The sequence below is a fragment of the Hoylesella pleuritidis genome, assembly GCF_963541955.1.
Taxonomy (GTDB): Bacteria; Bacteroidota; Bacteroidia; order Bacteroidales; family Bacteroidaceae; genus Prevotella; species Prevotella pleuritidis.
The window spans coordinates 1-57,671 of sequence record NZ_CAUTUT010000009.1; the positions used below are offsets into that span (position 1 = coordinate 1).

The window sequence follows — 57,671 nt, forward strand, 5'->3', positions numbered from 1 at the left end:
CGACGGAAGTGTCACCCTGCACGACCACGGAGGAGTAAATATGAATTTCGATGGAAGGGGAAGCCACAGCTTGAATGCCGGTTCCTGTTCGTGTACAAACGTAGGCGAAGATGCCAGTGTGCTGAAGATGGACAAAGACGGAAATATCGACCTGTCGGGAAAGACAAAAATCACACTGACTATCGGAAGCAGTGTACTTACCATTACCAAGGATAAGGTAACCATCAAAAGCAAGAATATAGAACTCGATGGAGAGAATAATAAGATTACTGGAAATAAGAACGAGGTGAACGGAGAGACCACAATTGAAGGTAAGACCATAACGATCAAAGGAAAACCTGTTAATATCAATTAGAACTCTGACTATGGGCTATTGGGAAGAACTGAAAGAGAAAATTAAAGAGAAAGAATATGTTGAGTTTCAACAAGTCCGATACAGAAATGAGCAAACCGTTGCTATGAAGATAAATGGTATGCCTGTCAGTACTAATAGGCTGAAAACAGATTATACTGTTGAAAAGGTCTATAATTCTCGCCACGACATCATGCAGCTTGCATTCAACATCGATGACAATATCGTTTCTGTTTTTCCAACGCAATATCAAGCAGGGATGGACATGGTCGTAGATCTTGAGAAGATAAAATGTAAGGCTGTCATAAATGTGGATATGAATACTGGCCATATTGGTGAAATAGTAAACCACAAAGAAGTTGTTGAGGCATGGGAAGACTATAAAGAACATTTCAGGGATAAATACAAGTTCCTAAGATCGAGCGCTACTCAAAATGCTGTTCAACAGTTTCTAGAAACTCAGGACAAGCTGATTCTTGACCAGGAAATGATGAAAGCAGAAATGAACAGCAAGATGTTTTATATGCTTGTTTTCGATCATTATCTCGTGGAAAAACAAGAGTATAATGAACCTTATGCCATAACTTTTCCCTCTCAATTGTTCAAGGGAATCTCATTCCCAATGACTATGACACCTAAAATACATCAGGAATCTCCAAATAAAGTTGTTTACGACAGGAATGGGAGTGTGGATGAACATGTGACTTCGTCATCAGACATTGTTCGATTCTATGATGAGCAGTTCAAACCGACTATCCAATATAAATTTACGCAGTACAGACCATCTTTCAATATCCGTGAAACAGTTAATGAGGCAGAACGGCATATTGAAAATGCTGAAGTACATCTAATCGAAGAGGTAGTAAACAATGTTGACTTAACGATACTTTGCAAATTGAGAAAAATAGAATAGGAATATGACCTTTGAAATTGTATATTTGGGAACAAACATTGTCTGCACAAACATGACATGCGGTGTCCCTCGTAAAATAGGATGCATTGAACAACCACGTTTTGAACAATACCGCGCAACTGATCCTACACCTATTATGACTTATAAAGACACCAAGATATCAGCATGTTTTGAATGCAGGCTGACCAAAAGTTTTGCTTTGGGCATTTTGAGCAACTTGGGAGGTATGTTGCTTGGCTTGGCTGCAGCAGTATTAGTAGTAGCAGCGGTAGGAGTTCTTGTTGTTGGAACAGGCGGACTCGGTGCACTTGCTCTTGGAACTGTCGGCTTTCTTGTAGGAGAAAGTTTGGCAGCAGCAGGTGTCATTGCAGGAGCTACACTCGCGCTTACAGCTATAACCTATGGCTATAAGCAGGAGAATGACTGTGATGTAGTATCCAGTATGACATGGGATGCATATCATCGGAACATAAAGGTGGGAGGCAATTATGTGATTGTCGATCGTTCCTTACTGGAATGCCCACAAGGAGGCTTGATAACGATTATCATGGATGATGCTATTGCGCAAGAGGCTGCCAGTATGTTAACAGCCGCCAATAAAGAAATTATCTCAAAAAAGTGTGAGAGCGAATTTTGGCAGGGAATGGTCAGCGGAGCAACTGGCGGACTGAATCCCGTGTCACTGACTATATCCAGTGGTTTTCACTTCTACGACTGGTTTACAGCAAAGTCACATCATAATGAAATGTATAATAGTAAAGAGTATCATGACAAATGGCTTACGGAACATTCGAATGAATTGCAGATAGGCGAAGGTGTAGCTGAAGGAAGCTGGAAAACAGCTAAAGATACAAAGGCTACATACGAGACAGTGAAAAAGGTTTCTCAGGACCTTGCTGCACAGGAAAGGGGATATAAACGGTTAGCTCAGAAAGCCGCAGAGAAGAATACAAAAGCTGCTGCAAAACATGCTTCTATACAAAAGCAAAACGTTGAGAAAATTTCTGCCAAACATGCCAAAGAAGTAAGCAATGGTTGGAAAAAGTTTGGAGCGAATATTGCTAAAATTGGCTTAGGCGTCCTTGGTGGATTTGCTGCCATGAAAATAGCTGAAGCATATGATCAAGAGATTGATGTTGCAGAACGAGATATGATAACAAAACTGCAAGAGACGATTAATAATGACAGGAATAAGGCAGGTGGACCTATTACCGCCTATTCATTAAATGAATGACAAATGAATAAAGAGAAATGGTTGGCTATAGTTTTAACTATAGGATCTTGTCCCAGTGGTATTTTGAGGGCCATCGGTTTTTTCGTATTGGCACCACTGCTGTATAATGCTTGTGAATATCTTTTCAACACCGGTAACACCGATGGGTTGAAGTATGTAGATACTTATATAAAAGATTCCAAAATTATTTCCATCAACTTTCCTCATAGTTATGATCAGACATGGTTTAAATTTAATAGTTATAGTGACAGATATAGACACAAGAAATGTTGCTACACAAGAAGCTTTTATAGTGATTCCCTTAAAAGGTATATATCATTTTATATGTTTGAGGGCGTAGATTTCTTCAATAAGGAGAAACGCGGAGGTGACCTGGGAGCAGGAAGAATAAAGTCGTACTTCAATCCCGACAATGTCTTCCTGGTTCATGTGAATAAGACACAGCTAAATGATCCTAAATACGGAACGAAAGAGAATCCAATCCCAGTATTCTGGCACAAGTTTGTTTCAGGAACTGTTGATCGCCAAATTAAAATGGATAATACCCCCTATGACCGCTCCACAAAGTCAATTCCTTATTTCGACGTTCAAGACAACGTCACAGCCGAGGAAAATCGACTGTTTGTAACGGAGTATCTTACACGTATCATTGACAAAGACGAGTTGGTGAGACTATTCGGGAAGAAATGATATTGTAAGCGGCAGGAGGTAGAATTACTAAAAGGGTCTGAGTATTGTTTTGCTGCTTATTCATTAAAGGAATGACAAATGAATAAAGAAAAATGGTTGGCTATAGTTTTAACTATAGGATCTTGTCCCAGTGGTATTTTGCGGGCTATTGGTTTCTTTGTGATAGCCCCCTTAATTTATAATGTATATAGCTATTTTGCCAATACGGGCGACACTGACAATTTACGGTATATAGAAACTTATATTGGCGACTCGAGAATTATCCGCGTAGAGTTGCCAACCAATATCGATCAACTGGATGCCAACTTTATTACCAGTTATCGAGATAGGCATCGACATCTTATTTACTATTTTACTGCCTCTTTCTATGATGCTAGACTAAAAAAACATGTCGCAATATGTATGTTTGAGGGAGTTGACTTCTTCAACAAGGAGAAACGTGGAGGTGACTTGGGAGCAGGAAGAATAAAGTCGTATTTCAATCCCGGAAATGTCTTCCTGGTTCATGTGAATAAGACGCAGCTAAATGATCCTAAATATGGAACGAAAGAGAATCCTGTCCCGGTATTCTGGCACAAGTTTGTTTCAGGTAAAGTTGATCGCAAGTTTAATGATGACGGCACCCCCTATGACCGCTCCACAAAGTCAATTCCTTATTTCGACGTTCAAGACAACGTCACAGCCGAGGAAAATCGACTGTTTGTAACGGAGTATCTTACACGTATCATTGACAAAGACGAGTTGGTGAGACTATTCGGGAAGAAATGATATTGTAAGCGGCAGGAGGTAGAATTACTAAAAGGGTCTGAGTATTGTTTTGCTGCTTATTCATTAAAGGAATGACAAATGAATAAAGAAAAATGGTTGGCTATAGTTTTAACTATAGGATCTTGTCCCAGTGGTATTTTGAGGGCCATCGGTTTTTTCGTATTGGCACCACTGCTGTACAATGCTTGTGAATACCTCTTCAACACCGGTAATACAGACGGGTTGAAGTATGTGGATACTTATATTAAAGATTCCAAAATCATTTCCGTCAGTTTCCCCCATGGTTATGATCAGACATGGTTCAAAAATAAAACTTATAGCGACCGATATAGACACAGGAAACGTTGTCATACAGAATCCTTTTATAATGATTCCCTAAAAAAGTATGTATCATTTTATATGTTTGATGGCGTTGATTTTTTCAATAAAGAGAAGCGAGGAGGTGACCTGGGAGCAGGAAGAAGAAAGTCTTATTTCAATCCCGACAATGTATTCCTTGTTCATATCAACAAGACACAGCTGAATGACCCGAAGTACGGAACGAAAGAGAATCCTGTCCCGGTATTCTGGCACAAGTTTGTTTCAGGTAAAGTTGATCGCAAGTTTAATGATGACGGCACCCCCTATGACCGCTCCACAAAGTCAATTCCTTATTTCGACGTTCAAGACAACGTCACAGCCGAGGAAAATCGACTGTTTGTAACGGAGTATCTTACACGTATCATTGACAAAGACGAGTTGGTGAGACTATTCGGGAAGAAATGATATTGTAAGCGGCAGGAGGTAGAATTACTAAAAGGGTCTGAGTATTGTTTTGCTGCTTATTCATTAAAGGAATGACAAATGAATAAAGAAAAATGGTTGGCTATAGTTTTAACTATAGGATCTTGTCCCAGTGGTATTTTGCGGGCTATTGGTTTCTTTGTGATAGCCCCCTTAATTTATAATGTATATAGCTATTTTGCCAATTCGGGCGACACTGATAATTTACAATATTTAGAAACTTATATTGGCGACTCGAGAATTATCCGCATAGAGTTGCCAACCAACATCGATCAACTGGATGCCAACTTTATTACCAGTTATCGAGATAGGCAGCGACATCTTATTTACTATTTTGCTGCCTCTTTCTATGATACTAAGCAAAAAATTAGTAGTATCGTTTGTTGGCTGCCATTTGTGTCAACTCTTTTTTCGGAATCAACACGATACCAAATAGTACATGCAGCAAATTTCTGACTTAAAATTAAGAAATAATGGAATATAAACTAAGACTCACAGGTATCACGACACTACGCCCATATATGTTTGCTGCTGGTGGAGGCCTTTTAGGCTGTGTGGTAGGTTACCATTCCTATTGTTGTTCGACAAGCATATAACTTTCCCTTTGGAACTTTGCCAAGAGATAGAGAAAGAAACGCCCTCGAAATTTTTGTTTACCCCCGCCCAGTGTAACAACGGAGATATACCCGTGCAGAACGCTATGTGGTGAATACGAAAGCGGAAGAACCTCTGCTGAATGTAGACGACCGAAAGATTTCTGCAAATTTCGGCTGCCGGAATCCGCAAAGTTTCTACGCAGGTCTGTGCACACCTCTGTGTAGAAGTCTGTATCGGAATTGTCATTACCGCCGCGATCGTGCCACGCCCAGTGCGGCAGCAGTGGCCGCCGCAGCTTTGCTTGCCACCAAGGCCGCCCTCATTTTCACGGCAGGCGTCGTCATAGTGAGCTGCCTTGCATATGCGGTAGACCACGATTGTGACAAAACACAGGCTTGCGAGTGGCAATTACCGCATATGCAAGTGAAAATAGAAGGCCGACCTGCTTTGTTAAACAAATCACGTATGATATGCACTCATCAAGGAGTTATAGAAATTATCCTTAACGAGCAGACTGCTATCAAAGCGGCAGAATATATTTCTTCTTGTAACAACAAAGCCTTTTGGTGGCAGGTAGGCAGCCAAGCCTTACAGGGAGTATTTACCGGTATGGCAGCAGGTGCAACCGGCCCCGTCAGACTGATTGAAATGGGCATTAACGTAGGGATATACTATATTTCCGAATATGATAAGGAATTGGGAACACAAGCCACAAGAGCAAACATTGCCTGCGATGCAACAGATGACGTAGTCAGCAGTATGACTTCCGTAAATGCGACACGCAATGCTGCACAATCTTCCAAAGAAACAATGAATGGCTATCAGAGTATGATGAAAACAGCCAAAATGCTACAAACATTCGAAAATTCCTGCAACCTTACACTTGATTTCTGAATTTGCTTTTTCCTAATCAATAAAAAACTTAAAAATCTGAACACTTTTCAGATAGAGACTTTATTTAAAGATCCAGAAAACGGTCAAAATTCGAAAGAAAAAACCTCCGAAAAGACACCAAACTGTCGAATATTCCAAATAAAAACAAACCTTTCTTTCGTTTTTAATGCATATTTGTATCAAACGAGAAGTATAGGAGTAGACCCTTACAACTCCCTAAGTTCTGCCCCACAAGTATACGACTTGTTAACAGTAAATATTAGGAAATATCATAGCCTTTTCTTAGTTAATATTTAAGATTATTTAGTACGCCCTATCATAGTACTGTCGTTGGACCCTTTGACAATACATATTTCCAATTCAGTCATAGATGAAGAGAATTGGTTTACAGAATAAACAGATTATCACCCCAATTATCAATTATCACTTAAATTGAACTTAACACGAAGTGCTTTAAGGGCACGCGAAATATGATTCCCGACAGTCTTTTCGGAGATTTTGAGAATTTCTGAAATAGCCTGATACGTCATATTATCGCGTTTTGCCATCAGCAAGACCTGTTTGCGTTTGGGCGGAAGACAATCTATGGCAGCCCAAAGCTCGGCTTCGTGAGCAGACCGTTCTATTGTTTCCTCATCGCTGATACGCTCATCTAAATCTTGCGGTTGAATAGAACAGTCAAAAGATTGTCCCTTGCGAAGCATGTCGACACAGGCGTTTCTCACAGACGCATACAAATAGCCCCGGACATTTTCCGGTCGTTGTTCTGTTTGTCCACGCTCAATCAACCGGGTAAAACATTCCTGTACAACGTCCTCTGCAGCATCCACATCCTGCAAATAATGGATGGCGTAAAGGCATAACGGTCTGTAATAACATTTGAAAATTCGGTCGATATCGTGCATTCTACCGTAATCTGTTTCCTTAACCGTTGCAAAAGTAATGAAAATTTGCCAATTGAGAATTCCACAAATACATTTTAGATTGAAAATATTTAACGTGAACTCAAAGTAAGGTATGTATCAATATCCAGAGAGTTTGACGCACAGATTGCATTATTTTAAATCCATCAATTAATTCTATATTAGTTATTGATTTATATAGATAAACCTGTTTAATAAAAAGTATAAGACAGGAAACAAAATAATTTAACATCAAGTAATAAAAATAGAAATAAAATTGTAACTTTGCATTGGACTTGGTGCACAGATGTGCTCAGATCTTTCTTTGTGGGTTAATAATTTAGCGTTTGCTATTTATTCAATAACGTTCAGGAAACTTGGCGGTAGAATGAACAACAAGAATGAATGAATATGTGAACGTCCGCGATAGCGTGGGCGTCTCTCATTCCTTGTTGTAGGTTTCCGCCAAGTACCTCTGGACGTGGGTGATTTCGTCCACGCTTCACGTTAGGTACTTGGCTATCTCTTTCGTAATTCGAGTAAAAAGCATCGCATTAAACATTTAATGCAATGACAAGAGAACAGACGACCATATTAAAAGGTGTCGCTATTTTGATGATGTTATTCCTTCATCTATTCAATAATCCCGATATTGGGAATTTTTGTGATCCGCTAATATTCCTTGGTGGAGTGCCTTTAGTGAATATCATTAGTCGGGCCTGCAATCCAGTTGGAATTTTCCTTATGCTTAGCGGCTATGGATTAAGTTATACCTATTTTCATAGCAACCTTTCTTTCAAAGGGCAGTCGAGGAGGTTGTTGAAACTTTATATCCATTATTGGCTTATTCTGTTGATATTCGTTAGTATTGGACACTTCGTTAATGCAAGCAAATACCCGGGTAGCATTACTGACATCATCTTGAACATTACGAGTCTCAGCAGTAGCTATAACTCCGAGACGTGGTTTTTATTTCCATATATGTTGTTATCCTTTACTTCGATATGGATATTTAAAACTATTGATAAAGTAGGATGTGTATTTAGTCTCATCATCTCAGGTTTTCTCTATGTTGTTAGCTGCTATGTAATTAGCCGTTATATTGCCCCGACTCAGGCTTATACAGCGTGGTATAATTATATCTTAATATATTTCAATACCTTGTTTCCATTTGTTATTGGCGCCATTTTTCATAGGCAAGTAGAACAAGGACGGACAAACATCCCTTTTCTTAAATCTAATAGTGTTACTGCCCCTTTAATTTTATTTACTTTATTTATCTTAAATTGTTTCATTTCAAGTGCGATAACCTCACCTTTCTTCGAATTCGCTTATATTTTTCTTCTATTGCATATCAACTTTACTGGAATACTAAAACGATTTTTGCTTATTATGGGAAAACTTTCACTGATAATATGGTTAACCCATTCTTTCTTTTGCTACTATCTATTCCACGATTTCATCTATGGATTCAAATATCCACTACTTATCTATATTGTCCTTATTTCCATTAGCTATTTAGTTTCAATCCCGATAATGTTTATTGCCAATAAGACAATACAAGCGATACCCCATATTAACGGAAGTTCGATGAATCCAAAATATTTACAACACCAGTAATCGAGATTATAGAATAAGGATTATAATGGGGATTATCTCCCTTTTTGACATTGTGGAATTCACAATGATCATAATAGCAATTATTATTTATAATTCTTTATATTTTACTACGAACTATCACGATAATTTCACGAATTACTAAACTCTCAAACACTTATAATTCGTAAATTAAGTCCCACTCAAAAGAAAAAAGTACAAGAGTTAAAGGTGTGCCTTATTTCTACCCTTATACTTTTGTACTTTTATCTACTTATATATAATGCCATTAGCGACTTCCTATTTATCAAACCTCGACTCCATTAGGGACTCAGATACCGCACCAGGCGCCTTTGCAGAAGTGTGTAATGGATACGCAGGTCTGCATTTCAGGTTTTCTTGATACGTGCAGACAGGATTTTTAACTGCTACGCATAGTGCAGGATAAACTCAAACGTGCGGTCGATGGTAACTGTCCACATCGATTCGGGTTCTCCATAACCGCGCCCAAAGTAAAAAACGCACAATCGTCAACCGCCGAATGCAGACCGCGAACATTGCTGATATAGACATCATTCACCCCGACTTCAACAGACCTACATACAGGCGCTGCATTGTGATGTCCGTCTCTGTAAGTGACTCGTCGCCGGCCAGTGTTTTCCGGAAAACATCTTGATAAACGTCTTCACAATAGATCATCGGGGCGTAAGAAGTAGAGTCTAAATAATAGAAATGGCCAGGCGGTGAACAGCTCCCATCGCCATCGCTTGCAGGTCTCAGGCCAGCATTCGATACGGATGACCGCTCAATCCTGGCAACTCTGAAAGTCGAGATTGTCGTAATTGAGCTTGGCATTGGCCACAGCACGTGCATTGATAGCCGTGGTAAGGAGTTCAGAGTTGACCACCTACATCACCACCGAACTGTCTTTCCCGACAAATCGGATATGCACTAAGCTCGTGTTTTTGAATCCCGACTCGCCCATTTGCGGGTTAGACACCGATGAGCATATCCCGCCCCAAAGAAGTGGGCGGAAATTCGATGAACAGTTTTCCATCGGTTTTATACAGCGAAATGAACGGTCCTTTGACCGAATCGTAACGATGGTCAGTGAGTGTGCGTTAATAGGTATCCAATCCGTTAGGAGCGGGGCACACACCTTCGTGGCCAGGCCGTGCAACATAATTGAAATACACATCGTCCAATCACGAAAGGAACCAACCCCAGAGTAACCGTGAAACATGCATTGTAGAGCGAATCAACAGGAGATGTGGACGAGCAGCCGTAATTTTCAGACCGAATTATTGCTTGTAAGCTAAAAAAGGCGTACATTTGCAGAAAAATAAAAGCATAGATGAAGATCCTGGCTTGGGTGGGACGAATTTTCAGTTGGGCTTTTTACCCCGTGCACATCAATGCGGCGTTCTTCGCATTTATGTACGCATTGGGGGTGATTTGTGCTTGGCTCACTGTCCCGAATACGCGAGGGGCGCACCTTTATGAGCATACTTACACCGAGCTTTTCGTCGATTTGTATGCCGTCTGTGTGTTGTTGGCACTCATTCCGCATCGAGTGCGATTGTGGATAAAGGCTTTGCTCTATCTGATTCTTTATTCGACAGCTATAATAGACGTTTATTGCTTCGTCAAATTCGACTCGACCATCACACCGACAATGCTTCTGCTCGTGGGAGAAACCGACAGTCGCGAGGCAAGTGAGTTCCTCCAAACTTATCTTTCACCTGATCTTCTCTTCTCTCCGGTAGGCTTTATCGTGCTGTTAATACTTTTGCACATAGCCAAAATATTTATACCACAACTGCAAAAATATCTTTCTTATCGCGCGAAAATCTTCCTGAAAGCCTACCGACAACGGTTGCACAACAGGCTTGGGAGGTATCAACCAGCAGTCGGTTTGCTTTGTATAGCACTGCTGATTTACGGCATTGCCGTAACGGCTCACAACAAGTCGGCCACTTGGAAACTGATGTCGGCCGAAACGATAGGCGCCGTCGAGCATACATTGACCGAGAAAGATCACGCCATTCTCTATACCCCCATCAGTAGATTGGTATTCAATCTCTATGCCAACTCATTGGCTTCGCAGCAAATCAATAAGTTGATTGTAGCCGCGAACAAGGCAAAAGTAGACAGCTGTATCTATCGTTCACCGAATATCATATTGATTATCGGTGAGAGTTACGGCCGTCTTCACTCGCAGCAATACGGTTATTTTATGCCCACAACACCCCGACAAGTAAAGCGCGAAGCCTCAGGACGGCTCGTAAAATACACAGATGTGGTGTCTCCTTGGAACTTAACGAGCTTCGTATTTAAGAACGTTTTCTCGACGCACGTTATCGGACAAGCCCACGAATGGTGTGATTATCCCTTGTTCCCAGAGCTATTTCGCAAGGCGGGTTACCACGTAACATTCCTCACCAATCAGTTTCTACCCAAGGCAAAAGAGGCCGTTTACGATTTCAGCGGCGGCTTCTTCTTGAACAATCCTACATTGAGCAAGGCGCAATTCGACACGCGCAACGACTCGCTGCACGCTTATGACGACGGACTCTTGCGTGATTACGAACGCTTAAAAGTGCAAAACGGCGAGCATAATCTGATTATTTTTCATTTAATCGGACAACACGTAAACTATCGGACACGGTTCCCGAGCGACCGCCGACGCTTTCATACAGAGGATTATGATGCGAAACGGCCCGAATTGAACAATCGACAAAAACGCGTTTTGGCTGATTATGACAATGCTGTGTTATATAACGACTCAATTGTTGACCAAATCTGCCGTCGCTTCGAACATCAAGATGCCGTCGTAATCTATATGCCCGACCACGGCGAAGAGTGTTACGAGGGGATGCGCGGCTTCATTTGTCGCAATCATTCGGCACAGATCGATTACGATTTGGCACGCTATGAGTTTGAGATTCCGTTCTGGATCTGGTGTTCACACAAGTATGCCGTACACCATCCCGAAGTCTTTCGCAAAATTGTTATGGCCCATCGGCGTCGCCTGATGACCGATGCCGTTCCCCATTTGTTGCTTTATCTCGCAGGCATTCACGCCCCGGCCTATCACGAACAATACAATATACTCTCGCCGAAGTATGACGAACGTCGCCCGAGACTGCTCAAAGGGCGCGTGGATTACGATAAACTCAGGTCTCAAACAGCGGCCTCTCTCACCCCCTCCAAAGGAGTGGAGAACGTGCATTAGTGGTAAATGGATATGCAAATACAAGCCAAACCGATTCTCTCCAAAAGAGAAGGGAACGCACATCGATGATAAACCTACATATAATAAAGTAAGTGGAAGACTATAAAAATAAGCAACCCAATAACGTGCAAGCCTGTTCCAACACTGCAAAAATCACTCCTCTTTCAGAGGGGAAAGGGAAAACCGGCATGCTTGCTCGCCATCAATGTGCAGCACTTCGTGGTTTGGCAATCCTCGGCATTGTATTACACAACTACTGTCATTGGCTCAGTCCCATCATAAAAGAGAATGAATACACGTTTTCCCGACACAATGTGACACAACTGATACAGGTCATTCAGCATCCCGATCTTTATTTCCCGCTCCATCTCTTATCATTTTTCGGCCATTACGGAGTCCCTATCTTCCTCTTCCTCAGTGCTTACGGATTAGTGAGAAAGTATGAAATGACCTCCCCTAATCTCTCCGAAGAAGGGGAAAAGAACCAAGAGACATCCTCTAAAAAACGTCTCCACTCCTTGGTAGAGTCTTGGGGAGGCTCTTTCATCTATCCCCACTTCCTCAAGCTCTTCAAATTAATGATGGTAGGATTTGTGGCTTTTACAATTGTAGACAGCATTACCCCAGGCACATTCCACTATCAATTCGGGAACGTTTTGGCACAACTCGCGATGATAAGTAATCTCTTCCCCCATCCTGATAAAGTGATTTGGCCGGGACCCTATTGGTTTTTCGGACTGATGTTGCAACTCTATTGCGTGTACAGACTGCTGCTTTACCGTCGTCATTGGGGCTTTACAGTGGCTTTGATAGCCATTTGCTGGTTATTGCAAACAGTTTGTCAGCCCGACGGAGAGACGCTGAACCGCCTGCGATATAACTTCATCGGCGGCGTATTACCATTCGGTACAGGCCTGCTTTATGCCCGATGGGAACGCCCTTGGCCATCGGTGGCACTGTGGACAATTCTTATTCTGTCGTCGGTGGCGGTTGTCAGTTTCAGCATCAATTATCAATCGTGGTTTTGGGTGCCGCTGTTCGTCTGTGCATTTGCTGTGAGCGGTATCCGATTTTTACCTCGATGGCTGACTGATCCGCTGTCGTGGATGGGCGGAATATCCGCAGCTCTCTTCGTATGCCACCCTATTACGCGCAAGATTTTCATACCGATGAGTCACCGAGGCGACGTTTATTCGGGACTGTTGCTCTATCTCATCGCCTCCGTTTCGATAGCGTGGCTATTCCGAGCATTGATAAAACGAATTTCCAATCCTAAACTGTGAGCATACGCAAAGAAATGAAATGGAAGATCGAAGACATCGAACTGCATAATATCAGCAGGTTTCGCGGCGAGTTGATGGGCATTGCGATGCTCTTCATTATCCTCTTTCACGTATCCCTTCCACAGTCAGATGCATTCTTCGGACTACGTAGAATGGGCAACATCGGTGTCGATATATTTCTCTTTTTGAGCGGAGTGGGGCTCTGGTTTGCGTGGACTCAGCATCCGTCTATCACGTATTTCTTTTCCCGTCGCTATCTCCGCATCTATCCCGCTTGGCTGATCGTGGCCTGTTTGTACTACATTCCCGATTTCATTCACGGCGAGGGACATAGCCAAAGCCTATCAGACACTGTCGGCGACATTACTATCAACTGGGATTTTTGGCTCAACGGCGAACTCACTTTTTGGTATATACCCGCCATAATGATGCTTTACACAGTCGCACCGGCCTATATGCAACTTATTATTAAGCATCCGATATATCGCTGGTTACCCGTAGTGATGATTATGTGGTGCATACTCGTGCAGTGGGTAACGCCCATTCACGATCTCGTGGGCCATTTGGAGATCTTCTGGAGCAGGCTACCCATTTTCTTTATCGGCATCAACTGCGGTGAGATGGTACGTCGACAAGCTACGATGGACGGTGCTTCCATCTGGCTGATAGTCCTTATATTCACGATGGCTCTATGTGCTTCTGTCTTCCTCGAACAGCAATTGCACGGCCAATTCCCACTTTATGTGGAGCGGATGTTGTATATTCCGCTCACTGTTACAGCCATTTTCATCCTCAATAGAGTGCTTTGTCACACCCCCGAATGGTTCAATCAGATGTGCCGTTTCATAGGAGCACTCAGCTTAGAAGCCTATCTTCTCCACCTCAACTTTGTTTTGGCATATATCGAGAAATGGCATTGGGGCTATTGGCCCACCTTCTTCGTCTGCGTGGGAATCACGTTACCGGCAGCTTGGTTGCTGCATCAGACGGTACGTTTGATAGAAAGGAAACTCGCAAAATGAAACAAATCTTTCGCCTGATCAGGCCTCAACAATGGATTAAAAACGCTTTTGTGTTCATCCCGATGTTCTTTGGCGGCAGTCTGTTAAACGTGCGTGACATCACGACTTGTGCCATTACGTTCTGTGCTTTCAGCCTGATTGCCTCGGCTATTTATTGCTTTAACGATGTCATCGACATAGAAGCCGACCGCAAACATCCCGTAAAATGCCACCGCCCGATTGCTTCCGGTGCTGTCAGTATACTCCAAGCATATGTGATGATGGCATTACTCACGGCCGGCTCAGTTGTTTTAGTGCTGAGTCTCGGTCCCAATCGTTGGCGTGTCGGCAGCGTTTTGCTGGGCTATTTGTTGCTGAATATCGCCTATTGTAAGGTCTTGAAGCGTTACGCCATCATCGATGTGTGCATTGTTGCATTCGGTTTCGTCTTACGAATTCTGGCCGGTGGCGAGGCTACCGACATCGCTCTCAGCAACTGGTTGGTGCTGATGACCTTCCTATTAACGCTCTTTCTCTCTTTCGCTAAGCGTCGCGACGATGTGATTAGAATGAATCAGACAGGCGAACCACCGCGAATGAACACCAGTCGATATAATCTTACGTTCATTAATCAGGCTATCACCATTACGGCTTCGGTCACTTTGGTATGCTATGTGATGTATACGGTGTCACCGGAAGTGGTAAGCAGACTTCACACACGTTATCTTTACCTCACCAGTGTATTTGTGTTAGTGGGACTGTTAAGGTATATCCAGCTGGCCGTTGTCGATGGAAAGAGCGGCGATCCAACACAAGTCATCCTGCACGACCGCTTTACACAACTCATCGTTTTGGGTTGGAGCGTGAGTTTTTTTGTGTTGATTTATTTGTTGTGAAGTAGGTTTGGTAGGTGTAGTAGATACAGTAGTTTTTGTAAGTGATGAAAGAACAAATTTATATATACGATTTTGACGGCACACTGACACGGCGAGACTCATTCTTAGATTTCATTCGCTACACGTGCGGAAGTCGCTCGTTATACTGTGGATTACTATTATTCAGCCCGTTATTAATACTGATGAAACTGCGATTATACGCTAATGGTCGGGCGAAAGAGCGTCTCTTCACACACTTCTTTCAAGGAATGAGCATCCGAGTGTTTGATGATCTCTGTGCGAAATACGGTCTTTCGCGTGCCGATTTGCTGTTAGATGCAGCGCGAAAAGCCGTTAATGAGGTTGCATCTAACGGTTACCGAATTTTCATTGTCAGTGCAAGCGTCGACCGCTGGGTACTTCCCTTCTTTCGAGACGTGCCTAATGTGACGGTCATCGGCACGCAAATTGAAGTCGAAAACGGGTTGGTTACGGGCCGATTCAGCACTCCCAACTGTTACGGAGCAGAGAAAGTGCGACGCATTCAGGCCCTCTTACCCTATCGAGAACAATACAAACTCATTGCCCACGGCGACAGTCGGGGCGACAAAGAGATGTTAAACTATGCAGATCAAGGATACTTTCGCCCGTTTAGATGAGACCAAACGACAACAGATGGGCGAGGTTTTACGCTTCGTTATCGTCGGAATTATAGCCACACTGTTGCAATATGGCATTTACAGTGCATTGATTTTATTCATCCCAAACAAAGCTTCGGCAGCGCAAATACAACTATATTCCACCGTAGCTATGAGCATCGGCTATGCCATTAGCTTTGTTTTCAACTTTCTGGCAAGCACCCATTACACATTCAAAGTGAAAGTAAACGCTCGCCGCGGGGCCGGTTTCGTCCTGTCGCACGTAATCAATTACCTGTTGCAAATAGGCACATTAAACCTCTTTCTATGGTTGGGCATAAGCCGACAATGGGCTCCTGTTCCGATGTTCTGCATCTGCGTACCGGTCAATTTCATCTTGGTGCGATTCTTTTTAAAACATTGAAACGATGCGAAAAATCCTCCGTCTTTTTCAAATTCACCGAGAAGAGCGATGGCCTGCACTGCTGCTCATCGTACTCTTCACCGTTTTAAACGCGCTTGTTATTCACAAGTACGCAACCCAATTCACCTTATCTCATAAGAATTATCGGGCTTTTTTTATTCAGACTTTCCACATTTCAGGTTACGATCCATTGACTTATGAAGTCGTTTCACAGTGGACCACGGGCTATAACATATACCGACATCCGCTGTTGGCATTCTTGATGTACCCTGTTTACGGGCTCAATCAAGGTTTAATAACGCTTACCGGTCTTAACTGTGTACAATTCGTTGTGGCCGTTTTGCTGCTTTTCTGCACACTTTATACCTTTATTTTTCTGTTAAGAATCTTCAAAGAACTTATCGGTTTGCCGCAAGTCGATGCGCTATTGCTCGCTTTTCTCACCTTTTCTTTTGCTTATGTGTTGGTCGCTTCGATTGTTCCCGACCATTTCATCTTATCGATGTTCATACTGATCTTCACCCTTTACGTCAACGGAAGACGACAAATGGCAGGCCGACCGTTGACCCGATGGCAAACCGTTGGCCTCTTTCTGCTCACTGCGGGCATATCGCTCACCAACGGCATAAAGGTGTTTCTTGCCGCACTTTTCACCAATCGCCGCCGCTTTTTCAAGCCTTCGTTCTTACTTCCAGCCGTCATTCTTCCCGTTATCGGACTCGGGATGTTCGCTCAATGGGAGTTCGACACATTTGAAAAGCCTAAAAACGAACGACGTGAAGCATTCAAAGTACGAAGCGAAAAACGACAACGTGCGAAACTGTTTCAGGCCTATCAAACAGCGAATGAGCTGAAAGACTCAGTCCAAATCGCTGCAATCGTCGACTCGGTGATGCGACTTCGCGCCTTAGAAGCCTATCAAAAGCAGCAGCAAGAGCCCAATGTAGCACACAAAGGAACGCCCATCGCACAAGTAGAGTTCCTAAATTGGAGCGACATCAGCACTTCGCGGGGCGCCACTTGCATCGAGAATCTCTTCGGCGAGTCGTTTATCCTACACCGAGAACATCTCCTTGAAGACACGCTTGCAGGCCGACCGGTCATCGTTCGTTATCGTTCGGCCCTGCCCTATATCGCCGAAGGGCTGATTATCTGCCTCTTCCTGTGCGGTATTTGGTGCGGACGCAGAAGCCGATTGATGTGGATGAGCCTCTCGTTTTTCGGTTTCGACCTACTGCTTCATCTGTTGATCGGCTTCGGAATCAATGAAGTTTACATTATGACTCCGCATTGGGCGTTTGTCCCGACAATAACAACGGGTTTTCTGTTTAAAACTTTACAGGGACGAAAACGCATACTTTTACGTGGCATTACGGCGTGTCTTGCCGGTTCGCTTTTGGTTTATAATGTAACACTCATTGTGCAATACCTCCTCCGATGATACGCATTTTCAAGTTGAAAAACGAAGAGCGGTGGATCGCTCTCACAGCTTTTGTAGTCATCGCAACACTGCTCGGCCTGATGATTTACCAATATTCGCCCCTCTTTCTCAAAGGAGGCGCATTGGGATATTGGTCTATTTTCTCGCGCAATTTCCGTATGTCGGGTTACGATTGTTGGTCTTACATCACGCTGTCAAACCTTAGAATCCACTTTGAAACAATGCGTCACCCGCTCTTTCTGTCGCTTCTTCTACCCTTGTTTCAAATCAATCAATGGCTGATGGATGCCACAGGAATCAACTTCGCAGTGTTCTTAATGGGTACACTGACCACCTTTTGTGCCGTCTACGCACTCATATTCCTTTACCGAACGATGAAAGACGTCATCGGACTCGGCATTATCGACGCCCTACTTCTCACACTTTTATTTTTCAGTTTGGCACACGTGATGGTCGCAATGATCGTTCCCGACCATTTCGTCCTGTCCCTTTTCCTACTCACTTTAACACTATATGTGGCGGGAATGAAATGTAAACGCGGCGAAACATTCACGCTTTGGCAGTCAGCTTTGTTGTTATTCCTTACCGCAGGAGTCACCGTTACCAACGGGGCTAAAACCCTTTTGGCCGCCCTCTTTATAAATGGCCGCCGTGTGCCGACAATAAAATTCATCTTCATCGGTGCCCTGTTACCCCTCGCTTTACTGTTCGCCATCCAGCGTTTCCAGTACAAAGTCTATGAGATTCCACAACAAACGACTGTCCGACAGATTACGGAAGCGAAGCAAAAGAAAGATAGTGCGGGCGTGGCTCGCCATCAATCACAACGCAAGCAGTGGGAAACCGAACACACAGGAAGACCTATCAGCAACCTGCCTTTGCTCAAAATGACTGACGTAACAACGCCGCGCGTACCCTCAATTATCGAAAATCTCTTCGGCGAATCCATTCAGTTACATTGTGATCACCCGTTAGAAGATATGGCCTTTACGCGACCCGTCTTCGTTACTTATCGTTCGATACACAATTATATCATCGAATTTACTTTGCTGGCATTGCTTTTCATAGGGCTGCTGTGTGGCCGTCGGTCTTCTCTTTTACAGATGTGTGCATCGTGGTTTGCCATCGATTTCACCCTCCATATCATCTTGGGGTTTGGCATTAACGAGGTTTACATAATGTCGGCAGATTGGATTTTCATCTTTCCTGTCGGTATGGCGTATCTCGTTCGGATACTGAATCCAGGGCCGCGACTTATTTTCCGTTTTGTCACGGCAAGTCTCACGCTCTATCTTCTGGCGTGGAACGGCAGCCTGCTCATTACCCATCTGCTCACGCCTTACCGCCTGTTGGTACGGTAAAAACAACAAACAGTTATCGTTTTCGATGCAAGAGATACTGCAAACTCTCGTCTAATATCTTCGCATGAGCCAACTTCATCACGGCAAAATAAGCCAAAGCAGCCACCAATATCTTAACGATCATTCGCAAGAACATAGGCTCGATGAACGCCGCTCCATAAAAAACGGCCAGCATAACGATACCCGATGTGAGAAAAAAAGGCATTACATCGCGGGCCATATCACGGTATCTGACCGAAATCAAACGATGGACGAGAATCTGCCAGACACTCACCCACACGATGTTCAACGCCGAATAAGCTGCCACCATAACCTCAATACCCTGCGAATGGAATGCAAGGATAGTGCCGATAGATGTCAGTATCAGTCCGATATTGCCCCACATATACGCATCCGACCGCCCTTTGCTGACCAAAAGATTCTGAAATGCAGTGTGAAGAGGTAGAAACGCGCCGCTGACACACAGTATCTGCAACAGCGGGACACTGGGAATCCACTTCTCTCCAATGGTCAACACGATAAACTCTCGTGCTATAATGGCCAATCCGAACATAACGGGAAAAGACAGAAAAGCCGTGAATCGCACCATTTTTCGGAACACTTGAGCCAGCCGACTGTCGTCATCCGTCACCCGGGCAAACACCGGTTGGGCCACTTGCGCCACCGTTCCGGCCACCAACGAATAGGCCATCGTATTCCATTTATAAGCCTGCGTGAAGCAGCCTACAATGCTTGAAGAGAACAACCGACCGAAAATGACAGTCAGAATGTTGTTACTCACGGTGTTGATAATCGTCGTCAGCATCATCTTTGAGCTGAACCCGAACATCGCCCGAACCGGAGTGAAGTCTATTTTGCGTGTAGGGCGCCACCGAATGCAGGAAAATTTACCGAAACTCGTAATCGAAACATACAGCAGCTGCTGCCAAACCAAACTCCAATAAGCCTTTCCCAATAGCGCCATCGTAATGCCGACAAGGCCTGAAATGAGTAGAGCCGAGATACGAATAACTGTTGTTTCTTTCACCATCAAGTGCTTGAACATATACGCCTGAGGCACAATGCCGATTGCCGAGAGCGGAATCGCAAGGAAAGCAACCTTCGACAACACAATGATATCGGGCTGGTGGAAATACGAAGCAATGAGAGGTGCACAAAGAAAGAGAACAAAATACAGCCCAGTTCCCATCAACAGAGAGAACCAAAACACTGCATTGAAATCGCGGTCGGCTGCATCTTGCTTGTTAACGAGCGCCGACGTAAATCCGCTTTCTTGTAAAGCACTCGCCACAGCAGTAAAGATCGCGAGCATTCCGACCAATCCATAGTCGCTCAAAGACAATAAACGCCCCAACACAATGCCGAAAACAGCATTGAGAATCTGCATTGCTCCGTTGTTCATTGCACCCCAAAGGAGTCCCTTGGCGGTCTTATCTTTCAGCTCGCTCATTGTCGGTCGCAAGGCGGAAAGCGCCCATTTGCCTGTTTAAGAATTGCAAAAATAGCACTAAATAACGGATAAATCAAGTATTTTTAGCTATTTTTGCAGACACGAGAACAATGAAAGTATATTATTATCACACGATAGACACAAAGCGAGTCTATACCGATTGGCAGGAAGGAAGATTCCCCGGACACTTCCTTTACGGTGCAACGCACTTGCCGAAGTACGGCATTGACGTCGTGTTTCATCGTCCTATCCGTCCTCGTAGGCGGTGGATGCTCACGCTGCATACGGCTTGGTGCATCCTCACTTGTCGCGAACGATTCGACACGATCTATGCAACGACTTTCCGAGGAATAGAAATTCTTATCTTTCTCCGCGCCTTGGGACTTTACAGAAAACCCATTTTTGTGTGGCACCACCAGCCCATTCGTCAGGCAAAGAACCCGTTGCGCGAATGCATCGCACGGCTTTTCTACCGAGGAATGGACCATCTTTTCTTCTTCTCCAATAAACTTTTGAACGACTCTCTGCGCTCACCCAAAGCACGAAAAGACCGTATGAGCGTGGCGAGATGGGGCGCCGACCTCGACTATTACAACCGACTGGCAACGCAATTCGACATCACCAATCGCCACGGTTTCATCTCTACGGGTCGAGAGTTGCGTGATATTCCGACGTTGGTAACGGCTTTCAACAATGCGGGGCAAGCATTAGACATCTATATTTGTAAGCGTTATCTCAATGACGATTACGAACAGCAGCTCCGTGAATTGCAGCTTATGCCAAACGTGAAAGTACACTTTGTCGAGGGAATGGTGCATCAGGAAATGAGTCATTTGGTCAATCGCGCACAGTGCGTTGTGGTCTGTTGTCACTCATCCGACTATACCGTGGGGCTCACTACGATTGTAGAAGCCTTGGCCTTAGGTCTTCCGCTCGTTTACACATACAATCCGCAGATGCCCGTAGACATTGAAAAGGCCGGCTGCGGAATCGCTGTCGACGTAGCCGATGCACGCGGATGGGAGCATGCCATAAATTATTTAGCTACTCATCCGTCAGTTGCCCACGAAATGGGTAAGCGTGGTCGGCAGATAGCCGAGCAGCAATTGAATCTCGAAAACTGCGCCAATGATGTAGCAAATATGCTTCTCAGACACTCCTAAGCTCCTAACTTAGGGGCTTGGAAAAGAGCGAATTTCAACCTCTAATGTATGCTCGATGATTCTCACTAACTTGTCTAAACGCTCCGTTTGGAAGTCGGCAGTGAGGCGTTTTTGCGACTGATCTGTCATGAGTGATACGCCATAATAGGCTGAAAGCGTACGGAGTACCTCGCTGAGCGGGGTGTTACGGAAATGAAATTGATGCGTAGCCCACGCCGTTCGATTGATATCGGGACGACGATTGAGCTCGGGGCGACGGGCACCCCGATACAAAGTGCCACTCATCCCACGTGTCAGAAAGAGGCCGTCAGTTGTCGAACGAGCAGTAAAAAGTACTTTCCCCTCGTTGACAAGCACGCTCGTGGCCTGTGCTTTTTCGTCTACTTCAAACTTGGTTCCAAGCACCCGAACGCACCCGATACGGTCGTTCACATTGAAAGGACGGGCTATATCGCGCCGCACTTCAAAATAAACGCGGCCCGACATCTGCACATTGCGACAGTCTGTTGTCGCATACGACAGCGTGGAATGCGGTGCAAGCGTAACCCGCGAACTGTCGGGCAGGAGATAGACAACTGTCGTCTCACCTGATTTGAGCACCGTTTGTTTATCACGCAAAAGGTATGTCACACCGCCAATCATTAAAATCAGTAGGGCGGCTACCATCGAAACGTATCGCCACAAACGACGTTCAACGGCTCGATGATTGCGTTTTTTGATTTCACAGAGGGCTTTCTGTGTATCAAGTTTACCCGATTGATAATATCGGAGCACGAAATCCAGCTTCTTTTTTTCGTCTTTTTCCATTGTTGTCAGAGATTGATTTTTAAATACTTGCTATTTTACACTCTTACCACTTACTTCTTTTCTCATTGTAGTCAGAAATTAAAATCCCTGTTAGGAGCAGCAGATGACAGAGGCTGTCAGCGTTTATCGGGCTCCTTTCGGTTTACGGTGTAAGCACCCAAAAGGCCTATTCCGCCGACGATATTTGAATAAATCGGACTGATTTGAGCCAGACCTACTCGTGCAAGACCATTGTTTGCAGCATCATTCAACGACTTAATGAACAGGTAATAGTCGCGAGTGATGCAATAAAGTTCTGTAAAATACTTTATATTTTTCAGTTGATAATCGTTAAACCAATCACTGACATTGAGATGCATTGTATAGGTTTGCCCATTGATCTGTTTATCATCGAAAATGTAAAAACGGTTATACGACCCGCTCTCAAAGCCGAAATTGCTGTCAAGATCAGACAAAGGCTTGAGCAAAGGTTCGTCTTTCGGGTTGATTTCCATACGAAACCACGCTGAATCAAGGGCAATTTCAGTCGGCGGATAGCCCTGATAAAGACCTCCGTTTTTTCTGAAATAACCCTTCGCCGATACGCTCACAGCATAATAGTCAGCGCTCGCTGCATCGTCGGTGAAAGTGGGTTGCATCTGTATATACTTCTGAGCTCTCCCACTTTCATAATCATACCGCCGGACTTCCTGCATTTTCAGCTGTGCAATCGGCACCTCTTTGGGAATCGTTGTAGATGCATAAACAGAGCCGATACCGTCTGCCGAGATAGCCAAGTCAATCTGATCGCCCGGTCGTTGCAGGCTTGTCACGTAGTATTGACCGCTACGCTTCTGCCGAACGACCTGCTCTTGCCTATTGATTCGATAAGAGATGCGTGCATTATTGATAGCTTTCACCTCGTCGGCGATCTTTTTCTGCTGTACGGGAATGCTTCTACTGACATTGATAAACGTGGTATCAGCCGTCGACGGGAAACAATAGACCACCATCTTAGGGCTCTCTCGCAGCACGTTTATATCGAATTGATCCTTGCAGGAGCTGAAAGTGAAGGCCAGCACAACAACTACCGCCACGACATATACAATATAATTGGATGTAGATTTCATTGTTTTTCAGAATTTAATTGTATAACTTACCGATGGAATCAATGGTATAAAACCTTTCGTCCGCACGTTGAATGTCTTGTTTTCACGCAACTTCACATCTACGAATAACGGATTCAGATGCCAGTAAGCATTGTAAATGCTGACGTTCCAAATGCGTTCGTGCCCTTTCTTTGTCGTGTGATGGAAATCGAATCCGAGGTCTAACCGATGATAAGCAGGCATAGAAACATTGTTAGGATGCGAATAAACGAAGCCGCCCTCGCGCGCTCTTCCAAGCCCGTCGGGTACATCCGGCATAGCGGCATACTGTGTAGGGAGGGTTATTCGATTGCCGGAATGATAGGTCCAAGCGGCATAAGCCGAGATCTTCGGCGTAAACTTGTAACGCACGACGATATCAAATTTATGACGATTATCAAACTTATCGAAGTACCAAGATGGATAGAAGTCATTGAATCTGCGCTTATTCCACGAGAGCGTGTAGCTTGCATTGATGTCCAAACACGGTGAACGGTATTGCAGATCAGCCTCAATGCCGTACCCGACACCCTTTCCTTCCATCACATTTCGGTCCCATTTGTCGGCCGAAGGCTCCAAACCCATCCAGCTACTGTATTGTAACAAATGTGCAGAACGTTTGTAATAGCCTTCCAATGACACGAAAAGGCGGGGCGAAAGCTGGGCATACGCACCCGCAGCAACCTGCAACGAGCGCATCGGTTGCAGTCGGCGAGTGGTGGGAACCCAGTAATCGGTAGGCAAGTTGAGGTAAGAGTTGGAAATTCTGTGCACGAATTGCGTCATCATCGTATACGAAGCTTTCAGCGAAAGACGCGGATTCACTTGATATTTCACGGCCAGTCGCGGGTCAACACAAGTAAAACTCTTGCCATTTATATGAAAGAGAGCCGCATTGAGACCTGCTTCCGCACTCCAATGATCAGTGAGTGTCACTTCGTCTTCTGCATAAACGCTCAGCTCGTGAGCCGTATGTCGGTTGCTTCCGGCACTTGATAGAGTGTCGACAGACCCAACTTGGCCATAGAAATTAAGCTGACTTCGGGTCTGAGGACGGAACAAATGGACAATATAATCGTGCCCGAAGCGGATGTGATGACGCGGAACGGGACGATAATCAAAAGCTGAACGATAGCCGAAATCATAGATTGTAGAGCGATAGGTATGCTCCGTGTGACTGAGATACCCTACAAATTGCCCGTCCTTTTCAGTCCGCGAGTCTTCCAAATTACTGAACTTGGCGTGGTTGTGCGAGTAAATGGCGCTGAAATTAGCAAAGAGTCGGGGTGTGAAAATATAGTTCCAGTTGAGCGCTACATTGAAGTTTCCCCAACTGAATACATTCTCCGTGTCGTCCCTATACGTCATTTGCCGTGTCGTTTCTTCTCTATCTTTATCCTTAACAGTCAACGCGTCGTTGCCCGAATACAAACTAAGATAAATCTTTGAACGGTCATTGAAGACGTGGGTTACCTTTCCGTTGATGTCGTGAAAGGCGTAACCAAGATTCACTTTCTCCTCTTTGTTGTAATGGTTGGCTATTGCCAAGGCCGGCTTTAACAGGAAATCGAGCCACGTACGACGTATACCGAAATTGAACGAAGTACAACCCTTCTTGATAGGACCCTCTATTTGAAAGCTTCCGTCAATCAAACCGATACGGTAAGTGCCGTGAACTTTGTGCATATCTCCGTCATTCGTGCGCGCATCTACTACCGAAGAAAGACGCCCTCCGTATCGAGCGGGAAAGCCACTCTTATAAAAATCCACATTCTTCATCACGTCAACATTGAACGAAGAGAACAGACCCAGCAGGTGATTGGTTTGATAAAGCGGCGTGCCATCAATCATATAAAGGTTCTCATCATCGCTTCCGCCATGCACGTAAAGTCCTGACATCAATTCGACTCCTGCCGAAACGCCCGACACTTTTTGCAAAGTCTTCACCACATCGGGCGAACTTAGCAACGAAAACTCGGTCTTAATGTCGTGCGTTGAGAACGAACGCTTGCCTGTCTGCGTGTTAAGCAGCGGTGAATTCATATCGCCCGTCACCACCACTTCGGTCAGACGAGCATTCTCTTTCAGCTGAACGGTGATCCATTTATCGGCCGTAAGCAAAACGTTTTCTATCCGATCGTCGAATCCGATGTAAGAGATGCGGATGTGATGCGATCCTTCGGGCAACGTGAGCGAGAAGAAACCATACTCATTGGAAGTTGTTCCCTGCCGCGTGGTGAGGTCGAACACCGTGGCATTGATCAGTGATTCGCCGTTGCCATCACGCACGAATCCGCTCAAAGTATGCCGTTGTTGTACTCTCTTCTGCTGAACCTTGATCTCCCGTTTATGCAGTAAGACATATCGCCCCTGCACTTCCCAGTCAATATCCGTTCCCTGAAAGACATTCCGCAAAGCATCAGTGAGTTTCATACCGCTGATATTCGGACCGTAGTAGGGGCGTTCCACGTCGATGTCTGCATCATAAACAAAGTTTATGTGATGCGTTTTGTGCAGATAATCCATCTGTTGTTTGACAGTCGTTGGCGGCTTAGCTTCCGCCACAAGTGATGTAAGCAGCAAGAGAATCAGCAGAAGTGGCCGTTTGATGAATCGTTTCAAGTTCTTCATTTACATTCTACTTTTTACTTCAAAGACGGCAAATCAGGAAAAATCCCCACACGATATCCCTTCCTTTTTATTTATTAACATTTGATGAACAAGCTTCGGATAATAGCCTTATCCCCCGAAGTTAGAGGGTTAGGAGACTGTAAACGGAGACTCATTTCAACTCAGATATAAGACCAAAAGAATCTAAATAAATTTAGTTTGTATATAATTGATTCTCAGCTAGATACAAATTCCTTTCCAATTAACGGTTAATCATCGCACAACTAACGGTTAAACGCAATGCATTTAACCGTCTTTCACCTTGCGATTAACGACTAAACGCGTGATGATTAACCGTTAATTGGAACCTAAGCTATATCTATTTGATTCTCAACAAGATACAGATACTATTAAGTTCTTGTTCTATTATTCTCCCGTTTAGGCATCAATCAAAGAATGAGCAATTGTCAATGAGTAATTAGATACAGGTCCTCCATCCCGCTAACTTTGGGAAGTTGGCCCTCTATTTATCCCCTCTTACATTCCCATTCCTGCTTTCAGATTGTAAAAATAGGAATAAAAAACGGGGCAAAATGTTGTCTATATCAATTAAAATACCTATTTTTGCTACCACATTGTATAACTTCAATCTAAACAAAACGGATGTAAAGATGGAGAAAATAGATAATCTTGACAGAAAGATTTTGGGCATTCTTTCACACAACGCACGTATTCCGTTCAAGGATGTAGCAGCAGAATGCAAGGTGTCGAGGGCCGCAATACACCAGCGAGTGCAACATTTAGTGGAGAATAGAGTCATCACCGGCAGCGGATTCGAGGTAGATCCGAAGTTGCTCGGATATGCAACTTGCACATATGTGGGGATGAATCTCGAAAGAGGCAGTATGTATAAGAATGTCGTCAGCAGGTTAGTGGAGATTCCGGAAATCGTGGAATGCCACTTCACCACAGGCTCTTACACAATGCTTCTCAAACTCTATGCACGCGATAACGAGCAATTGATGGATCTACTCAACAATAAATTGCAAACCATTCCGGGTGTAGTGTCGACCGAAACGCTGATTTCGCTCGAACAAAGTATCAAACGCGAGATTCCGATCGACATCGACGAGGACAGAAAGTAAGCTGCAATGACAAAGAATTTTGACTTAGATGCCAGGCTTGCTCCTGTCTATTCGACTTATCCCGAGGCATCGCATCGCCCGCTGATCGGCCTTACTGCCAATTTCGCCGACAGCAATGCGATGCTTCGCAATCATTATTACGAGCAGGTTGTTGCGGCTGGAGGTGTACCCGTTATTATCCCGCCGGTGACCGACAAAGATGTAATCATCAACACACTCGACCAAATCGACGGCTTACTTCTTACCGGTGGTGGCGACTATAACCCGCTTTGGGCCGGCGAACAACCGTCACCTCATCTGCACGGAATCAATGCCAAGCGCGACTTAGCAGAACTCTTACTCACTCGTTTGGCTTATAACCGACAGATTCCGATGCTCGGAATCTGTCGCGGAATACAGACTTTGGCCCTCGCTTTGGGTGGAAAGGTGATGCAAGATATTGCCGAAAATCGTGCTGATGAGCTCAAAAAAGACTCAGAAACTCATCTACTTACAAACTCAAAAACTCAAAAACTCATTAAGCATTCGCAAGAAGCAGACAACAGCGAGCCTACTCACACGGTGAAGATTGAAATAGATTCTACCTTATATAATATATACCGGCGCCACGAAATCTATGTCAACTCGCTGCATCATCAAGCTGTAAGCGATACGGGCAAGCGTTTCCGAGTTACCGCGACGGCACCCGACGGCACCATTGAAGCCATCGAAAGTAGCGAGTTTAAGTCTGTTTTGGGTGTGCAATGGCATCCCGAATGGTTGGAAGAAGACGGTATGCGCGTGTTCAAATGGCTCGTCGACGAGGCGAATGACTTCCGTTCGGCCAAGCATTTGCACGCAAAGATACTCACACTCGATACTCATTGCGACACGCCGATGTTCTTTCCGCAGGGCATTCACTTCGATCAACGCGATAAACGGATATTAGTCGACCTGCATAAAATGACCGACGGGCGGCAAGATGCAGTAACAATGGTGGCTTATTTACCACAACCGAAGGCGGGAGAGAGCTTCTCTTCAAAGGTAGATTTTGATGTTTCGGGACCCACCGAGTATGCAAATCTCATTTTCAATAGGATTGAAGAGATCGTGCATAACAACAACCGGTATTTGAGTTTGGCCCGAACGCCGGCCGATCTGTATGAAAACAAACGTCAAGAACGAAAATCTATCGTTCTGGGAATCGAGAACGGACTGGCAATCGGGTGTGATTTGGCCAATGTCAAACACTTTGCGCAACGCGGAGTAACCTATATCACGCTTTGTCATAACGGTGACAACGACATCTGCGACAGTGCTCGTGGCAGTCAAACGCATAATGGTGTGAGTGCATTCGGCGAACAGGTGATCCGCGAAATGAACCGATGCGGCATCTTGGTAGACCTGAGTCACGGCGCAGAAAAAAGCTTTTACGATGCGCTCGACATCAGTTCGACGCCCATTGTGTGCAGTCATAGTAACTGTAAAGCGCTCTGCGACGTACCGCGTAACCTCACCGACGACCAGCTTCGGGCGCTCGCGGCCAAAGGAGGAGTGGCACATACCACGCTTTACGGCGGCTTCTTGCGCAAAGACGGAGCTGCAAATATCACCGATGCCATTGCTCATCTTGAGCACGCTATCCGTATAATGGGCATCGATCACGTAGGTCTGGGAACCGATTTTGATGGAGACGGCGGCATCATCGGGCTTGCAGACTCGTCCGAACTCATTCAATTCACTCTCCAACTACTGCGACGCAGGTACAGCGAACGTGATATTGCTAAGATATGGGGCGGCAATTGGCTGCGCGTGATGACGCAAGCGCAGCAGCAAAAAGACTGAAATCCGTATGAAAAAGAGAACAATCATAATGTCATCTATCATCGCATTGCTTGTCGTTGTGGCCTTGAGCTACAAGCCATTGATGGCTCATCTCGACGACAGAAACAAGTCGGCAACTGTCGAAGAGGCTGAGAAACCGAATCCGTTGGGGCCTGCTTTCAATGCCGACAGTGCCTATACATTTGTCAAAATGCAGTGCGATTTCGGTCCGCGAACGATGAACAGCACAGCGCATGACCGTTGTGCAGCGTGGATTATCAGCCAATTCAAACAGTACGGATGTGAAACCGAGGTACAGAAAGCCACATTGAAAGGTTACGACGGTACTGCGTTGCAAAGCCAAAACATCATTGCACGCTTCAAGCCGACGGCTCCTGTGCGTGTACTTTTATGTGCCCATTGGGACGCCAGACCGTGGGCCGACAACGATCCGGACTCTACCAACTGGCGCAAACCTATCCTTGCGGCCAACGACGGAGCCAGTGGCGTAGCCGTGATGATGGAGATTGCGCGTCTGATCAGCACCGACAAGCAATTGAAAATCGGTGTAGACTTCATTTGTTTCGATGCCGAAGACTGGGGTACACCACGTTGGGCGAACGTTGAAGACAATGAAGATAGCTGGGCGTTGGGTGCCCAATACTTTGCACGCAACTTCCGTTTGAATCCTCGTCCACGCTTCGGCATTCTGTTGGATATGGTCGGCGGTCAAGGCGCTAAGTTCTATCAAGAAGCTATGTCGGCTCAATACGCGCCCGAAGTGCTGCAAAAAGTATGGCAAGCAGCCCGCCAAGCGGGGTTTGGTAGCTATTTTCCGATGAGCAAAGGAGGGATGATCACCGACGACCACGTCCCTCTCAACAAGATTGCCAACATCCCGACGATAGATATTATACCCTATTATTCCGACTGTGTACAAAGCAGTTTCGGCCCCACTTGGCACACCGTGTCTGATGATTTGGCGCACATCGACCCGCAAACACTGAAAGCTGTGGGGCAAACTGTCATTCAAGTGCTCTATCAATTACCAATTGAGAATTAGTTATTAACAATCAATAATCTTTCCAAGAACCCTAAGTCAGGAGACGAGAGAATGTGAACAGAGATTAGTTTTATCTCAGACATACCTCCCAAAGAACACAATTGAAAATGGATTTGTATATCATTGGATTTCAATAACATACAAATCCTTTTTCAATTAACGGTTAATCACCATGCGACTAACAGCTAAACGCAGTGCGTTTAACCGTTAGTTGGCGTGCGTTTAATGGCTTTTTGCAGAGCAAGTAACCGTTAATCGCAATCGAGCTTATATCTATTTGATTATCAACAAGATATAACTCTCATTAAATTCTTGTTTCTTTATTTTTCCGTTTGAGATACAACAGGTTTGCATTCCATTGCAAATTGATACGCCAATCAATTCCTACAAGAATATGAAAAAAATCTTTTTGTTCTTGAATAGTATTCTTTTGTCCATCCATTTGAAATATTCCAATAAAAAGAACTATATTTGCAGAGACAATCGGTCATCATCAAAAACAAGAGAAATGGCACTCATTAAAACTGTAAAAAACAAGAAACCGACGTGGGGTAAGCGCTGTTATTTTGCCGAAAATGCTACAATCGCGGGTGATATTCGTATGGGAGACGACTGCTCTGTGTGGTTCGGCGCCGTGTTGCGAGCCGATGTCGACGGCATCACGATGGGTTCACGGGTGAACGTTCAAGACGGAGCGTGTGTGCATCAAACGCACAACTATCCCGTAACGATTGAAGATGACGTTTCGATTGGACATAACGCGACAGTTCACGGATGTACGTTGAGACGCGGATCATTAGTGGGTATGGGGGCCGTTGTGCTCGATCGGGCCGACGTCGGAGCAGGTGCCATCGTGGCGGCAGGTGCTGTCGTGGCTCAGGGAACACACATCGGACCCGGCGAAATATGGGGAGGCATTCCCGCAAAACTGATTAAACGCGTGGCAGAAGGGCAAGCCGAGACGTTCGCCCGACATTATATGGATATCAAAAAAGATTATGAGGAGAACGCAAGATGATAAGAAACGAATTTAAAATAGAGGTATGCGCCAATGGTGTTGAGAGCTGTTTGGCAGCTCAAGAGGGCGGAGCCGACCGCGTGGAACTGTGTGCCGGCATTCCCGAAGGCGGTACAACGCCGTCGTACGGAGAGATAAAAGTGGCGCGACGCGTGCTCACTCGTACCCGTCTTCACGTGATTATCCGGCCTCGCGGAGGAGATTTCGTCTACTCGCCATTAGAAATCGAGCGGATGGAAGAAGACATCGACATAGCTCGCGAACTTGGAGTTGACGGCATAGTATTGGGTTGTCTCACCCCCGAAGGCGGTATCGACCTCGACGTCAACGCACGACTGATGGAGCATACACACGGTATGTCAACCACGTTTCACCGTGCTTTCGACTGTTGCAAAGACCCTTCGACAGCCTTGGAGCAACTCATTGAGTTGGGCTTCGACCGTGTTCTCACTTCCGGTCAGCAGCCCACGGCCGAGCAAGGCATACCTTTGCTCACGGCACTTCATATTCAGTCGGCCGGCCGTACCACGCTGCTCGCAGGCTGTGGTGTAAACGAAGGCAATATCCGGAGCATCTCAGAAGCCACCGATATACGAGAATTTCATTTCTCGGCACGCGTTAAAGTGCCCGGCGCAATGTTCTTTTCCAATCCCAAAGTGTATATGGGCGCACCGGGAGTAGATGAGAATGTACGTGAGATAACATCTTCTGAACGCGTTAAAAACACAATTGCGCAATTGCTATAAGCTGCAATTTACAACCTCGTTTCATTGCTCCTTTTTACTCACTCTTCATTATTTTCTCCTTACTATACCAATAATGAAAAGATACCTCACCCTTATCACGCTGTTTCTTACTACTTTATCGCTCCTTGCACAAACACGAAACCCGTTACAAGTAACTGAAAAACGACTGAGCAACGGGATGCAAGTGTGGCTCAACGAAGACCATACCCGACCGCAAGTATTCGGCGCCGTGGTGGTAAAAGCAGGTTCCAAAGACTGTCCGAACACAGGAATCGCCCACTATTTCGAGCATATTTTATTCAAGGGAACAGACAAAATAGGCACTGCCGACTATCAATCTGAGAAGCCTTGGCCTAACTCCATCACAGCAAAATACGATGAATTGGGCCGCACGAAAGATGTTGTGCGCCGCTCGTTGATATAGAAAGATATCAACAGATTGAGTCTTCAAGCCGGCGAATACGCCATACCTAATGAGTTTCAGACACTGATTCAGCGCTTCGGAGGTACCCAACTCAATGCTTATACGTCAACGGACGAGCCGGTTTATCATAACTTTTTCGTGCCGCAATACATCAATCAATGGTGCGAACTCAACAGCGAACGATTCCTTTCACCCGTCTTTCGTCTCTTCCAAAACGAACTCGAAGCCGTCTACGAAGAGAAAAACCGGTCGTCGGACGATGTCTTTCACAGTGCGATAGACGATATTCAGCATCGCGTTTTCGCCGGAACACCTTACGCTTATCCTATTCTTGGCAGCACGGAAAGCATCAAGAATCCGCAGCTTAGCGAGATGTCAGCCTTCTATCAGCGGCATTATGTAGCCGGGAATATGGAACTTGTGCTCTGCGGAGATATCGATGCCGACACGATAATGCCGTTGTTGGAGCGCACTTTCGGCCCCATCACAGAGCTGAAAAAAGCGTCGATAACTGTTCATTGACAATTACCTGCCCATTCAAGCCTCCTAAGTTAGGGAGTTAGGAGACTGTATCCAATAGATAATTGACAATTGCTCATTCTTTGATTGATATTCGAATGAGAAGAGAATCCATTCTTTTATAGAGGCGGATCAGCATATCCGACTTCACAATAACACACCAATGCCCATCCATTATCTATCATCGTTCATCTATTAAGAATATAAATAAAAAGAGATTTGTATACCATTGATCCTCAACCACATATAAGACTCTTTCCAATTAACGGTTAATCACCGTGCAACTAATGGTTAAACGTCGTGCATTTAACGGTTAAATGCACGACGTTTAACGGCAAATTGAAAAGCCATTCATTTATGATTGCAATAAGGCGATAATTGAAGTGGCCTATAAGGGACAATCAACTGCTTTTCGGGGTATTATAAACAAGGTACCGGTTGCATTTCTACCCTCTCCTTTTCACAATCTTTGGAAAGAAAGCGAAGGTGCAACCGAGACTTCGTTCATTGACTTTTACGATGCAAGAAGGCGTTTGATATCCTCCACAATCTGCTCATTCGTCAGGCGGTTCTCACGTAACAACTCATCGACATCATATCGATCATAAAGCTGTTTCTTCACTCCAAAATTGAGAACACGCATCGATGACGGACCGTAAAAACGCGTGATGCGTTCGCCGAAACCTCCGTCGAGGGTGCCGTCTTCAAGCGTTGCCACGACAGTATGGTCTTGTTTGAGTTTTTCGAGCAATGCTTCGTCGATGCCGGTAAGGTAACGCGGATTGATAAGTGTTGCTTTGATGCCGTCTTTCCGCAATGCTTCTACTACGCATTCACCCTTTTGATAGAAGTTGCCCGCAGCGATAACAGCCACTTGTTCGCCACGTTTCGTTACCTTGAAACGATTCAACGACGAATAATCCGCATCATATTTCTTGCTGCTGTGATAAACTTTGCCCACGGGAACACGTATTGCCACCGAGTATTTATCCTGTTTGATGGCCCACGATTCCATTGCAATCAACTCCTCATACGTGGTCGGAGCCAGATAGACGAGATTGGGAATGTGGCTCAACATCGCAATATCGAAGAAGCAAATATGTGTGAAATCGTTCATTCCGAAAATCGAACAGCCCATCACGTTGATAACAGCAGGATTACCGTTGACACAAAGATCTTGTGCAATTTGGTCGTAAGTGCGTTGCAGAAACGTCGCATACGTGAAATAAACCGGATGCACTCCGCGTTTGGCCATACCCGAGACAATGGCCACTCCTTCCTCTTCGGCAATGCCCACATCGACGAATTGCGGGCCCGCTTGCCTGCGCTGCTCCGGTCCGAAACCCAAAGCCATCGGCACGGCAGATGTAACGGCCACAAGTTTCGGGTCTCGTTTCATCTCATCCAACAGGTATTGCCCCAACATTTGAGACATTGATTCACCGCCATCATCCTTATATGTCAAATCGCCTGTCGTCAAATCGAAAGGCATCCGATAATGCCACAGCTCCTTATTAGCCTTTGCCGGCGCATAACCGTAACCTTTTTCAGTATGAATATGTACCACAGTGGGGCACGTCGTGTCCTTAACAATACGAAATATAGCCACCAATGCCTCTACATTGTTACCCTCTTCGAGATAATGATAACGGAAACCGAAAGCCTTAAAGAAGTTCAATTCAGCCGCACCTTGCGTCTCACGGAGTAATCGGAGATTGCGATAGAGGCCTCCGTGAGGCTCTGCAATGCTCATTTCATTATCATTTACGACAATGATAATATTAGAATTGAGTTCCGAAGCGGTATTAAGTCCTTCGAAAGCTTCGCCTCCGCTCAAGCTGCCATCACCTATAACGGCAATCACATTCTCCTTACCACCGAGCAAATCGCGGGCTTTTTGCAATCCCGTTGCCAATGAAATAGACGTAGAGGTGTGTCCGATCTCGAAATGATCGTAGTCCGGAGCTTCTCGCGGTGAGCTGTAACCGGAAATCGAATCCATACAGTTCACATCTAAAAAGCCATTGACACGATCCGTCAACATCTTGTGCGGGTAGCTCTGATGCGATACATCGAACACCAATTTATCATCGGGCGTATTGAAAACATAATGCAATGCCACCGTGGCTTCGATGAAACCGAGGTTCGGACCGACGTGTCCGCCACGGTGGCTCACCCTATTGAGTACACCGGCACGCACTTCATCGACCACGGTTTGCAGTTGAGCAACATCTAACTTCCGCAGATCGCGGGGCGAATGAATCGTTTCTATATACATAATCGTCTATTGATAGTTTTGTCTTCAAATATTCATTTACGTCTGCAAAGTTATGATTTTCTTGATAAAAAAGGGTTAAACATTTTATACATAATGATAATAAAATTACTGTTTTTGGTCTTTTTCAGACAGAAAAACAATGAGTTTCCTACAAAAAGACAAAAGGCCGTAAGATACAAACACGCTTTTGAAGTCGCCACCGACTTATAGTCTGCATCTTATAGTCCTTTATTCGTTTGTCTGAAACTCAATAAAAGAAGTGTGATTTGTCAATTTTCAACTGGATATAAGCCTTAGATTCCCTTATTCAGAGGACTCTGATTTCCGGCCGAAAATACGTTGTCGAAAATCGTTTCAGTGGCTCCGGCAAGACTGCTGACGAATGTCGAGGCCCGTGTTCCGGCCTCTTGCCGAATAGATGAGTCATCAACGAAACGGCGCATCGTGTGTTCAAACGAAGCATAATCATCGATTTCAAAGCCGCCTTGAGCAGCAAACAGGCCTTGCGCTTCTTGAAATCGCCGATTGTTCGGACCGAAAATGACGGGTACTCCCCATACGGCCGCTTCGAGAACATTATGGATCCCCACGCCAAAACCGCCTCCGACGTAGGCTACATCGCCGTAACGATAAATGCCGGAAAGCAGTCCGAAGCAGTCGATTAACAGGCAATCGGCCTCTCGGGCATCACCAGGTGTGGTACAAGTGTATCTCACCGCCTTGCGATTCAGCTTGGAAAGAATTTGTTGCAGATGGTCTTCAGCGATGACATGAGGCGCTATAATCAATCGCCAATCACGGTGTTCATTGAAGAAACGGATAAAAATGTCTTCGTCGGGAGGCCAACTGCTGCCTGCAACAAACACTGGATGATTCTGCCGAAAAGCTTCTACAATGGGAAGCTCGGGAGCTGTTTGCTTGATTTGCAATACCCGATCGAAACGTGTATCGCCCACAACGTCTACGTCGGTAATGCCGATTCGGGCCAGCAACAGACGGCTTTGCTCGTTCTGAACGAAGAAACGCGTGAAACAGTTGAGCACCTTTGCATAGCTGCGGCCATACCATTTGAAGAACACCTGACCCTCGCGGAAAATACTACTCACGCTATACGTGGGTATGTTGCGGTATTTCAGAATATGCAAGTAATTATACCAGAACTCGTATTTAATGAAGAATGCTATTTCGGGTCGTACCAAACGAAGGAATCGCCGGGCATTGCTGATGGTATCAATCGGCAGATAACAGATGATGTCTGCACCCTGATAATCTTTCCGAACTTCGTAACCCGACGGCGAAAAGAAAGTAAGCAGGATGCGATAAGCCGGAAATCGGCGACGAATAAGTTCTATCAGTGGGCGGCCTTGCTCGAACTCACCTAAAGAAGCAGCGTGAAACCAGATGTAATGGGCCTGCGGATCCACTTTCGATCGCAGCACATCAAAAGCCTGACGCTCACCGCGCCACATCCGTTTAACCTTTGTACTGAACAGACTTGCTATGGCAACGCCTAAAAGATAGATGTAAATAAACAGGTGATACACTGCTGAACAGAGAGTTTTAGATTGTTTATTTCAGTGTGTCTATGGCCTTATGGAGACGCTTTAAGGTCTCTTCTTTGCCGAGAAAAGCAGAGATATCGAACATTCCAGGCCCTTTTCCGATACCGACAAGAGCCAAACGGAATGCATTCATTACATCTCCTAATTTATAGCCTTGCTGTTCGACCCACGCCATTACCACGTGTTCCTGTCCTTCAACGGTGAAGTCTTGGATGCCACTGAGCACTTCGACAAGTTCTGACATCACCTTGGCCGAGTCGGGTTTCCAGCGCTTTTTCACCGTCTTTTCATCGTATTCGGTGGGTGGAATGAAGAAGAACGAGCACAGCGGCCATAGTTCTTTCACGAAGTTTACACGGTCTTTCATCATCGAAACCACCTGAGTGACACGCTCCAAAGTCTCATCCACACCATTGTTAGCCACAATCGGAGCAAAGAGTCCGGCTATTTCGGCATCGCTCTTACGCAGGATGTACTCGTGATTAAACCAGATTCCCTTTTGAAAATCGAACTTAGCGCCAGCTTTGGAACAGCGTGTGATGTCGAAAGCAGCCACCAATTCGTCGAGCGAAAACAATTCTTGATCAGTTCCGGGATTCCAACCCAAGAGGGCAAGAAAATTGATTACAGCTTCGGGAAAGTAACCACTCTCACGAAAACCGGTACTGATCTCACCCGTTTTAGGGTCTTTCCATTCAAGCGGGAACACCGGGAAACCCAGCCGATCACCGTCGCGCTTAGAGAGTTTTCCCTTTCCTTCGGGTTTCAAAAGCAGCGGGAGATGGGCAAATTGCGGCATAGTCGCTTCCCAACCGAACGCTCGATAGAGCAACACATGCAGCGGAGCAGAGGGCAACCACTCTTCACCGCGGATAACATGAGTAATTTCCATCAAGTGATCATCAATGATATTAGCCAAGTGGTAAGTAGGAAGCTCATCGGCACTCTTATACAATACCTTATCATCTAATATGTCACTTTTGATCATTACATCGCCTCTGATCATATCATTAACGCGCACTTCTTCGCCCGGATCAATCCTGAAACGCACTACATACTGCTCACCGTCCTCGATAAGTCGGTCCGTTTCCTCCTTGGAAAGTGTCAAAGAGTTGCGCATTTGCATACGGGTTCGGGCATCATATTGGAAGTTTTGAATCTCGTTTCGCTTGCTTTCCAACTCTTCCGGAGTATCGAACGCAATGTAAGCCTTACCGTTTACGAGCAGTTTTTCAATATATTCCTTATATATTTCACGTCGTTCGCTCTGGCGATAAGGGCCGTACTCGCCTCCGAAAGACACGCCTTCGTCGAATTGAATACCTAACCAGCGAAACGATTCAATGATATATTCTTCTGCACCCGGCACAAAACGATGGCTGTCTGTGTCCTCAATTCGGAACACAAAATCGCCTCCGTGTCGTCGCGCAAACAAATAATTATATAGCGCGGTGCGTACACCGCCGATATGCAAAGCCCCTGTTGGACTCGGTGCAAACCGCACTCTGACTTTTCTTTCTGTCATTGTCAAAACGTGATCGATGCTTGATTTTTGTGCAAAATTACGATAAATATTCGAATATTGGCCGTTTTTTTCGTATTTTCGCAAGGTAAATCGGAGGAAGAAAACATATTATGAGGAAATTCAAATCATACAATAGCCGTTATTGGCACAGTCTACTCGCTCGCACAGGACTGATAATCGGCATCGTGGCCATCATTGTTTGGGTGCTGCCGAGAAAAGAAGAACTGCGTTTTCACTATGATATGGGCAAGCCGTGGATGTATAATTCCTTCATCGCTAAATTCGATTTCCCCATCTACAAGACTGATGAGGCGATCAAAGCAGAGCAAGATTCAATGCTCGCCGTGTTTCAACCATATTATAATTGCGACCCGACCGTGGAACGAAAACAAATCGGTAATTTCCTGAAAGATTTCAAATCAGGTATTCCCGGACTGTCCAACGACTATCTGACAGTCATTGTCGACAGACTGCACAGGCTCTATCAAGCCGGCATTATGGCCACACCCGACTACAATCACATCATCAAAGACTCGACAAATATGGTGCGTGTGGTCAACGGGAAGCAAGCTCAGAGCGTGCAAATCAATTGCATTTACTCCACGATGGCGGCTTATGAACGGTTGTTTTTGGATGAAAAGCTGGCTCCTCAACGGCAAATCTTGCAACGATGCAATCTCAACGACTATCTTACTCCTAATCTCACATATGACAAGACACGTAGCGAAGCCGAGCGAAACGACCTTCTCGGCAGCATTCCGATAGCAAGCGGTATGGTGATGAGCGGTCAGAAGATCATTGATCGGGGCGATATCGTCAACGATTATACCTATCGTGTACTCGCATCTTTTGAACGGGAGATGAAGCGAAGGAGTGCAACCTCGGAGGAAGTAACGATGACTCTAACCGGGCAAACCATCTTCGTGTCGGTGATGATGATTCTTTTCACGCTCTATCTGTCACTCTTTCGCAAGAATTATTTCGACAAGTCACACAGCATTTCGATGCTTTACGCCTTGATAACGATATTTCCCGTCATCGTGTCTTTAATGATGGAGCATAACATTCTGAGTGTTTACATCATCCCATTGGCCATTGTTCCGATGTTCATCGGTATCTTTATGGACTCTCGTACGGCATTTATCACACACGTAACGATGATTCTTATCTGTGCCACAGCTGTAAAATACCAATACGAATTTATTATCATCGAGATCGCAGCAGGCCTTGTCGTCATCTTTTCACTACGTGAGTTATCGAGCCGGGCACAAGTGTTCAAGACGGCATTCTTCGTTACTTTGGTCACATCTCTGGTCTTTTTTGCTCTTCAATTGATTCAAAGCAACGATCTTTCCAAGCTCGACAATACGATGTATATGCACTTTATGATCAACGGAGTGCTACTTCTGCTGGCCTATCCATTGATGTTTGTCATTGAGAAAACATTCGGATTCGTGTCCAGTGTCACATTGTTTGAGTTATCGAATACCAACCGCGGTATCCTCAGAGACCTCAGTGAAGTGGCTCCGGGCACGTTCCAACACTCTATAACTGTGGGTAATCTCGCGGCCGAAATTGCCAACCGGATCGGTGCCAACAGTCTACTTGTGCGTACGGGAGCACTCTACCACGACATTGGTAAGATGGCAAACCCTGTCTTTTTTACTGAAAATCAAGTGGGAATAGACCCTCATCGAGGGATGGATTACCGTGAAAGCGCCCGTATTATCGTGAGTCACGTCACCGAAGGAGTAAAGATGGCCGAGCAGGAAAACCTTCCTGCGATTATCAAAAACTTCATCTTGACACATCACGGTACCGGAATGGCGAAGTATTTTTACATCAAATACAAAAACGAACACCCCAATGAGGAGGTCGATAAAGCATTATTCTCTTATCCGGGACCCAATCCTTCCACACGAGAACAAGCTATTCTGATGATGTGCGACACCGTTGAGGCTGCCTCTCGATCGTTATCCGAATACACAGAAAACAGTATCAGTACGCTGGTTAACAAGTTAATAGACGGTCAAGTGGCCGAAGGCTTCTTCAAAGAATGCCCCATCACGTTCCGAGATATCGCCGTTGCCAAGCAGGTTGCCATCGAACGACTCAAGTCTATCTATCATACGCGTATCCAATATCCTGAATTGAAGAAAAAGAACGAGGTTGGAGAAGAAGCGGATGATAGACAAATAATGAGAGAATAACAGTTACATCAGAACTGAATGATTATTGCATAAATAGTAAAATTTGTGCAGTAATCATCTGTTTTATTGTTAATGAATCGTAATTAATAGCCTCCTATTGCAGTAATAAAGAACAATTATACTAACTTTGCGGCCAAATTATTACGAGTTTTTTAGTATGTATCAGTTAAAATTGGCCCTTATAGCTTCATTGATAACGGTATCTGGGACCTCAGTTTATGCCGGTGGCCTGCTCACCAACACCAACCATCATATTGCTTTCTTACGAAATCCGGCCCGAGACGGTGCTATCGGCATCGACGGAGTATACAGTAATCCGGCCGGAGTAGCTTTTCTCAATAAAGGATTTCATTTTGCTTTCAACGTGCAAAACGTTTATCAGACCCGCATTGTGCAGAGCGGCATCACCGTTCCGACACTGAAAGGCACACCGTATTACCAACCTTTCAAACTGAATGGCGGTAATGAGCAGGGCATTAAAGAGTTTGTGGGGAAAGCATCAGTACCCGCTCTCCCCTCATTTCAGGCTGCCTTGAATTACGACCGATGGGGATTCCAAATCGGATTTGCCCTCAACGGAGGTGGCGGAAAGTCTACTTACAACAATGGATTGGGCTCGTTCGAACGCCAGATTGCACTGATTCCCGCCCAACTTGCAGCCAGCGGACTAACATCCAATACACCCGGCTATTCCGTTAACAGCTATATTCAAGGGCAACAATATGTTTTCGGTGTACAATTGGGTGCTACTTACAAATTTACCGACCATCTGTCGGCCTATGCCGGAATGCGTTTCAATTACGTATATAATAAATACCAAGGCAGCATCACCGACATTTCAGCCAACATTGGCGGCCAAAACGTAAAGTTGCATTCCTACTTCGATGCCCGGGCAAAGGACTTTTCAAACAAAGCAGCAGCATTCAAAGCACAGGCCGAAGCTGCCACAGATCCAACAGTCAAAGCTAAATTGGCAGCTGCAGCAGCACAATATGAGGCAGGAGCAGCCAAGATGAACAAGACGAAAGACCAAGTAAAAGACCGTTATCTCGACTGTACGCAGACCGGATGGGGCATCACTCCCATCATCGGTATCGACTTCAAGTATGGCCGGTGGAATGTAGCCTCACGCTTAGAGTTCAACACTCATCTCAACATTGAGAACAATACGAAGCGCGATGATACCGGACTCTTCCGCAATGGAGTGAATACTCCCAACGATCTTCCGGGTCTTTGGACTCTCGGTGCACAGTATTCCATCCTGCCATCAGTACGTGTAATGGCCGGCTATCACTACTTCTTCGACAAAGGTGCGAGGATGGCAGACAACAAACAAAAGCTTTTGAAGCACAACACACAGGAGTTTTTGGCAGGTGCCGAATGGGATATCACCGAGCGAATACTTGTCAGTGCGGGTATGCAACGCACACAATACGGGCTGGGTGATGGCTCTTATCTCAGCGATATGAGTTTTGTAACAAGCAGTTATTCCATCGGTTTCGGTGCCAAATTCCGCATAATGAAGAATGCTTCGGTCAATGTAGCCTACTTCTGGACGAATTATGAGCACCTGAAAAAGGAATATCAGCAAACTTACTCGACGTTGACCGCTGTCAACACAGATGATTTCACACGCACCAATAAGGTGTTCGGCGTAGGTATTGACATAGATTTCTAATATAAAAAACAATAACAACTCTCTCTATTATTTATAGTGAGCCGTATTCACTTATCCGTGAGGAATCTGTGAATACGGTATTTTTTATGGATCAAAAGATTTCAGTCAGAAGTTGATTATATTTCAGACAGAAAGACAAAAGAATATAAATAAAAAGGAATTTATATATCGTTGATCTCTAATGACATACAAGTTCCTTTTCAATTAACTGTTACTTGCCGTGCAACTAACCATTAAACGTCGCGCATTTAACGGTATTTCGCAGGCTAATTAACGACCAAACGCATGATGATCAACCGTTAATTGCAATCTAAATCATATCTATTTGATTTTCAATAAGGTATAATTCTCATTTAATTCTTATTCCTTTATTTTCCCATTTGAATACCAATCAAAGAATGAGCAATTGGCAATTATCTATCGAACACAGTCTCCCAACTTTCTAACTTAGGGAGCTAAGGAGAATGGGCAGTTAGTAAATGTAATAAAAAACAGCTCTCGTTTGCTAAACGAAAGCTGTCCCATTATTTATAAAACCAATCTTTTCAAATCAGGGACGGAAATAAATCCGCCCATCATCTGTACTTGCCGCAGGGGTTACTACGGACAAAGCATACCTGAATATTATCCTAAACCTTTTACCTTTTCATTGCTCGGAACTGTTGCCTCACGGCATTTCTCCTCGCTGTCACTAACCTATGAGAGTATCCTTTATTACAATCTTAATGCTAACCTTAACCTAATACCTTTGTTATCCACTGAAATGCAATCTTCTACCTATGACTAATACCCTTGACTTTTTACCTTAACTAATACCTAACTCTCTATTTTTTTACCTATTGAATGTCTTTATTGACGGTGCAAAGATACGACGATTCTATCATATTCTTATCAAAAATGCAAAGCTTTTTACTTGAAAGATCATCTTTATTGACCTAAATCAAGCAGCCATTGTGCCCGCACACATAAAGCAGATAACTTGTAGTCACAAAGGGTCTACATCGTAATAGATTTGCAGACCGCCGTAATGCCGATCGTGGAGGAGAGCTTCTTGGACAGCGCGCAGGTAGCGACGCACCCAGGAAAGATCAATACCGCTTTCGAATTTGAGCACAATCTTGCGGATGTGAAGCGTTTTCACACGAGCCACGGCGGGCCTATCTGGTCCGAGAACACGGTCTTGAAAGCCTTGTCTGAGCCTGCTACCGAGTTCTTGTGCAGCTGTTTCTGCGACCTCTTCTTTGGTATGTCTCAATACGACATAGATGAGCCGGAAGAACGGCGGATAGCGAAACGTGCGGCGTTCGTCCATCAAGTCGGCATAAAACGATGCATAGTCGCCCGCCACTACTTGTCGAATGAGAGGCAAGTCGGGGTTCTTGGTCTGCAAAATCACACGCCCGCGCTCGCCTTTACGGCCAGCTCGCCCGCTGACTTGCGCCAACATCGTAAACGCATGTTCATTAGCACGGAAGTCGGGATAATTCAACAGCGCGTCGGCATTCAGTATTCCGACCACACTAACACGGTCGAAGTCAAGCCCTTTGCTTACCATCTGCGTACCGATGAGCACATTAGTGCGCCCCGACGAGAAGTCGCCGATGAGTCGTGCATAGGCATTTCGCGTGCGTGTTGTGTCGAGATCCATCCTGGCCACGCGTGCTTCGGGCAGCAACTCACGTATTTGGTCTTCCACTTTCTCGGTTCCGTAGCCACGCCCTCGCAGTTCGGTGCTGCCGCAGTTGGGGCAAACCGCAGGCACATGATACGTAAACCCGCAGTAATGGCACGTGAGTTGATTCATATTCTTATGCAATGTGAGAGCCACATCACAATTCGTGCAGTACGGAACCCATCCGCATACACGACATTCGACCATCGGCGCGAAGCCGCGACGGTTCTGGAAGAGAATCACTTGTTGTTCCCGGGCCAGCGATTGGCGCACAGCCGCCAACAATTGGGGCGAAAACGGGCCTGCCATCATCTTGCGCCGGGCCAAGTCTTTGATGTCAACCACCTCGATTTCAGGCATTGCCACATCGCGAAATCGCGTGTTGAGCGTAACCAATCCATACTTACCTTGCCGAGCATTTTCATAAGTTTCGGCCGCAGGTGTGGCTGTTCCGAGCAATGTTTTGGCGCCATAGAGCTGCGCCAAAACGATAGCTGCCGAGCGAGCATGGTATCGCGGAGCGGGCTCTTGCTGCTTAAACGAGGTCTCGTGTTCTTCATCCACGATGACGAGTCCTAAGTTTTGGAACGGCAAAAAGACAGCACTGCGAGCGCCGAGAATGATGTCATAGGGAGCATCGGAGATCTGTTTGCGCCATATCTCCACCCTTTCGGCGTCGCTATATTTGGAATGATAGATGCCGAGTCGATTACCGAAGACACGTTGCAGACGTGACATTATCTGTACGGTGAGGGCGATTTCGGGTAGCAAATACAGCACTTGCCGGTGCTCTTGCAGTGCACGGGCGATAAGATGGATGTATATTTCGGTCTTGCCACTGCCCGTAACGCCGTGCAAAAGCACCACATTCTTCTGCCGAAACTGCCGCAGTACGCTGTCGAAAGCCGTCTGCTGAGCCTCGCCCAAGAGCTTGATCTTGTCGAGATGAGATGCTCCCGCGTCGTTAAGTCGGCCCACTTCACGCTCGTATGTACACAGAAATCCACGCTCGGTGAGAGCTTTTATCACAGCCGATGTGCAATGGGCGACGTTCATCAGTTCCTCACGCGTCACCTCGGTGATACCTTCCGTGGGCGTGTCTGCCTGCAAACTGTCCCAGTGGGTAATGTTCAGAAAGTCGGCAAAAACCTTCCGTTGTTTCTCGGCTCGCGCTAAAGCATCCATCGCCACGTGCAAAGACCGCTCGTGCCGAAGCGTTTCAGCCAGTGTGACATACGTCTCGGTGCGCGGCCGGTAACCGTCTTCAGCCTTCAATCCCGACGGCAATGCGGCCTTGAAAATATCGCCGAGGGGCGCCATATAATAGTCGGAGATCCACTGCCAAAGCCTGTATTGCCGTTCGAGGAGCATCTCTTTATCATCAAGAACGCCGAGAATGTCGCGCACCTCAAAGTTTGGCTGATCGCGATGTACTCGTACTACAAGCGCCGTATAGGTTTTGGAGCGCCCCAATGGCACCACAACGCGCACGCCAAACCGCACTTGCGAGGTCAGCGTATCGGGCACCACGTAAGTGAAAACACCATCGAGCGGCAGCGGTAATATCACATCTGCGAAATTCATCACGTGCAAATTTACAGAAAAAAAAGCAGTTCCGAGGGATATTTTCCGTATATTTGCCACCATCATTTACGCCGATTCACCTATGAGAAGAATTCTTTTACCCTTGTCGATAACGGTCGCATCATTTGCTCTCGGGTATGGGCAAGGACGTCGGGCGGATGTTATCAAAGCGGGAGCAGATACCGCACAGACAGCCGAATATCGTCCGGTGGATAGCAATACGACAGATATCGCCCTGTCCAACATTTCTATCGGGCAGTGGGATACAACGCTTTTAGGATGGGACATACATATTTCTCAACTCTATCAAGGTGTGGCTTACAAGGACACGGACACCTGCTACCCTAACTATATGCGCTTTGTCAACCTTTCAAAAGATGGCAAAAAGCTCTTTACAGATTATCAAATCACATCCAAAAAGCTGTTAGGCAAGAGCTTTCATCCCTATTTAGCGTTCACATCTTTATCTTTATGGTATGCCACGACATCATCACTCTATTTCTATACAGGCTGTTGCGAGCCCGAAACGGACAATTGTGCAGAGTTCATTCTGGTCTTTTCGCGTGACGGAAAGATGCATCAGTATCCGCTTTTGAGTACATTAGACGGTTGTCTTGACGGTATTGCAATAGACGTTTCGACATTTTACATCTTATATGCAACCGAATTAAGCCAATCCTTTCCGAATCGTTCGGAAATCAAAAAGATATTAGACAAGTATTGTACACCCGCCTTTTCCGAGCAGATGGCTGCCCACACGCTGCGCAATAATCCTGCTTTTGGTGTACCGAAGTTCAATCCCCAATGGCTGAACAGTATTGAGATAGATACCATTTCAGGCTCATCGCCCATATGTAAAGTGTCTTACACCCGCATTCCCGGCAGCAAAAAGCGTGTGGTTGTCCGTCTTCCGTTGCAGCGGAAAACGGAAAACTGCTACCTCATCAGCGGTGTGAAGGAGAAGAAAAGATAAGAGAACGTGCTTGTCGGAACGACTTTTTCGTACAGAATCACTTTTAGTCACAATACGACTTGTATTCCACTGTATATCAAGCATATACAATCAACATTACGATTAACGTTTAAACATCGTGCGAAAAGCCGTTAAACGCAGTCCGTTTAACAGTTAATCGTATTGCGATTAACCGTCAGTTGCACGATAAGTAACCATTAATTGAAAAGAGATTTGTATATCATTGAATTTCAACAACATACAAATCCCTTTTTATTTATATTCTTAACGGATAAATAATGAACGGTGATGGATGAGTATTTGTATATTATCGTGAGGGCGGAACAACTCCTCAATCCACCCTCTCCAACTCTCCCGAAAGGGGAGAGAGAAGAGTTAGAAAGATTATCGACGATCAATCATCGGTTAGAAATAATACGCTGCACCTACTTGCCACGCGTGGTTGCGGGCTTTTATAGCATCGATGGTGTTATCGACCGTGGCCTCACCTGTCTTGCCACACGCTATATTGTAGTTCACTGAGACTTGAAGGTGATTAAGTAACATCACTCCTGCACCGGCGTTAATACTCAAATTGGAATTCTTGAAATGCCAATCTATTCGCTTACCGTCTATACTTTCATTCTTGTCTCCTACATTAAAGCCGAACTGCGGACCTGCATAGAACAACAGAGCAGCCATCTTGCTCAGTCCGATATTATACCGCAGGTTGATCGGAACGACAATTTGCTGCTGCTTAACAGTCTTCTCAAACGATGAGGTTTCTTTCAACTTGTCATTCGAAAGTTTAGTTTCGCGCTGATCATAGAGGGCTGCTGCATCGATGCCTATACCCACAACGGGAAGCGTAAACTTAACGGTCGGACCGAAATAGTAGCCCGTACGGTTGGAGGCTTTGAGCAAATCATTGTTCAAAGACATACTGCCGACGTTCAAACCGCCTTTAACACCGAACTGAACTTGTGCTTGAACAGGTACGGAAAGACCAAACATCAGCACTGCAACCAATGTAAATACTGCTGTGATTTTTTTCATATCTCTCTAAGTTTTAGGTTTTTGACTCCGCCTCGCAATGGTAAATCCCTATGCAAGACGCTTATTTGAAACGCAACAAAGATAAGAAGAAAATCTCTGACTCACTGAAAATTACAATAAAAAAAGGTTCTCTTGACACTTTTTGAGACACGTCAACACATCGATTACGACATAAAGTCCTTATCCATTATGACTGAGATGAGAAGCACCGAAATGTTTTTCGGGGAAAGATTGACATCAATGGCGCTCGCGACGAACGGAGACACGGGCAGGCGAAGCTGTCGAAGTTTTCTCCGACTTGGTACGACGGGCCTTGACAGTGGCCGTTGCCGAGCGGACACGCCGTCCTTTTTTGACAGTCGTCTTCTCCTTACCCGATGCGCTATTCTTAGCGATGCTGTCGGACATAGCCTTTCTTTGCGGATCGCCCCACATCCTTTGCTCAAACGCTTTCATCTCATTCTCGATGCGTTTCTGTTCTTTTGCCACCGCCGAATCTGTCTGACAAGTCTGTGCCAAAGTCTTTCCAAGCAGGTTATTAGTCTTATATATCTTGCCGCGATAGCGATGGGCGGTGAAGAAATCATCAAGTGTCATCACGGAAGCATTGTTAAGACTGCTCGCTGTTATCGTACGATTGACAAGGAACGGGGCCAGATCTGCATAGCGAACCCAGAATAATGGGTATTTGGTAGATGTCGAACCGAAGTCGTCTTCACGCTCCATTATCGGACAAAGTGCCAATACCTGCGTATGAAAAGTGGCCGAAGTCTGATCGTAAAAGGTGCTCTCCTTAATATAATAGCCTTTTACTTCGCGTGAGGGAATATCACTGTCGTCTAAGTGGATGCCCTTACCCACACGCTCGTAAAAGATATGATAGTTGTCAAGAAAGGCCAAAGGCTTAACACGCGAGCTGTCGGCGAAGACTTCATTGCCATCAAGTCGGTATTCGTAAGCAGGCACATTGCCGCTCAACACCAATTTGAAGAGATAGCAAAAGAGGTTCATCTGTCCACCCACCGGCTCCACGGGATAATACAATCCGGCGTTTAGTTCATCGTCAAGACGGATTTCTCGATAGATGTCTCGCCGCCAAACAACGTCCTCGGGCATCGTTTCCGCCACAGGAAAAGAGATTTGTGCGCGTGTGGTAAGGCGTTCGTTACGCTGTTTCCGGGCTGTTTGCTGCTCGCGACGACGGGCTTCGGGCTGAGCAAACAATGTCTGCACGAAAGTTGCGAGCAACAAGATTGCTATGAGTTTTTTCATCATTCTATTTTCATTTTATGGCTTGTCTGTTAAGCAAAGAAGACTTATTTTACAATCACTTCCATCGAGGCGGGCAGTCTACGGGTAATTCCATCAGGACCGACAGCCGTGATATGCGAGATGTAGAAGCGTCGGCCGCGTGCGAGTTTACGCAAAGCGTCACGCTGGCGGTCTGAAAACAGTGCACCGTTAGATGTCATAGGCACGGCATTGCCCATATTATCGAAGAAGACTGACTCAAAACCGGTTACCCGAAAGTCGATATCAAGGATACCGTCATCAATAGCAGCCTTGATGCCTTGCGCTCCGACAAGTGCGGCTTTATACAAAGTGCCACCCCGGAAACGGTCAGCACCGATTTGAATATAGGCTGTCGGGTCTGGTAACTTGCGTACGTGGAATGCGAAATGCCCCACTTCGCGAGCCCGATTGCCCTGTGTGGAGAGCACGGTAATGGTTACATCGCGCCCGACAGTTGTCGGATGCACGATAAAACGGCCCTTTTCGGCAGTTCGGAAACTGCTTCCCTCCACACGAATCGTCACATTCGAGAGCGGAACTCCGGGTATACTGACGCTTAACGGATTATCATAACCGGCGTAAAGAACGTTCATCAAGTCGGCAGAGACCGTCGCACTCGGTGCCACTACGGTATATTTCTGCACGAACGGACGACGAATGAACCCGCCATTGGTAGTCTGCATTGCGATGAATCCACCGAAACTGTGCTCTCCCACACTGCCTGTCGTAAAACGATAAAGGCCGCCCGGCAAGTTCATTCGGCGTCCGCCAATATAGATTTCAGGCTGACGCGTGGTGTCGACAGCCGCCATCACGATGCGTGCAGCAAACTGATCGCCACTCACCACAGTACGAGATTCGGGAATGACAAACGCTTGTAGCTTGTTGACTCGAATGTCTTTGATATCTATCTCAGCTACCAATGTGTGCAAAACTTCGCCTTCGGCATAACGAATATCGCTTTGCAGCTTGCTGAGTAACGTCACAGCGGCAGCCACAGGCATATCTTCAAACATATATTCAGCCCAGTTTCGCCCCATCGTATGTGCCTTTCGGGATAACCGAGTGGTAAGATTGCTTTCGATAACAGCCTTTTTCTGCGGGTCGGTCAGCATTGAAAGAATACGCTCCCGATAAGTATTGATGGCCTTGAAAAGGCGTTTTCCCTGTCCCGTTCCTGGTGCAAGCATCACCCGATTAGCTGCTTCGAGGTCTTCTTTATTGCGGATATTCCCAACGTCTGCATCCTTTCCGTCGGCCTCGCGCACGATTTTCTCTTTCAGACTTTGGACAAAATCGAAGAGCGAATCGCTCATTTCGCGCACCCGTGTGGCCTTGGTAAACCACACTTTGACTTTTGTCGGATTGGCCTTCAACTGTGATTCAAAGTCGCCGTAGATAGCTTTGTTCTCACGGGTAGCGTTGACCGTGGTGCGGTTGAGGCTGTCTTCGACAATCGAAAAGCCGTTGAGCACCTCCGTAGAGACATTCAAAGCCAACATCGCCATCAGTACAACGTACATCAGGTTAATCATTTTCTGACGAGGAGAGACCGGTCTTTTCTTGATTGCCATTATTGTTCGAGAATTAAACGGACGACTACACGTATGTTTATCTGCCACATTAAGGAGTATTGGAAGCCGTGACTCGCATATTCACTGTCATCGCTTCGATCATCCGATTATATATACCATTGAGTTGTTCGATATACTCCGCCATCTGCTTACTTTGTTCGTTGATACGATCGATGGTGCCGATCTGCTGACTGGCACTTTTGAGTTGCATCTCATAAACCTTACAAATGCCCGTTAAAGTACGGTTAAGATTTTCCATTTCCTCACTGTCGCGGGTGAGACGAGCACTCTGTTCGCCCACTTTCGATAACATTTCTGTAAGCCGTTGCAATGCATCTACATAGTCGGCCGTGGCTTCAGCTAACTCGGGCGACACTTCCTGCTGATGTGAAATCCACGTTTCGGCAGGACGCATAACCGTCTTTTGCGGTACGGGAGGCGTCTGCTGAACTACCGAAACGGGTATTTCCATATCCGTTTCGGATGCTTTCAGATATTCATCCGTGACGTGTACGGGAATGTCTCGGCCGTCGGCAGTCTTATCAAAAGGCCTATCGAAAGCCGAAATAAAGAACACACACACCTCCGTTCCCATCCCAATGAAGAGCATCAGATTAGCTCCGGGCAAATGAGTGAGCTTAAATAAGGTACCAAGAATCACTATCGAGGCCCCCCAACTATATGCATAGTTGAGGAAAGTCTGCCCCGGCACGCTATCCATCCACTTTTGCAGCCGATAGATTACATTGATTTTGCTGTATGAACTCATTTCTTTCCCTTTTTCGGTTTAATGCTAACGGTGTTCGCCAAGCTGCGAACGCAACGGAATCCGATGTACGAACGCGGCTGATTTTGATATTCCCACGAGCGCCACACACTGCGAATGAAGGTTTCAGGATCCTTCCACGACCCTCCGCGAACACTCTTTTTCTTCAATCGATAAGGATCTTCCTTAGCAGCATTATAAGTCAATTGCGGGTTCAAATCATTCATTGCGTCTACGCCCGAGGCCGTATAAACCGTACTGGTCCATTCTGCCACGTTGCCGGCCATATCATACAGCCCGTTACTGTTGGATGAATAGACTCCCACTTTACTTGTAATCAGATTGCCGTCTTTAGTATAATTGCCTCTGTCGGGTTTGAAATTGGCATAGAAACAGCCGTCGCCGGTCTTCACATCTTGTATCTCCCACGGAAACTCTTTGCCTTCTTTGCCTCGCGCGGCATACTCCCATTCAGCCTCGGTAGGCAACCGATAGCGCTGCACATAGCGTGCTTCGGGTCCTAATCCCTTTAAAAGGAACTCCGTTCTCCACGCACAAAAGGCATTGGCTTGCTCCCAAGTAACGCCCACAACAGGGTAATCGTTATAGGCAGGATTACTGAAATAGTTGCGCAAATAAATCTCATTGTCCGAGTTTTTGAAATCATTCACCCAGCAAGTCGTGTCGGGATAGACGTTCACGATATAAGTATTGAGGAAGTCCCACGGCCCGTTAAGTGGCCGATCGATGGTTTCCGAGACAATCCGACCATCTTCATCAACATACGCCGTGTCCTTAGATATCATCACCACTTCATCAGGATTCACTGCAATATCCGTATTCAGATTACGCTCTTCGGGCCGAATCCGATTGCGACGAAGCGCAGCAGAGGCATAATCATATATCTCATAGCGGAAGTTCAATTGCCGATAGTCCAACAACTTCTCGCCGGTTACAGGATTAGTTTCATACATACTATCAAAAGCTCGCTGTTCGTCTTCATTCGGTTTACGCGGCAACGACTTTTTCCAATTCACCCGCGGAGGCACAGGATTACCCTCCCGATCTTCCGTAATCATATAAGTCTCGTCTCCACCATACGCCGGATCGGCTAAGCGAGTACGTAAAATGCTGTCGCGTACCCACATTACGAACTGCTTATACTTGGCATTCGTCACCTCGGTTTCATCCATCCAAAAGCCGTCTACGGACACATCTTTCTGTGAAAGATCATTACCCCACAGACTGTCTTGCGTTTCCGGCCCCATCCGAAGATACCCGCGGTTGATGCGAGTCATCCCATACGGTGTGGGTTCGGGCATCACCCGACCACTCACTCCTACCACTTCACCGCCCCGAGAGCCCGAAGACGAGGACCGCGAGCCGAAACATCCTGTCAGAATGAAGGTCAGCGACAGGACACCGAGCATAATAATGCCTTTTATTTTCATCATTTTCTTAGAGTATTCTCACACTTTTATGTTTATTCTTCGCCTTTCCCGAGACATTGACAGGACATTGATAGCCCACAAAAAACTCGTGACTGCCATTACCGGGAGAGATTGTCGAGGTGTAAAGTTCATAACTATAACCCACTACAACACCGTGAAACGTACCGCCGACAAGACCCGTTACCGAGTTCATCGGACTGAAACCAATGCCCGCATACAGCATTTTCTTTTCGCGATGATAGACCAATCGGCCGGTCACATCTCCCCGATAACTCTTTCCATCAGTACGAGCCAGCAGCGAAGTCTTTATCTTCAAGAACGGATTTCGCAGTCCGATATTGTATCCGGCAGTGAAATAATACGTCCCGTCAATTCGCAAATCCGATTTCTCTCCGAGGCTGATCCGAGGTCGGTTGATATGTTGTGCCGAGAGGCCTGCATACCATTTGCGATGCATATAATACACACCGAGTGCGAAATCAAGCCCGTTTCCGCTCACTTTCTGTCCCGACAAAGCCGGATCTCCGCTGTCTTCTGCATCCGCTTTTGTGGCATCTAAGTCTTCATTCAGCAGTCCGGCTTGTATGCCGAAGCTCACAGTTCCGCTTCCGAAAGGCCGTTTATAAGCATATTGCATAGCCAATCGCCGGTGCGTATAGAACCCGATCTTCTCATCTGTCAGTTGCAATCCTGCCCCGTGTGCTCCCTTAGTAAAAGGCAAAGGAGCATCTCCTGCAACATAAATCGTACGTGGATTGTGTTTAAAACCTGCAAAGTCGAGCGCAAAAGCCCCTGACACGTTCAGCAACTGCTGTTTACCCACTGCGGCAGGATTGAACGACGGTTCCATATCAAAGTAGTGACTGAACGCCACATCATACTGCGCCCTTGCCTCTCCGACAGCAAGTGCCAGCAACATCCCTATGATTCCTACTCGTTTCAGCACATTGATAACAACGCCTTTTATTTCAATTTATTATATAAAAATCGGTTATCGAGTTTAATTATGTTTCAAATCATAAAGTTACTCCTCTCTTCTCGTAAGCCAGAATAAGTGTACTCACCCCGCTGAGCCCCCAAGTTAGAGGGATGGAGATCTGTAAACAGAGACTCATTTCGACCCGAACAGAAAAGCACAAGAATACAGATCAAAGCATCCCCATATCTCATTGACTATCAATAAGATGCAAAGTGCTTTCCAAATAACCGTTAATCGCCTTGCATTTAACCGTTAATTACCCGTCGTTTAACGGCTTTTCGCAAGATAATTAACCGTTAGTTGGAAAGCACATTACGATTTGCCGTTTTCCTTTTTCGGTATAACACCGATAAAAGTACTGAAAGATATTGGTATTTTAAAAATTAATCTCTACCTTTGCAATCAATTAGAACAAAGCTCTATCACGTCATATGGAGGGAGAAGAAAGATAGAGAGCTGCCGAGAGAATAGTCAGAAGAATATGAAAGAACGTGTGTTTTCCGTCAATTCGGTTCAAAGAAACCTTTTCTATGATGAAAAGGTAGTGCTTGATGACGGTATTTATCAAGATATCCGGCACTGTTACGATTTTCTGAAAACATTTGCCGAGGATCGGATTATCTACGGAATCAATACCGGATTTGGGCCAATGGCACAATGGCGAGTGGACAATCAAGACCTGAAAAATCTGCAATACAACATCATTCGCAGTCACGCCACGGGCGCAGGAGAGCCGCTTGAGGATGTATATGTCAAGGCATCGATGATCGCCCGAGTAGGAACTTTCGTCCAAGCACATTCCGGAATTCACCCGAGTGTGGTGGAAACGCTGGTCAAAATGATTAATGCGGGCATTTATCCATTCATTCCCCGCCACGGAAGTGTAGGTGCGAGCGGCGATCTTGTACAATTGGCCCACATCGCACTGACGTTGATCGGAGAGGGGAAAGTGCATTACCGGGGTACGTGGAGACCTACGGCAGAGGTGCTGAAAGAGAATGATATCAAGCCTATTCAGATTTATATCCGTGAAGGTTTGTCGGCTGTCAACGGCACAAGCGTGATGACCGGAATCAGTATTGTCAATCAAATCTATGCCGAAAAGCTATTGGATTGGTGCGTGATTTCAGCCGTTTGGATGAACGAAATAGCGGCTTCTTACGACGACTGGATGAACGAACGGCTCAACGTTTGTCGCCGGCACACCGGTCAGCAAGCAATGGCCGAACGGATGAGAGCCGTTGCACAGGGCAGTAAACGACTCGTAAAGCGCGAACACGAACTGTATGCGCAGGGCCGACATACGGAGAAAGTGTTCCGCGATAAGGTACAGGCGTACTACTCTCTACGGTGTACGCCGCAGATTCTTGGCCCTGTTTACGACACGTTGACTGCTGCCCATCAGGTCATCGACGAAGAGTTGAACTCTGCCTGTGATAATCCCGTCATCGATCCCGATACGAACAACGTTTATCACGGCGGCAATTTCCACGGCGATTACATATCGTTGGAAGAGGATAAAGTGAAGATTGCCGTGGTAAGACTTGCTATGACGACCGAGCGGCAACTAAATTATCTCTTCCACGACCGCATTAACGGCATCCTGCCTCCATTCTTAAACCTCGGTAAGTTAGGACTGAACTACGGAATGCAGGCCTGCCAATTCACAGCCACTTCTACCACGGCAGAGTGTCAGACACTGGCAATGCCCAACTATGTACACTCTATTCCCAACAACAACGACAATCAGGACATCGTAAGTATGGGCACGAACACCGCGCTATTATGCAAAGAAGTGATCGAAAATGCTTATCAAGTGATGGCCATTCAGATGATTGCGTTGGCACAGGCGACGGATTGTCTGGCCATTACCGACGATTTAGCACCCGCTACAAGAGCTATATATAATAAGGTAAGAGATATTTGTCCCAAGTTTGTTGAGGACACACCGTTCTACGAAGAAATAGCAAACGTAATAGAATACTTGAAAAAATGAAATATGCTTTGGTAACAGGCGGAAGCCGAGGAATCGGTCGGGCCGTCGCCATTCGATTGTCACAGGCTGGCATTCCCGTTGTAATCAACTATGTTCAGAATGAAACGGCAGTCACGGAAACAAAGGCCGAGATAGAGAAAGCGGGCGGACAAGCCGAGCTTTTACGTTTCGACGTGTCGCAACCGGAGGAAATCGAGCAGGCCATTAATGCGTGGGAAGATGCCCATCCTGATGATTTCATCGGCGTATTGGTGAACAATGCAGGCATCCGTCGTGATAACTTAATGATTTTTATGCAGAATGACGAGTGGCAAAAAGTGCTCGACACAACGCTCAACGGATTCTTCTACACCACGCGCCGACTATTAAAGCGGATGATGACAAAGCGTGACGGGCGCATCGTCAACATCTCGTCGCTCTCGGGATTGAAAGGATTACCTGGCCAGGTGAACTATTCGGCCTCGAAATCAGCGCTTATCGGCGCAACGAAAGCATTGGCGCAAGAGGTTGCTCCGCGTAAAATCACAGTCAACGCAGTAGCTCCCGGCTTTGTAGAAAGCGATATGACGAAAGACCTGAACGAGTCGGAACTTAAACGACTCGTGCCTGTCGGCCGTTTCGGTAAACCCGAAGAAGTGGCAGCTTTGGTCGCTTTCCTCGCCGGAGAAGAGGCGGCTTATATCACAGGACAAGTTATCGGCATTAACGGAGGAATGTATTGATAATGGTGAAAAGAGTAGTGATCACAGGCATCGGACTATGGGGATGCCTCGGAAAGAATATCGACGAAGTAACGGAAAGCCTCAAAGCGGGGCGCAGTGGCATCGGATTGGATCGCGACCGATTGACATACGGCTATCAATCGGGGCTGACCGGCCTCGTAGAACGGCCCAAACTAAAAGGTCTTCTCGACCGACGCGTGCGCACAGGACTGCCCGAAGAAGGCGAATATGCCTTTATGGCGAGTCGCGAAGCATTCAGAATGGCCGGTATCGACGATGCTTATATGCTGAAAAACGAAATCGGTTGTATCTTCGGCAACGACTCTTCGTCTACGCCGGTGATTGAAGCCGCCCGTATAATGGATGCCAAACACGACTCGGCATTGCTCGGAAGCGGTTATATTTTTCAATCGATGAACTCGACAGTTACGATGAATCTCAGCACCATTTTCCATCTCCGCGGCGTCAACTTTACCATAAGTGCAGCCTGCGCAAGCGGCAGTCACTCCATTGGGCTCGGTTATATGATGATCCGCCAGGGCCTGCAAGAGATGGTTCTATGCGGTGGCGCGCAAGAGGTTAATTGCTATTCGATGGCCACTTTCGATGCTTTGAATGCTTTCTCCAAACGAATGGACGAGCCAGAAAAGGCATCTCGGCCTTTCGATCGCGATCGCGACGGACTGATTCCGAGTGGAGGAGCTGCCGCTTTGGTACTTGAAGACTACGAACACGCTGTTGCACGCGGTGCCGAAATACTCTGCGAAGTAACCGGTTACGGCTTTTCGAGTAACGGAGGGGGCATCTCTCAGCCCTCGGACGACGGTAGTGTGTTGGCGATGCAACGTGCAATGACCGACGCAGGAATCACACCCGACGATGTAGATTACATCAACGCGCACGCCACCTCAACGCCGCAGGGCGATATGTTTGAGGCAAAAGCTCTTGCAAGACTGTTCTCCGGACGTCGCGCTTGGATATCTTCGACTAAGAGTATGACCGGTCACGAGTGCTGGATGGCAGGTGCCAGCGAGATCGTTTACAGCATTTTGATGATGCAAAACAGCTTCGTTGCACCCAACATCAATTTTGAAAACCCCGACGAATACTCCGCACCGTTACACATTGCACCGCAAACCGTAGAGACAGAACTGCATACCGTGCTCTCCAACTCATTCGGATTCGGCGGCACGAACAGCGCTTTGGTTATTCAAAATACAATAAAGATATGAAGAAGGTGATATTATTAGCATTGGCTTTCACAGCCACGCTTTGTGCTAATGCACAACGATTGATCGACGGTTCGCTGAAAAACTTAACACAGATAAAAGCCATTCAAGTCGTGTTCGAGTACAAGAACGCCGTCGTGCAGGGACTTCCCTATGCTGAGTTTATGGAAAAAGAACAACGAGAATTCAGTAATCGCAACTACAAAGACTTCAAAGACGAATGGAATCGCAGTCTTGCACCCGAGCTTCTTTATCGCTTCATCGAAGGCTATAACAAGATAG

Annotated in this window: 49 protein-coding genes and 1 pseudogene (1 of these 50 running past the window's edge); 33 read left to right on the forward strand and 17 right to left on the reverse strand. The window is 45.8% G+C overall.

Annotation, left to right across the window (positions count from 1 at the left end):
* The 9 genes and pseudogenes from RWY97_RS05035 to RWY97_RS05075 form a co-directional block, all read left to right on the forward strand.
* Positions 1-355, forward strand: a pseudogene (locus RWY97_RS05035) (type VI secretion system tip protein VgrG); the annotation flags it as partial.
* A 10-nt stretch (positions 356-365) separates the two neighbouring features.
* Positions 366-1,265 carry a hypothetical protein gene (locus RWY97_RS05040; RefSeq protein ID WP_315565876.1) on the forward strand — a complete coding sequence of 300 codons (900 nt, stop codon included), beginning with the start codon at positions 366-368 and terminating at the stop codon, positions 1,263-1,265.
* Positions 1,266-1,269: 4 nt separating this feature from the next.
* Complete coding sequence (locus RWY97_RS05045) at positions 1,270-2,499, forward strand: hypothetical protein (protein ID WP_315565877.1); 1,230 nt, start codon at positions 1,270-1,272, stop codon at positions 2,497-2,499.
* A 324-nt stretch (positions 2,500-2,823) separates the two neighbouring features.
* Positions 2,824-3,189 (forward strand): DUF8188 family protein, encoded by a 366-nt coding sequence (locus tag RWY97_RS05050; RefSeq protein ID WP_242400687.1) that lies wholly within the window; start codon positions 2,824-2,826, stop codon positions 3,187-3,189.
* A 96-nt stretch (positions 3,190-3,285) separates the two neighbouring features.
* The gene (locus RWY97_RS05055) at positions 3,286-3,957 is read left to right on the forward strand and encodes a DUF8188 family protein (RefSeq protein WP_315565879.1); all 672 of its coding nucleotides are present in this window, start codon (positions 3,286-3,288) and stop codon (positions 3,955-3,957) included.
* Between the two features lie 78 nt (positions 3,958-4,035).
* Entirely contained in the window at positions 4,036-4,722 is a 687-nt protein-coding gene (locus RWY97_RS05060; protein WP_315565881.1) for a DUF8188 family protein, read from the forward strand.
* Between the two features lie 78 nt (positions 4,723-4,800).
* The gene (locus RWY97_RS05065) at positions 4,801-5,196 is read left to right on the forward strand and encodes a hypothetical protein (protein ID WP_315565882.1); all 396 of its coding nucleotides are present in this window, start codon (positions 4,801-4,803) and stop codon (positions 5,194-5,196) included.
* Between the two features lie 17 nt (positions 5,197-5,213).
* Positions 5,214-5,336 carry a hypothetical protein gene (locus RWY97_RS05070; RefSeq protein WP_315565884.1) on the forward strand — a complete coding sequence of 41 codons (123 nt, stop codon included), beginning with the start codon at positions 5,214-5,216 and terminating at the stop codon, positions 5,334-5,336.
* Positions 5,337-5,445: 109 nt separating this feature from the next.
* Positions 5,446-6,231, forward strand: coding sequence for a PAAR-like protein (locus RWY97_RS05075; protein WP_315565886.1), 786 nt, complete (start codon positions 5,446-5,448; stop codon positions 6,229-6,231).
* 416 nt (positions 6,232-6,647) lie between these two features.
* On the opposite strand, the gene RWY97_RS05080 is transcribed toward RWY97_RS05075, so the two are convergent.
* Positions 6,648-7,136 carry an RNA polymerase sigma factor gene (locus RWY97_RS05080; RefSeq protein WP_315565889.1) on the reverse strand — a complete coding sequence of 163 codons (489 nt, stop codon included), beginning with the start codon at positions 7,134-7,136 and terminating at the stop codon, positions 6,648-6,650.
* Positions 7,137-7,703: 567 nt separating this feature from the next.
* On the opposite strand from RWY97_RS05080, the gene RWY97_RS05085 reads away from it, so the two are divergent.
* Positions 7,704-8,753, forward strand: coding sequence for an acyltransferase family protein (locus tag RWY97_RS05085; RefSeq protein WP_315565890.1), 1,050 nt, complete (start codon positions 7,704-7,706; stop codon positions 8,751-8,753).
* Positions 8,754-9,305: 552 nt separating this feature from the next.
* On the opposite strand, the gene RWY97_RS05090 is transcribed toward RWY97_RS05085, so the two are convergent.
* Together RWY97_RS05090 and RWY97_RS09950 are read right to left on the reverse strand one after the other, a co-directional pair.
* Positions 9,306-9,584, reverse strand: coding sequence for a hypothetical protein (locus tag RWY97_RS05090; protein WP_315565892.1), 279 nt, complete (start codon positions 9,582-9,584; stop codon positions 9,306-9,308).
* A gap of 52 nt (positions 9,585-9,636) precedes the next feature.
* The gene (locus tag RWY97_RS09950) at positions 9,637-9,927 is read right to left on the reverse strand and encodes a hypothetical protein (protein ID WP_315565894.1); all 291 of its coding nucleotides are present in this window, start codon (positions 9,925-9,927) and stop codon (positions 9,637-9,639) included.
* Between the two features lie 156 nt (positions 9,928-10,083).
* Between RWY97_RS09950 and RWY97_RS05100 the strand changes: the two genes are divergently transcribed.
* The 8 genes from RWY97_RS05100 (at position 10,084) to RWY97_RS05135 (ending at position 18,987) form a co-directional block, all read left to right on the forward strand.
* On the forward strand, positions 10,084-11,964 hold the full coding sequence (locus tag RWY97_RS05100; protein WP_315565895.1) for a phosphoethanolamine transferase: 1,881 nt from the start codon (positions 10,084-10,086) through the stop codon (positions 11,962-11,964).
* Between the two features lie 188 nt (positions 11,965-12,152).
* The gene (locus RWY97_RS05105; protein ID WP_315565993.1) at positions 12,153-13,247 is read left to right on the forward strand and encodes an acyltransferase family protein; all 1,095 of its coding nucleotides are present in this window, start codon (positions 12,153-12,155) and stop codon (positions 13,245-13,247) included.
* Positions 13,248-13,261: 14 nt separating this feature from the next.
* Positions 13,262-14,269, forward strand: a complete 1,008-nt coding sequence (locus RWY97_RS05110) for an acyltransferase family protein (protein ID WP_315565897.1) — start codon at positions 13,262-13,264, stop codon at positions 14,267-14,269.
* On the forward strand, positions 14,266-15,144 hold the full coding sequence (locus RWY97_RS05115) for a decaprenyl-phosphate phosphoribosyltransferase (protein ID WP_314739875.1): 879 nt from the start codon (positions 14,266-14,268) through the stop codon (positions 15,142-15,144). Before RWY97_RS05110 ends, RWY97_RS05115 begins: the two co-directional genes overlap by 4 nt.
* Positions 15,145-15,188: 44 nt before the next feature.
* Positions 15,189-15,782 carry an HAD family hydrolase gene (locus RWY97_RS05120; protein WP_314739877.1) on the forward strand — a complete coding sequence of 198 codons (594 nt, stop codon included), beginning with the start codon at positions 15,189-15,191 and terminating at the stop codon, positions 15,780-15,782.
* Positions 15,748-16,185 (forward strand): GtrA family protein, encoded by a 438-nt coding sequence (locus tag RWY97_RS05125; protein ID WP_315565899.1) that lies wholly within the window; start codon positions 15,748-15,750, stop codon positions 16,183-16,185. The genes RWY97_RS05120 and RWY97_RS05125 overlap by 35 nt, the downstream gene beginning before the upstream one ends.
* Before the next feature lie 4 nt (positions 16,186-16,189).
* On the forward strand, positions 16,190-17,626 hold the full coding sequence (locus tag RWY97_RS05130) for a DUF6080 domain-containing protein (protein ID WP_315565901.1): 1,437 nt from the start codon (positions 16,190-16,192) through the stop codon (positions 17,624-17,626).
* Positions 17,623-18,987 carry a DUF6080 domain-containing protein gene (locus RWY97_RS05135; RefSeq protein WP_315565903.1) on the forward strand — a complete coding sequence of 455 codons (1,365 nt, stop codon included), beginning with the start codon at positions 17,623-17,625 and terminating at the stop codon, positions 18,985-18,987. Before RWY97_RS05130 ends, RWY97_RS05135 begins: the two co-directional genes overlap by 4 nt.
* A 13-nt stretch (positions 18,988-19,000) precedes the next feature.
* On the opposite strand, the gene RWY97_RS05140 is transcribed toward RWY97_RS05135, so the two are convergent.
* Complete coding sequence (locus tag RWY97_RS05140) at positions 19,001-20,437, reverse strand: lipopolysaccharide biosynthesis protein (RefSeq protein WP_315565905.1); 1,437 nt, start codon at positions 20,435-20,437, stop codon at positions 19,001-19,003.
* A 110-nt stretch (positions 20,438-20,547) separates the two neighbouring features.
* Here RWY97_RS05140 and RWY97_RS05145 point away from each other — a divergent pair, with 110 nt between their 5' ends.
* The gene (locus tag RWY97_RS05145; RefSeq protein WP_315565907.1) at positions 20,548-21,600 is read left to right on the forward strand and encodes a glycosyltransferase; all 1,053 of its coding nucleotides are present in this window, start codon (positions 20,548-20,550) and stop codon (positions 21,598-21,600) included.
* A gap of 9 nt (positions 21,601-21,609) precedes the next feature.
* Here the strand turns inward: RWY97_RS05145 and RWY97_RS05150 are convergent, their stop codons facing one another.
* The 3 genes from RWY97_RS05150 to RWY97_RS05160 form a co-directional block, all read right to left on the reverse strand.
* Positions 21,610-22,407: a FecR family protein gene (locus tag RWY97_RS05150; protein ID WP_315565909.1), complete on the reverse strand. Its 798-nt coding sequence runs from the start codon at positions 22,405-22,407 to the stop codon at positions 21,610-21,612.
* Between the two features lie 116 nt (positions 22,408-22,523).
* On the reverse strand, positions 22,524-23,516 hold the full coding sequence (locus tag RWY97_RS05155; RefSeq protein WP_315565911.1) for a DUF4249 domain-containing protein: 993 nt from the start codon (positions 23,514-23,516) through the stop codon (positions 22,524-22,526).
* A gap of 6 nt (positions 23,517-23,522) precedes the next feature.
* Positions 23,523-26,165 carry a TonB-dependent receptor gene (locus RWY97_RS05160; RefSeq protein ID WP_315565912.1) on the reverse strand — a complete coding sequence of 881 codons (2,643 nt, stop codon included), beginning with the start codon at positions 26,163-26,165 and terminating at the stop codon, positions 23,523-23,525.
* 650 nt (positions 26,166-26,815) lie between these two features.
* Between RWY97_RS05160 and RWY97_RS05165 the strand changes: the two genes are divergently transcribed.
* The 7 genes from RWY97_RS05165 (at position 26,816) to RWY97_RS05195 (ending at position 32,865) form a co-directional block, all read left to right on the forward strand.
* The gene (locus tag RWY97_RS05165) at positions 26,816-27,289 is read left to right on the forward strand and encodes an Lrp/AsnC family transcriptional regulator (protein ID WP_024992085.1); all 474 of its coding nucleotides are present in this window, start codon (positions 26,816-26,818) and stop codon (positions 27,287-27,289) included.
* Positions 27,290-27,295: 6 nt separating this feature from the next.
* Entirely contained in the window at positions 27,296-29,113 is a 1,818-nt protein-coding gene (locus tag RWY97_RS05170) for a membrane dipeptidase (protein WP_315565915.1), read from the forward strand.
* Positions 29,114-29,120: 7 nt separating this feature from the next.
* Positions 29,121-30,155, forward strand: a complete 1,035-nt coding sequence (locus RWY97_RS05175) for a M28 family peptidase (protein ID WP_390883259.1) — start codon at positions 29,121-29,123, stop codon at positions 30,153-30,155.
* A gap of 508 nt (positions 30,156-30,663) precedes the next feature.
* Positions 30,664-31,173 (forward strand): gamma carbonic anhydrase family protein, encoded by a 510-nt coding sequence (locus tag RWY97_RS05180; protein ID WP_315565916.1) that lies wholly within the window; start codon positions 30,664-30,666, stop codon positions 31,171-31,173.
* Entirely contained in the window at positions 31,170-31,919 is a 750-nt protein-coding gene (locus RWY97_RS05185; protein ID WP_315565918.1) for a copper homeostasis protein CutC, read from the forward strand. Before RWY97_RS05180 ends, RWY97_RS05185 begins: the two co-directional genes overlap by 4 nt.
* Positions 31,920-31,992: 73 nt before the next feature.
* Complete coding sequence (locus tag RWY97_RS05190; protein WP_315565920.1) at positions 31,993-32,343, forward strand: insulinase family protein; 351 nt, start codon at positions 31,993-31,995, stop codon at positions 32,341-32,343.
* A gap of 15 nt (positions 32,344-32,358) precedes the next feature.
* Entirely contained in the window at positions 32,359-32,865 is a 507-nt protein-coding gene (locus RWY97_RS05195) for a M16 family metallopeptidase (RefSeq protein WP_315565921.1), read from the forward strand.
* Positions 32,866-33,376: 511 nt separating this feature from the next.
* On the opposite strand, the gene RWY97_RS05200 is transcribed toward RWY97_RS05195, so the two are convergent.
* The 3 genes from RWY97_RS05200 to gltX all read right to left on the reverse strand — a co-directional run bounded on the left by RWY97_RS05200 (position 33,377) and on the right by gltX (position 38,227).
* Entirely contained in the window at positions 33,377-35,140 is a 1,764-nt protein-coding gene (locus RWY97_RS05200; protein WP_315565922.1) for a 1-deoxy-D-xylulose-5-phosphate synthase, read from the reverse strand.
* A 293-nt stretch (positions 35,141-35,433) separates the two neighbouring features.
* Entirely contained in the window at positions 35,434-36,684 is a 1,251-nt protein-coding gene (locus RWY97_RS05205; RefSeq protein WP_315565924.1) for a 3-deoxy-D-manno-octulosonic acid transferase, read from the reverse strand.
* Positions 36,685-36,709: 25 nt separating this feature from the next.
* On the reverse strand, positions 36,710-38,227 hold the full coding sequence (gltX, locus tag RWY97_RS05210) for a glutamate--tRNA ligase (protein ID WP_315565925.1): 1,518 nt from the start codon (positions 38,225-38,227) through the stop codon (positions 36,710-36,712).
* A gap of 110 nt (positions 38,228-38,337) precedes the next feature.
* Between gltX and RWY97_RS05215 the strand changes: the two genes are divergently transcribed.
* Positions 38,338-40,437: an HD family phosphohydrolase gene (locus RWY97_RS05215; RefSeq protein ID WP_314079487.1), complete on the forward strand. Its 2,100-nt coding sequence runs from the start codon at positions 38,338-38,340 to the stop codon at positions 40,435-40,437.
* 157 nt (positions 40,438-40,594) lie between these two features.
* Positions 40,595-42,115, forward strand: coding sequence for a hypothetical protein (locus RWY97_RS05220; RefSeq protein ID WP_315565926.1), 1,521 nt, complete (start codon positions 40,595-40,597; stop codon positions 42,113-42,115).
* 985 nt (positions 42,116-43,100) lie between these two features.
* Here RWY97_RS05220 and priA read toward each other — a convergent pair.
* Positions 43,101-45,371, reverse strand: coding sequence for a replication restart helicase PriA (gene priA / locus RWY97_RS05225; RefSeq protein ID WP_315565928.1), 2,271 nt, complete (start codon positions 45,369-45,371; stop codon positions 43,101-43,103).
* Positions 45,372-45,453: 82 nt separating this feature from the next.
* Here priA and RWY97_RS05230 point away from each other — a divergent pair, with 82 nt between their 5' ends.
* A complete protein-coding gene (locus RWY97_RS05230; RefSeq protein WP_315565929.1) occupies positions 45,454-46,344 on the forward strand; it encodes a hypothetical protein in 891 nt (296 codons plus the stop codon).
* A gap of 405 nt (positions 46,345-46,749) precedes the next feature.
* Here RWY97_RS05230 and RWY97_RS05235 read toward each other — a convergent pair whose 3' ends face one another.
* The 6 genes from RWY97_RS05235 to RWY97_RS05260 form a co-directional block, all read right to left on the reverse strand.
* Entirely contained in the window at positions 46,750-47,379 is a 630-nt protein-coding gene (locus tag RWY97_RS05235) for a porin family protein (RefSeq protein WP_315565931.1), read from the reverse strand.
* Positions 47,380-47,616: 237 nt separating this feature from the next.
* Positions 47,617-48,651: a type IX secretion system ring subunit PorN/GldN gene (porN, locus tag RWY97_RS05240; protein WP_039876303.1), complete on the reverse strand. Its 1,035-nt coding sequence runs from the start codon at positions 48,649-48,651 to the stop codon at positions 47,617-47,619.
* Positions 48,652-48,695: 44 nt separating this feature from the next.
* The gene (porM, locus tag RWY97_RS05245; RefSeq protein WP_273174990.1) at positions 48,696-50,246 is read right to left on the reverse strand and encodes a type IX secretion system motor protein PorM/GldM; all 1,551 of its coding nucleotides are present in this window, start codon (positions 50,244-50,246) and stop codon (positions 48,696-48,698) included.
* A gap of 49 nt (positions 50,247-50,295) precedes the next feature.
* Positions 50,296-51,015, reverse strand: coding sequence for a type IX secretion system motor protein PorL/GldL (gene porL / locus RWY97_RS05250; RefSeq protein WP_315565934.1), 720 nt, complete (start codon positions 51,013-51,015; stop codon positions 50,296-50,298).
* Positions 51,012-52,463, reverse strand: a complete 1,452-nt coding sequence (gene porK / locus RWY97_RS05255) for a T9SS ring complex lipoprotein PorK/GldK (RefSeq protein ID WP_315565998.1) — start codon at positions 52,461-52,463, stop codon at positions 51,012-51,014. Before porK ends, porL begins: the two co-directional genes overlap by 4 nt.
* A gap of 7 nt (positions 52,464-52,470) precedes the next feature.
* Positions 52,471-53,409 carry a PorP/SprF family type IX secretion system membrane protein gene (locus RWY97_RS05260; protein ID WP_315565936.1) on the reverse strand — a complete coding sequence of 313 codons (939 nt, stop codon included), beginning with the start codon at positions 53,407-53,409 and terminating at the stop codon, positions 52,471-52,473.
* A 514-nt stretch (positions 53,410-53,923) separates the two neighbouring features.
* Here RWY97_RS05260 and flxA point away from each other — a divergent pair.
* The 4 genes in view from flxA to RWY97_RS05280 are tightly spaced (at most 2 nt apart) and all read left to right on the forward strand, a layout consistent with a single transcriptional unit that may run on beyond the window.
* Positions 53,924-55,438 (forward strand): flexirubin biosynthesis tyrosine ammonia-lyase FlxA, encoded by a 1,515-nt coding sequence (flxA, locus tag RWY97_RS05265; RefSeq protein WP_315565938.1) that lies wholly within the window; start codon positions 53,924-53,926, stop codon positions 55,436-55,438.
* Positions 55,435-56,160: a flexirubin biosynthesis SDR family reductase FlxB gene (flxB, locus tag RWY97_RS05270; RefSeq protein ID WP_315565939.1), complete on the forward strand. Its 726-nt coding sequence runs from the start codon at positions 55,435-55,437 to the stop codon at positions 56,158-56,160. Before flxA ends, flxB begins: the two co-directional genes overlap by 4 nt.
* A 2-nt stretch (positions 56,161-56,162) precedes the next feature.
* Positions 56,163-57,392, forward strand: a complete 1,230-nt coding sequence (locus RWY97_RS05275; protein WP_315565940.1) for a beta-ketoacyl-[acyl-carrier-protein] synthase family protein — start codon at positions 56,163-56,165, stop codon at positions 57,390-57,392.
* A protein-coding gene (locus RWY97_RS05280; RefSeq protein ID WP_315565942.1) for a hypothetical protein crosses the window boundary here: on the forward strand, positions 57,389-57,671 show its 5' end (the start). It continues 293 nt past the right edge of the window; 283 of the gene's 576 nt are visible here — the first part of the coding sequence; it begins with the start codon at positions 57,389-57,391; the stop codon falls past the right edge of the window. Before RWY97_RS05275 ends, RWY97_RS05280 begins: the two co-directional genes overlap by 4 nt.

Coding starts and splice junctions, on each gene's coding strand:
- RWY97_RS05090 (WP_315565892.1), bottom strand. CDS start 9,584: ATGCCAAGCTCAATTACGACAATCTCGACTTTCAGAGTTGCCAGGATT.
- RWY97_RS05060 (WP_315565881.1), top strand. CDS start 4,036: ATGAATAAAGAAAAATGGTTGGCTATAGTTTTAACTATAGGATCTTGT.
- RWY97_RS09950 (WP_315565894.1), bottom strand. CDS start 9,927: ATGTGTATTTCAATTATGTTGCACGGCCTGGCCACGAAGGTGTGTGCC.
- RWY97_RS05070 (WP_315565884.1), top strand. CDS start 5,214: ATGGAATATAAACTAAGACTCACAGGTATCACGACACTACGCCCATAT.
- RWY97_RS05100 (WP_315565895.1), top strand. CDS start 10,084: ATGAAGATCCTGGCTTGGGTGGGACGAATTTTCAGTTGGGCTTTTTAC.
- RWY97_RS05275 (WP_315565940.1), top strand. CDS start 56,163: ATGGTGAAAAGAGTAGTGATCACAGGCATCGGACTATGGGGATGCCTC.
- RWY97_RS05040 (WP_315565876.1), top strand. CDS start 366: ATGGGCTATTGGGAAGAACTGAAAGAGAAAATTAAAGAGAAAGAATAT.
- RWY97_RS05180 (WP_315565916.1), top strand. CDS start 30,664: ATGGCACTCATTAAAACTGTAAAAAACAAGAAACCGACGTGGGGTAAG.
- RWY97_RS05175 (WP_390883259.1), top strand. CDS start 29,121: ATGAAAAAGAGAACAATCATAATGTCATCTATCATCGCATTGCTTGTC.
- flxB (WP_315565939.1), top strand. CDS start 55,435: ATGAAATATGCTTTGGTAACAGGCGGAAGCCGAGGAATCGGTCGGGCC.
- RWY97_RS05165 (WP_024992085.1), top strand. CDS start 26,816: ATGGAGAAAATAGATAATCTTGACAGAAAGATTTTGGGCATTCTTTCA.
- RWY97_RS05185 (WP_315565918.1), top strand. CDS start 31,170: ATGATAAGAAACGAATTTAAAATAGAGGTATGCGCCAATGGTGTTGAG.
- RWY97_RS05050 (WP_242400687.1), top strand. CDS start 2,824: ATGTTTGAGGGCGTAGATTTCTTCAATAAGGAGAAACGCGGAGGTGAC.
- flxA (WP_315565938.1), top strand. CDS start 53,924: ATGAAAGAACGTGTGTTTTCCGTCAATTCGGTTCAAAGAAACCTTTTC.
- RWY97_RS05170 (WP_315565915.1), top strand. CDS start 27,296: ATGACAAAGAATTTTGACTTAGATGCCAGGCTTGCTCCTGTCTATTCG.
- RWY97_RS05140 (WP_315565905.1), bottom strand. CDS start 20,437: ATGAGCGAGCTGAAAGATAAGACCGCCAAGGGACTCCTTTGGGGTGCA.
- RWY97_RS05155 (WP_315565911.1), bottom strand. CDS start 23,516: ATGAAATCTACATCCAATTATATTGTATATGTCGTGGCGGTAGTTGTT.
- RWY97_RS05145 (WP_315565907.1), top strand. CDS start 20,548: ATGAAAGTATATTATTATCACACGATAGACACAAAGCGAGTCTATACC.
- RWY97_RS05085 (WP_315565890.1), top strand. CDS start 7,704: ATGACAAGAGAACAGACGACCATATTAAAAGGTGTCGCTATTTTGATG.
- RWY97_RS05220 (WP_315565926.1), top strand. CDS start 40,595: ATGTATCAGTTAAAATTGGCCCTTATAGCTTCATTGATAACGGTATCT.
- RWY97_RS05115 (WP_314739875.1), top strand. CDS start 14,266: ATGAAACAAATCTTTCGCCTGATCAGGCCTCAACAATGGATTAAAAAC.
- RWY97_RS05150 (WP_315565909.1), bottom strand. CDS start 22,407: ATGGAAAAAGACGAAAAAAAGAAGCTGGATTTCGTGCTCCGATATTAT.
- RWY97_RS05215 (WP_314079487.1), top strand. CDS start 38,338: ATGAGGAAATTCAAATCATACAATAGCCGTTATTGGCACAGTCTACTC.
- RWY97_RS05105 (WP_315565993.1), top strand. CDS start 12,153: ATGCTTGCTCGCCATCAATGTGCAGCACTTCGTGGTTTGGCAATCCTC.
- RWY97_RS05125 (WP_315565899.1), top strand. CDS start 15,748: ATGCAGATCAAGGATACTTTCGCCCGTTTAGATGAGACCAAACGACAA.
- porM (WP_273174990.1), bottom strand. CDS start 50,246: ATGGCAATCAAGAAAAGACCGGTCTCTCCTCGTCAGAAAATGATTAAC.
- porL (WP_315565934.1), bottom strand. CDS start 51,015: ATGAGTTCATACAGCAAAATCAATGTAATCTATCGGCTGCAAAAGTGG.
- RWY97_RS05230 (WP_315565929.1), top strand. CDS start 45,454: ATGAGAAGAATTCTTTTACCCTTGTCGATAACGGTCGCATCATTTGCT.
- RWY97_RS05080 (WP_315565889.1), bottom strand. CDS start 7,136: ATGCACGATATCGACCGAATTTTCAAATGTTATTACAGACCGTTATGC.
- RWY97_RS05130 (WP_315565901.1), top strand. CDS start 16,190: ATGCGAAAAATCCTCCGTCTTTTTCAAATTCACCGAGAAGAGCGATGG.
- RWY97_RS05065 (WP_315565882.1), top strand. CDS start 4,801: ATGAATAAAGAAAAATGGTTGGCTATAGTTTTAACTATAGGATCTTGT.
- RWY97_RS05235 (WP_315565931.1), bottom strand. CDS start 47,379: ATGAAAAAAATCACAGCAGTATTTACATTGGTTGCAGTGCTGATGTTT.
- RWY97_RS05135 (WP_315565903.1), top strand. CDS start 17,623: ATGATACGCATTTTCAAGTTGAAAAACGAAGAGCGGTGGATCGCTCTC.
- gltX (WP_315565925.1), bottom strand. CDS start 38,227: ATGACAGAAAGAAAAGTCAGAGTGCGGTTTGCACCGAGTCCAACAGGG.
- porN (WP_039876303.1), bottom strand. CDS start 48,651: ATGAAAAAACTCATAGCAATCTTGTTGCTCGCAACTTTCGTGCAGACA.
- RWY97_RS05120 (WP_314739877.1), top strand. CDS start 15,189: ATGAAAGAACAAATTTATATATACGATTTTGACGGCACACTGACACGG.
- RWY97_RS05045 (WP_315565877.1), top strand. CDS start 1,270: ATGACCTTTGAAATTGTATATTTGGGAACAAACATTGTCTGCACAAAC.
- RWY97_RS05160 (WP_315565912.1), bottom strand. CDS start 26,165: ATGAAGAACTTGAAACGATTCATCAAACGGCCACTTCTGCTGATTCTC.
- priA (WP_315565928.1), bottom strand. CDS start 45,371: ATGAATTTCGCAGATGTGATATTACCGCTGCCGCTCGATGGTGTTTTC.
- RWY97_RS05190 (WP_315565920.1), top strand. CDS start 31,993: ATGAAAAGATACCTCACCCTTATCACGCTGTTTCTTACTACTTTATCG.
- porK (WP_315565998.1), bottom strand. CDS start 52,463: ATGAAAATAAAAGGCATTATTATGCTCGGTGTCCTGTCGCTGACCTTC.
- RWY97_RS05200 (WP_315565922.1), bottom strand. CDS start 35,140: ATGTATATAGAAACGATTCATTCGCCCCGCGATCTGCGGAAGTTAGAT.
- RWY97_RS05110 (WP_315565897.1), top strand. CDS start 13,262: ATGAAATGGAAGATCGAAGACATCGAACTGCATAATATCAGCAGGTTT.